This window comes from Burkholderia sp. BE12 (assembly GCF_002959955.1).
In the GTDB taxonomy this organism is placed as follows: Bacteria; Pseudomonadota; Gammaproteobacteria; order Burkholderiales; family Burkholderiaceae; genus Burkholderia.
In genome coordinates, this window is record NZ_PREY01000030.1 from 55,852 (window position 1) to 98,382 (window position 42,531).

A 42,531-nucleotide genomic window follows, 5' to 3' on the forward strand; every position below is an offset into this window, starting at 1 on the left:
GCGAGATCCTGCTGAACCAGCCGATGGATCTCGAGACGGAAGCGCTGTTGATGTTCGCCGCGCGTCGCGAGCATCTCGCGCTCGTGATCGAGCCGGCGCTCGCGCGCGGCGACTGGGTCGTGTCGGATCGCTTCACCGACGCGACCTTCGCGTACCAGGGCGGCGGGCGCGGGCTGCCGCGCGACAAGCTCGAGACGCTCGAGCGCTGGGTGCAGGGCGGTTTCCAGCCCGACCTCACGGTGTTGTTCGACGTCGCGCCGCAGGTCGCGAGCGAGCGTCGCGGCGCCGCGCGCATGCCCGACAAGTTCGAAAGCGAGTCCGACGCGTTCTTCACCCGCACGCGGGCCGAATATCTGCGGCGCGCGGAAGAGGCGCCGCACCGCTTCGCGATCGTCGACGCGACGCGATCGATTCCCGAGATCCGCCAGCAGCTCGAACGCGTGCTCGCCGCGCTGTAACCCGCAAGGAACGCACCCCATGATCTATCCGTGGCAAACCGACGACTGGAACCGCCTGCAGCAACTGCGCGCGCAATGGCCGCATGCGCTGCTGCTGCACGGTCAGGCCGGGATCGGCAAGCTGCAGTTCGCGCAGCATCTCGCGCAGGGCTTCCTGTGCGAATCGCCGCAGCCGAACGGCGAACCGTGCGGCGCCTGCGCGGCCTGCAACTGGTTCTCGCAGGGCAACCATCCGGACTACCGGATCGTGCTGCCCGAGGCGCTAGCGGGCGAGGCGCCGGGTGCGGCGGACGACGCGAAGCCGGCCGATGCGGACGAAGGCGGCAAGAAGACGCGCGCGCCGAGCAAGGAAATCAAGATCGAGCAGGTGCGCGCGCTGCTCGACTTCTGCGGGGTGGGTTCGCACCGCGGCGGCGCGCGCGTCGTCGTGCTGTATCCGGCCGAGGCGCTCAACGTCGCCGCGTCGAACGCGCTGCTGAAAACGCTGGAGGAGCCGCCGGCCGGCGTCGTGTTCCTGCTCGTGTCGGCGCGCATCGACCGCTTGTTGCCGACGATCATCAGCCGCTGCCGCCAGTGGCCGATGAGCGTGCCGGCGCCGGAGGCCGCCGCCGCGTGGCTCGCCGCGCAGGGTGTCGATCACGCCAGCGCGCTGCTCGCCGAAGCCGGCGGCGCGCCGCTCGCCGCGTTGGCGCTCGCGAGCGACGAGAACCGCCCGCTGCGCGACTACACGCTGGGGCAACTGGCCGCCGGTGCGGGCTGCGATCCGTTCGCATGCGGCGAGACGCTGCAGAAGCTGCCGGTGCCGCTGGTGCTCGGCTGGTTGCAGCGCTGGCTGTACGATCTGCTCGCCCAGCGGATGGCCGGTGCGCCGCGCTACTTCCCGATGCACGCGGCGGCCCTTGCGCGCTGCGCGGAAGCAGTCGACGCGAACGCCTTCGCGCGCTTCATGAAAGCCGTGACGCGGCAGCGGACGGTCGAGAACCATCCGCTCAACGCGCGGCTCGTATTCGAGGAATTGTTTCTCGGATATCGGGAAATGTTTGCTTGATCCGGCATTGCTTCCGATGAGTTGCGAAACGATGAACGGATCACGCGGGGGCGCGACCGTGGCCGGCCGGCCCGCCCACGCCGCCCGGTGCCGCATGCCGGCGGGCGCATGAGCGCCCGTCTCACGTATTCAGGAAACACGATGTTCGTCGACTCTCACTGCCACATCAATTTCAAGGGCCTGGCCGACCGTCTGCCGGCCGTTCTCGAGAACATGCGCGAGCACGACGTCACGCACGCGCTGTGCGTCTCGGTCGATTTCGAGACGCTGCCCGACGTGCTCGCGATCGCCGAAGCGCACGACAACGTGTACGCATCGGTCGGCGTGCATCCCGATCACGAGGAGATGCGCGAGCCGACGCTCGCCGAGCTCGTCGAGCTGGCCGCGCACCCGAAGGTCGTCGCGATCGGCGAAACCGGCCTCGATTACTACCGCCTCGAAGGCCGCTCGATCGCCGACATGGAATGGCAGCGCGAACGCTTTCGCACGCACATCCGCGCGGCGACCGCGACGATGAAGCCGCTGATCATCCACACGCGCGCGTCGTCGGAGGACACGCTGCGGATCATGGCCGAGGAGCGCGCGGACGTGCCGGGCGGCGTGATGCACTGCTTCACCGAGCCGTGGCCGGTCGCCGAGCAGGCGCTCGCGCAGAACTTCCATATCTCGCTGTCGGGTATCGTCACGTTCAAGAGCGCGACCGACGTGCAGGACGTCGCGCGGCGCGTGCCGCTCGACCGGCTGCTGATCGAGACCGACTCGCCGTACCTCGCGCCGGTGCCGTATCGCGGCAAGCCGAATGAACCTGCGTACGTCAGCCATGTCGGACGCTTTATCGCATCCGAACGCGGGATCGCCGTCGAGGCGCTCGCCGATGCGACGACGCAGAACTTTTTCCGGCTGTTCAAGATCGCTCGCTAACGACGTGCGCGCAGCCGACAACCCAGGGAAGGAGCCCACAACAATGACGAAGCCGACCAACCATTTGCCCAAACGCGCACTCGTTGCGGCCGCATTCGTCGCGAGCGGGCTGTTCGCCGCCGCCGGCGCGCATGCCGAGTCGCTCGACGCGATCGTCAAGGCCGTCAAGTTCGACGACATCGCCGATATCGGCAAGCAGCTCAAGAGCGGCAAGCTCGATCCGAACACGCTCGCGCCGAATGGCGACCCGATCCTCGTGATCGCCGCGCGCGAGAAGTCCGACAAGGTCGCGGCGGCGATCGCCACGACGCCGAACGTCGATCTCGAGAAGGAAGACAAGGCCGGCGAAAACGCGCTGATGCTCGCGTCGCTGAACGGCGACCTCGATCTCGTCAAGCTGCTGATCGACAAGGGCGCGGAAGTCGGCAAGAAGGGCTGGGCGCCGCTGCACTACGCGGCGACCAACGGCCAGGACGCGGTCGTCAAGGTGCTGCTCGACCATGACGCGTACATCGACACCGCATCGCCGAACGGCACGACGCCGCTGATGATGGCCGCGCGCGGCAACCATGCGTCGACGGTCACGCTGCTGCTCGACCAGGGCGCCGATCCGCAGGTGAAGAACCAGCTCGGCATCACCGCGCTCGAGTTCGCGAAGCACTACAACGCGCCGGACGCGATCGGGATCCTGAGCAAGCGGACGACGCGTATCGGTGCGGGGGCGCCGGCAGATGCTCAAAAGAGTGCAAAATAACGGTTTTTGGTGCGGCGACGGCTGTCCGCCCGGCCGGCTTCCGGCCGGAGCCGGCGGGCATCCGGCGCCGCACCGGCCAACGCAGCAGGCGGTCTCCGGCCGCATTGACATAAGGAACACCATGTTGCGCGCAATGTTTTGTGCCGCGGCGTTTGCCGTGCCGTTGTCGGCGGCGGCTTTCACGGGCGCGGATCTCGACCGGCTGTGCGCGAAGACGGACGTCAAGTCGCGGGCGTCGTGCGCGGCCTATATCGAAGGCGCCGCCGACGGCGTCTACAACACGATCGATGCGATCGGCGGCACCACGGGGCCGCGCGTCGGTCAGTACTTCTGTCTGCCGCCCGACATCCGGGCGCAACAGATGACGGACGCGGTGCGCAAGTACATCGCGGAAAATCCGAAGCTGGCCGACTACAACGCGAGCACCGCGGTGTCGCTCGGTCTCGGCAAGGCGTTTCCCTGCAGGAGCGGCAACTGATCTGACGCCGTGTCCGGGCGCGTGCGCGGCCCGGACGTCGCCGACGCATCCAGGACGAAGCCTGTGCGCTTCATCACTCGAGGGCGCCGATGATTTCAATCGAGGAACTGCAGCGCATCGCCGATGCGCCGTTGCATTCGTGGCTCGGCACGCTGGGCGTGTCGGTCATCGTCATACTGGTCGTCACGGTCGTGCACCGCCTCGGCGCGCGCGTCGTCAAGCGTGTCGCGCAGCCGTATCCGCTGATGAGCGCGATCCTGCGCTACATCGACAAGCCGTCGCTCGTCGTGCTGGCGCTGCTGGCGCTCGAATTCCTGTGGCTCCAGGCGGACGACGGCATGTCGTTCGTGCGCGGCATGCGCACCGCGGCCGCGGTCGGCTCCATCGTGTCGCTCACGTGGCTGCTGGTGCGGCTCGCGGCCGGCGTCGGCGACGCGATCATCCAGGCCCATCCGATCGATACGGCCGACAATCTCCAGGCGCGGCGCATCCATACGCAGGCCAAGGTCCTCGTGCGGACCGTGATGGTGCTGATCGTGATCATCGGCACAGGCGCCGCGCTGATGACGTTCCCGAACGTGCGCCAGATCGGCGCGAGCCTGCTGGCATCGGCCGGTGTGGCAGGGCTGGTCGCCGGTATCGCCGCGCGGCCGGTGCTCGGCAACCTGATTGCCGGGTTGCAGATCGCGCTCACGCAGCCGATCCGGCTCGACGACGTGGTCGTGATCCAGGGCGAGTGGGGGCGCATCGAGGAAATCACCGGCTCGTTCGTGTCGGTGCGACTGTGGGACCAGCGGCGTCTCGTCGTGCCGCTGCAATGGATCATCGAGAATCCGTTCACGAACTGGACGCGCAGCAGTGCGGAGATCATCGGCACCGTTTACCTGTCGGTCGATTACCGCACGCCGCTCGCGCCGCTGCGCGAGGAACTCGCACGGCTCGTCCACGCCGCGCCGGAATGGGACGGCCGCGTGCAGGTGCTGCAGGTGACCGATGCGACGGAGCGCACGATGCAGCTGCGTGCGCTCGTCAGCGCGGCCGACTCGTCGTCGTGCTGGGATCTGCGCTGCCGCGTGCGCGAAGGGCTGATCGCCTATCTGCAGAACCGCTATCCGCAATGCCTGCCGCGCAACCGGATGGAGCTGTATCCGCACGAATCCGCGCCCGATGCGCCGAATCCTGAACGGCCGCACGCGCGGTCGCCTGCCGCCAGCACGGCGGCCAACACCGCAGCCGATCCGCAGGCCGTCGACGGCCGCTGAACGCGGCCCCGGCGCCTGCCTGCCATGCCCCATTGCCCATTCCCATGACCGCGCTGAAGACGCTCGCCATCGCCAATTACCGCTCGCTGCGCGAGCTGATCGTGCCGCTCGCGGGGCTCAACGTCGTCACGGGGCCGAACGGCAGCGGCAAGTCGAGCGTGTACCGCGCGCTGCGGCTGCTCGCCGACACCGCGCAGGGCCGCGTGATCCCGTCGCTCGCGCGCGAGGGCGGCTTGCCGTCGGCGTTATGGGCCGGCCCCGAGCGCTTCTCGCGCGCGATGCTGGCCGGCGAGGTGCCGGTGACGGGCACCGTGCGCAGCGGGCCGGTGAGCCTGAAGCTCGGCTTCGCGTGCGACGATTTCGGCTATTCGATCGATCTCGGCCTGCCGCTGCCGAGCAGCTCGGCGTTCGCGCTCGATCCGGTGATCAAGCGCGAATGCATCTGGGGCGGCGCGTTGCCGCGCCCGTCCACGCTGCTGGTCGACCGGCAGGGCGCGCAGATTCGCGCGCGTACCGCGTCGGGCGACTGGCAGACGATTCCGCAACCGGTCGCCAGCTTCGACAGCATGATGACCGAGTTCGCCGATCCGACCGGGGCGCCCGAGATGATCGCGGTGCGCGAGCGGATCCGCTCGTGGCGCTTCTACGACCATTTCCGAACCGATGCGCGGGCGCCGGCGCGCCAGTCGCACATCGGTACCCATACGCCGGTGCTCGCGGACGACGGGGCCGACCTGGCCGCCGCGCTGCAGACCATCCGCGAAATCGGCGACGGCGTGGCACTCGATGCGGCGATCGACGACGCGTTTCCCGGTGCGTCGGTCGAGATCGACAATCCGGGCGGCCGCGGCCGCTTCGACGTGCTGATGCGCCAGCCGGGGCTGCTGCGGCCGCTGACGGCGGCCGAGCTGTCCGACGGCACGCTGCGCTACCTGCTGCTGGCGGCCGCGCTGCTGACGCCGCGGCCGCCGGCGCTGATGGTGCTGAACGAACCCGAGACGAGCCTGCATCCCGATCTGCTGCCGGCGCTCGGCCGCCTGATCGCGCAGGCCGCCCGGCGTTCGCAGGTGCTGGTCGTGTCGCACGCGGCGCGTCTCATCGCGACGCTCGAGCGCGAGGCCGGCTGCGAATCGCTGGTGCTCGACAAGCAGCTCGGTGCGACCGCGCTCGTCGATGCCGACTCGCGCGACCTGCCGGCCTGGAAGTGGCCGTCGCGCTGACAGCCTGATGGCGTGCTTTGGGTCGTGATCGGCGCCGAAGGCATCGGATCGGCCCCGGCCGCCTCGATGCGAGGCGGGCGGTCCGGCTCGGCGGAATGTATCCGGTCTGTAACAACCCCCAAAAAATGAAAGACCGGCGGTTCCGCTCGGCGGGATCGCGAATAATAATGAGATAACCGGCTGGCGCCACGCCGGCCGGCGCGGCATGGACGCGGGCAGGGTGCGCGCAAGCGCGGACCCCCGGCGGCTGCACCGCAACGGACAGGACACAGGAGACGTGGACCATGAGAATTGCCCAGATCGCCCCGCTGACCGAATCCGTGCCGCCGAAGCTGTACGGCGGCACGGAGCGCGTCGTGTCCTACATCACCGAGGCGCTAGTCGAACTCGGCCATGATGTGACGCTGTTCGCGAGCGGCGATTCGACCACGCGCGCGAAGCTGGAGCCCGTGTGGCCGCGCGCGCTGCGGCTCGATTCGTCGATCCGCGACCGGGTCGCGCCGCACATGCTGCTGATGGAGACGGTCGCGCGCCGCGCGAAGGATTTCGACGTGCTCCATTTCCACATGGACTACTACTCGTTCTCGGTCTTCAACCGACAGGAAACGCCTTACGTGACGACGCTGCACGGCCGGCTCGACCTGCCCGAGCAGCAACCGGTGTTCGACACGTTCAACACGGCGCCGGTGATCTCGATTTCCAATTCGCAGCGCCAGCCGTTGCCGCAGGCGAAATGGCTGACGACCGTCTATCACGGGCTGCCCGATGCGCTGTACCTGCCGCAGCCCGTCGAGCCGCGCTATCTCGCGTTCCTCGGCCGCATCTCGCCGGAAAAACGCGTCGACACCGCGATCCGCATTGCCCGCCAGTGCGGGCTGCCGATCCGGATCGCCGCGAAGATCGACGCGGCCGACCAGGAATACTTCGACCGCGAGATCAAGCCGCTCTTCGCGTTGCCGCACGTCGAATACATCGGCGAGATCGCCGATCACGAGAAGGCTGAATTCCTGTCGGGCGCGCATGCGCTGCTGTTTCCGATCGACTGGCCGGAGCCGTTCGGCCTGGTGATGATCGAGGCGATGTCGTGCGGCACGCCGGTGATCGCGTTCAACCGCGGCGCGGTGCCCGAAGTGGTGGACGAGGGGGTGTCGGGTTTCATCGTCGAGGATGAGATCAGCGCGGTGGCCGCCGTGAACCGGCTGCACCTGCTGCCGCGTGCGCGCGTGCGCCAGCGCTTCGAGGAGCGCTTCACGTCGCGCCGGATGGCGCAGGAGTACGTGGACGTGTACCAGTCGGTGATCCGCGCGCAGAAGCGCTCGCGCTTCAAGGTGATCGACTCGACGACCTGATCGGCCTGACCGGACCGCCTCGGCGCACGGCGCCGGCGGATAAAAAAACGGCGATGCCCGCCAGGACATCGCCGTTTGCGCATGACCCGCGCGCGGCACGCGCGGGCAGTGCGTCAACGTCAGATCTTGAGCTTCGTGACCTTCGTGCCGTTGATCGACACGTCGCCCATCAGGCCGGCGTTGGTCAGCACGACGACCTGGATCGGTGCAGTGGCCGTGTTGGAGTCGACCGCGCCGTTCGCGCCCATCTTCACGAGTGCGACCGATGCGCCGGCGCCGGCTGCCCAGCCGTCCGAGTTGCGGAATTCGTCGAGCGCCTGCTGCGTCATGAACAGGAACACGATCGCCTTCGACTGCGCGCCGGCCTGCAGGCCGACCGACAGCGACGACGTGTTGTAGTAGCCGACCGTGCTGCCGCCGACGCGCAGCGCGCCGTTGCCAGACTGGCCGCCGACGATGAAGCCGGCCTGGAGCACTTCGGGGAAGACCAGCACGCCGCGCGATTTCGCGACGAGCTCGCGCGAACCCTTGACCGTGGAGTACATGCGCGACAGCGTGGCGTCGACGCTCGCGTCGATCGACTGGCGTTTGGACGCGTTGGTCGCGGCGTTGTCCGGCTTGTCCGGGGTGGTGGTGCAACCGGTGAGCGCGAGGCTACCGACGATGAGCGCAGCGGCGGCTTTCAGCACAAGATTCCGTTTTTGCATCGTTGTTCTCCATCGGATGATGTTCGGAGTGAGTCTCGCTCAAGGAGCGGATCACGTCGGCAGTTATATCACAGCGGCTTACGGCCTCTTTTCGTTGCCGCGTGAAAAAGCGTCAAATCGCGTGGGGGTGTCGCAGCGCGCCAACGGACGAAGCGGCGCCGACGCGTGGGGCGCGCCGCGGGCGTGGTCGGCATGCGGGGCGCGCGACGGTCGGGCGGGAAGGCGGCGGCGTTTGTGGCGCGCGCCGGTGTCAGTGCGGGACGGGCGGAACGGGCGGCTTGATCGGCGGGCGGCGCAGCGCGCGGCGGATCAGCGCGATCACGACGCCGCACGCGAACAGGAATGCGGCCGGCACGACCCAGTAGCCGACGAACGCGTGCCACAGATAGCCGGCGAGCGTATTGCGGCGCACCACGTATTCGTCGCGAGCCGCCTGCTGGCGCGGCGCGTTGGCGGCGAGCACCTCGGCCGGGCAGCCGGCCGCGCGCGCTTCGTCAGGATCCCCGTGGCACTTCGCGGCGGCGCCGGCGGCCTGCTGCGCGTCGGTGAGCTGCCAGGTGGTCAGCGCGAGCTGCAGGTCCGCCTTGTTGTAGGCCATTTCCTCGCGGATCTCGCGTACGGCGACGATCGCGACGGGCACCGCCCAGAACACGATCACGATCAGCCAGCGGCGGAACCAGCGGTGTTGTCTCCATGCCATCCAAGCCTCCGTTTGACGCGCGTGCGCGTCCGTCTCGAGGGCGGCCCGATGGCGCTTCTTGGTCTTGGGTGGGCCGCGTTGCAGCCATCATAGAAGAAAACGCGGCGAATTGCCGCACCATGTGGGGGCGCCGGGCCGGCAGGCGGAAAAACGGGGCGGGAAATGCTGGAATGCGTGCGTCGATGCGCATGCAACGAAAACGAAAAATGCCGCGCCCGCCGAAGCGGGGCGCGGCATTCGAGACGGGAGCGCCGGAACTCAGGCGGCCGGCTGGTTGCTCAGGCAGCTCTTCATGAACGTCTTGCGATCGTCGCCCTTCTTGCCGGTGGCCTGTGTGTTGCATGCCTTCATCTTTTCCTGCTGCGTCATCGCCTTCGCGGGCTTCGCCGACAGGCAGTCCTTCATGAACGCCTTGCGTTCGTCGCCCGTCTTTCCGGATGCCTGGGTGTTACAGGCCTTCATCTTGTCCTGCTGGCTGTTCGCCGCGAATGCGGGGGAAGCCAGCATGCCGCCGAGAAGCACTGCGGCTACGAGCGATTGGATTTTCATTTCGACACTCCCATGGGGTGAATTGCGTGTGATCGACGCCGTCACGAAGCGCGACGCGACGAGGACAGGGCCACATCGCACCACGCGCTCCGATTATGGCAAATCAAGGTGAAAACACCAAAACGGCACTTCCTATAACGTTGCGCACGCCACGGCCGTTGACGGCGCGCGCGGCCCGGAGATCGGGACAAACCATGATGCGCGCCGGCCTCTGCCGGCCGCCGCGCCGGAACCTGCCGGCTCCCGGCCGCGAGCCATTACAATCGCGGCCATGAATACACCGAACACCGCATCCCCTTCGTCCGCGGCGGCGCTGCCGCGCATCGCCGTACTCGCCACCGGCGGCACGATCGCCGGCGCCGCGCCCGACGCGGCCAGCACGGCCGGCTACCAGGCCGGCGCGCTCGGCGTCAATTTCCTGGTCGACGCCGTGCCGGCGCTCGCGTCGGTCGCACGCATCGACGCGGAGCAGGTCGCCAGCATCGACAGCAAGGATCTCGCGCTGCCGCTGTGGAACACGCTCGCCGCGCGGATCGACGCGCTGATGGCCGACCCGGCCATCGACGGCATCGTGATCACCCACGGCACCGATACGCTCGAGGAAACCGCGTATGCGCTGCATCTGGTCGTCCGGGGCGACAAGCCGGTCGTGCTGACGGCCGCGATGCGGCCGGCCACCGCGCTGTCGTCCGACGGCCCGCTGAACCTGCTGAACGCGGTGACGGTGGCCGCGCATCCGTCCGCGCGCGGGCAGGGCGTGCTGGTCGCGTTCAACAACCGGATCCACGGCGCGCGCGACGTCGTGAAGACGAGCACCTATGCGGTCGACGCGTTCCATTCCCCGGAGCTCGGCGCGCTCGGCTGGGTGCAGGACGGCCGCGTCGAATTCGCGCGCCGCGTCACACGCACGCGTGACACGCAACTGGCGATCGCCGCGGCGTGGCCGCCGGTCGAAGTCGTCGCGAGCTATGCGGGCGTGACGCGCACGGCCGTCGACGCGCTCGTCGCGGCCGGCGTGCGCGGACTCGTCGTCGCGGGCACCGGCAACGGGTCGATCCATACGACGCTGCAGGCGGCGCTCGCCGATGCGGTGAATGCGGGCGTGGCGGTGGTCCGTGCGTCGCGCGTCGGTTCGGGACACGTGATGCGCAACGGCGCCGCGAGCGACGATGCGCTCGGTTTCGTGAGCGCGGGCTCGCTGCATCCGTTCAAGGCGCGCGTGCTGCTGATGCTCGCGCTCGCGAACGGCATTCAGGATCGAGACGCACTGCAGCGCGCATTCGATACGCTGTGACGGATGGCACGCCGCTCGGGCGGCGTGCGGCGCGCATAAAAAATGGCAGGCCACTGGCCTGCCATTTTTGCGTCGGTGCTACGAGAACGCTCGGGACTGCGCGCTCAGGACTGCGGCGGAATCACGAGCTTCTGGCCCGGGTAGATCCGGTCCGGGCTCGACAGCATCGGCTTGTTCGCCTCGAAGATCGCCGGGTACTTGTTCGCATCGCCATACACTTCCTTGGCGATCGCCGACAGCGTGTCGCCCGGCTTCACGTCGTGGTACTGCACTTCCGGATCGTCCGGTTGCAGATCGTCGTCGTTGACGCCCGCGACGCCTTGCACGTTACCGGCCGCGACCTTGACCTTCGCCTTCGTGTCGAGATCGGCAACGCTGCCCGACAGCGTGACGGTGCGCGATGCGCCGTCGAACGCGACGGTCAGGTTCGACGTGTCGAGATTTTGCGAGTTGATGTAATTCTTGATCGCATCGGCCGCGGTCTGGTTCGCGGCATTCGGATCTTCCGCTGCCTGTGCATCGGCGTGACCCAGCAGTTTTTCACCCGCCTCCTTGATAAACGAAAGAAGACCCATCGTTGCACTCCTTAGGTGGTTGAAAAGAAAACGCGCCGTGAAGTGGCGAAAAAAACACCGCGCTGGGTGCGGGCCCCGGAAGGGGCGCGCAGGCGCGGCGGTTTTCTCGAAAGGCGTGGCGAAAGTGTAGGCGTTCAACGCGACGATTGCATGAAAAATCGCACGCTCGAACGTAAAGAAATGTAATACGCGAAATCCGACAGGCGGACACCCGACGACGACGTCTGACCGACCAAGGCTTCCCCGGCGCCGCCGGGTGCCGCTGCGGACCCCACCACGCCGCTCTCAGCCCAGAGCGGCGTTTTTCGCCCCGTCCCGCACGCCGTTGGCGATGCGGGGCGGGGCGCCCCACCGTGATGCGCGCGTGCGTCGCGCATCGATGCGACCGGCCGCGGCCGAGTCGCGTGTATTCGTCGCGCGCCTGCGCCATCGCGGCGAAAGCGCGCGTTGCCGCATCCGCGTTACGCGGCCGGCGTCTGGCCGATCTCGAAGTTCGACATGATCTCGAGCGCTCGCACGAGGGCCGAGTGATCCCATGCCTTGCCGCCGTGCGATGCGCACACACTGAACAGCTGCTGCGCGCTCGCGGTGTGCGGCAGCGCGAGGCCGAGCTTGCGTGCGCCGTCGAGCGCGAGGTTCAGGTCCTTCTGGTGCAGCTCGATGCGGAAGCCCGGATCGAACGTGCGCTTGGTCATCCGCGCGCCGTGCACTTCGAGGATGCGCGACGCGGCGAAGCCGCCCATCAGCGCCTGGCGCACACGCTCCGGATCGGCGCCCGAGCGCGCGGCGAACAGCAGCGCTTCGCCGACCGCCTCGATGTTCAGCGCGACGATGATCTGGTTCGCGACCTTGCAGGTCTGCCCCGCGCCGTTGTCGCCGACGAGCGTGATGTTCTTGCCCATCTTCTCGAACAGCGGCTTCGCGCGCTCGAACGCCTGCTCCGGGCCCCCGACCATGATCGTCAGCGTCGCTTCGCGCGCGCCGACTTCGCCGCCGGACACCGGCGCGTCGAGGTAGTCGCAGCCGAGTGCGTTGATCTGCTTGGCGAATTCCTGCGTGTCGAGCGGCGAGATCGAGCTCATGTCGATCACGAGCTTGCCGGCGGTCAGGCCCTTCGCGACGCCGTCGTCGGCGAACAGCACGTTACGCACGTCGGGCGTGTCCGGCACCATCGAGATGATGATGTCGGCGTGCCGCGCGACTTCGGTCGAGCTCGCGACGACCTTCGCGCTGCCGCGCAGGTCGTCCGGAATCGGGAACGCACCGTTCACGACGAGCTGATGATCGCCCTTGAGCAGGTTGCGCGCCATGTGCGCGCCCATGATGCCGAGGCCGATGAAACCGATGGTTGCCATGTGAAAGTCTCCTATGGGGCTGAAAACGGGAAGGGTGCGACTCAGGCGGCGCGACGCGCCGAGGCCGGTGCGCAACCGGCCACGCTTTGCAGCCAGCCGAGGCCTTCCGTCGTGGTGGTACGGGGCTTGTATTCGCAGCCGACGTAGCCGGCATAGCCGAGCCGGTCGAGCAGCGCGAACAGGAACGCGTAGTTGATCTCGCCGGTGCCCGGCTCGTTGCGGCCCGGGTTGTCCGCGAGCTGGACGTGGCCGATCGACGCGAGGTTGCGTTCGATCGTCGCGGCCAGTTCGCCTTCCATGCGTTGCATGTGATAGATGTCATACTGCAGGAACAGGTTGTCCGAGCCGACCGCGCGGATCACGTCGAGCCCTTCGGACGAGCGGTTCAGCGCAAAGCCCGGGATGTCGAAGCTGTTGCACGGCTCGACGAGCAGGCGGATGCCTTCGCGCTTGAGCGCATCGGCGGCGAAGCGCAGGTTGTCGACGATCGTCACGAACGTCTTGTCGCGCGCCGTGCTCGCCGACGGGATGCCGACGAGGCAGTTCAGCTGCGGCACCTTCAGCGCCTTCGCATACTCGATCGCACGGCCGACACCTTCCTGGAACTCGTCGACGCGATCGGGCAGACACGCGATGCCGCGCTCGCCCAGGTCCCAGTTGCCGGCAGGCAGGTTGTGCAGCACGAGGCGCAGACGGTGCGTCTCGAGCCGTTCGGCGAGTTCCTCTTTCGCGTACGGATACGGGAACAGGAACTCGACGGCGTCGAAGCCCGCGTCCGCGGCCGCCTTGAAGCGGTCGAGGAACGGCACTTCGTTGAACAGCATGGTCAGGTTTGCAGCAAACTTCGGCATGAGCTAAGCCTCTTCGGTCGGTCAGTCAAAAATGTCGTGCGGGTCAGTCGAGCATCGAGATCGCGGTCGGTGCGTGCTCGGCCTTTTCGGCGAGCTCCTCGAATTCGTTGATCGCGTCGATTTCGGTGCCCATCGAGATGTTCGTCACGCGCTCGAGAATCACTTCGACGACCACCGGCACGCTGAACTCTTCCGCGAGCGTTTGCGCCTGGCGCAGCGCCGGCTCGATTTCTTCCGGCTTGAACACGCGCAGCGCCTTGCAGCCGAGGCCTTCCGCGACGGCCACGTGGTCGACGCCGTAACCGTTCAGTTCCGGCGCGTTCACGTTGTCGAACGCGAGCTGCACGCAGTAGTCCATGTCGAACGCGCGCTGCGCCTGACGGATCAGCCCGAGGTACGAGTTGTTCACGACGACGTGCACGTACGGCAGCTTGAATTGCGCGCCGGCCGCCAGCTCCTCGATCATGAACTGGAAGTCGTAGTCGCCGGACAGCGCGACGATCGGGCGGCTCGGGTCGGCCGCACGCACGCCGAGCGCGGCGGGGATCGTCCAGCCGAGCGGGCCGGCCTGGCCGCAGTTGATCCAGTTGCGCGCCTTGAACACGTGCAGGAACTGCGCGGCGGCGATCTGCGACAGGCCGATCGTGCTGACGTAGCAGGTATCGCGACCGAACACCTTGTTCATCTCTTCGTACACGCGCTGCGGCTTGACCGGCACGTTGTCGAAGTGGGTCTTGCGCTGCAGCGTGCGCTTGCGTTCCTGGCAGTCGGCCACCCATGCGCTGCGGTCCTTCAGCTTGCCGGCCGCCTTCCATTCCCGTGCGACCGCGACGAACAGTTCGAGCGCCGCCTTCGCGTCCGACACGATGCCGAGATCGGGGCCGAACACGCGGCCGATCTGCGTCGGCTCGATGTCGACGTGCACGAACTTGCGGCCCTTCGTGTAGACCTCGACGCTGCCCGTGTGGCGGTTCGCCCAGCGGTTGCCGATGCCGAGCACGAAGTCGGACGCGAGCATCGTCGCGTTGCCGTAGCGGTGCGACGTCTGCAGGCCGACCATGCCGGCCATCAGCGGATGGTCGTCGGCAATCGCGCCCCACGACATCAGCGTCGGGATCACCGGCACGCCGACCGTTTCGGCGAACTGCACGAGCAGGTCTTCGGCCGCCGCGTTGAGCACGCCGCCGCCCGACACGATCAGCGGCTTGTCCGCGTCGTTGAGCATCGCGAGCGCCTTCTCGATCTGCGCGCGGGTGGCCGCGGGCTTGTAGATCGGCAGCGGTTCGTACGTGTCGATGTCGAATTCGATTTCGGCGAGCTGCACGTCGATCGGCAGGTCGACCAGCACCGGGCCCGGACGGCCCGAGCGCATCAGGTGGAACGCCTGCTGGAACACGCGCGGCACGAGCGCCGGTTCGCGCACGGTGACGGCCCACTTGGTGACCGGCTTCGCGATCGATTCGATGTCGACGGCCTGGAAGTCTTCCTTGTAGAGGCGCGCGCGCGGTGCCTGGCCCGTGATCGCGAGGATCGGAATCGAGTCGGCGGACGCGGAGTAGAGGCCGGTGATCATGTCGGTGCCGGCGGGGCCCGACGTGCCGATGCACACGCCGATGTTGCCCGGTGCGGCGCGCGTGAAGCCTTCGGCCATGTGCGATGCGCCTTCGACGTGGCGCGCCAGCACGTGGCTGATGCCGCCCGACTTGCGCATGGCCGAGTAGAACGGGTTGATCGCTGCGCCGGGCACGCCGAACGCGGTCTGGATGCCTTCCTTCTCGAGCACGAGTACGGCTGCGTCGACGGCTCTCATCTTGGCCATGAATGTCTCCTTGAATGTGGCGGATCTTGCGAATCGGTCTGTTGGGAACACTTTAGGGATGCAGGAAAGGTTTGATAAGATCAGCCGAAGTCGCTTATTTCGAAACTAAAAGTATGGAATGACCGCCGGACGGGGCTTCCCGCCGGAGTCGGAACGCAGACGGAGACGAAAGATGGATCGCTTCAAGCAGATCGAGACGTTCGTGCGGGTGGCCGATGCCGGCAGCCTCGCGGCGGCGGCGCTCGAGGAGGGCGTGTCGCCGGTGGTGCTCGGGCGGCGCATCGACGCGCTGGAGAAGCGCCTCGGCGTGAAGCTGATGTATCGCTCGACGCGACGGCTGGTCGTCAGCGAGGAGGGGGCCGCGTTCCTCGAGCGCTGCCGCGGGCTGCTCACCGAATGGGATCAGGCCGAGAACGAGCTGGCCGCCGGGCGGCGCGCGGTGAGCGGCCACCTGATCGTGTCGGCGCCGGCCGCGTTCGGCCGCAAGCACGTCGCGCCGCACGCGCCGGGCTTTCTGGCCGACAAGCCGGAGATGCAGCTGTCGTTCAACCTGACCGACCGCGTCGTCGATCTCGTGCGCGAGGGCTACGACCTGTCGATCCGGATCGGCGGCGCGGTCGATCCGAACTTCGTCGCGGTGAAGCTCGCATCGAACCGGCGCGTCGTGTGCGGCACGCCCGAGTATTTCCGCAAGCACGGCCGGCCGAAGTCGCTCGACGATCTGCTGAAGCACAACTGTCTCGCGTTCAACCTGCAGGGCGGCCAGAACCGCGGCTGGTATTTCCAGCGCCACGGCAAGATCGCGACGATGCGCGTGACCGGCAATCTCGACTGCAACGACGGCGAACTGCTGCACCGCTGGGTGGCCGAAGGGCTCGGGCTCGGCTGGCGCTCGACGTGGGAAATCGCCGCGCAGCTCGAAACGGGCGCGCTCGAGACCGTGCTCGACGAATATGCGCTGCCCGACTACGACATCCTCGCGGTCTACCCGCAGCAGCGCTACGTGCCGGCGCGCGTGCGCTATTTCATCGACTACCTGCGCGCCGCGTACGCGCGCCCCGGCTACTGGAGCTCCACGCCGTAGCGGGGCGGCCCGCCCGGCCGTCCGGCGATTTTTTACGCTTCGTGCGCCCGGCGCGGGAATAAACTCGACGCAGCAGCGGTAAGGTCATCGAGCGCGCACGTTGCCGGTCTGTCCGGGCGCCGTGCGCGGAACGGGCGCGGCGTCGGCCGCCGGGACCAGGGAGGCCATGTGGGGCAAGCCGGACAGGCGGTCGATGAACGGGCGGCGGACGATGCGGCCGCGCGCGGCGAGCGGTTTCGCACGCTCGTGCTGCCGCATCTCGACGCCGCGTACAACCTCGCGCGCTGGCTGAGCGGCAGCGCCGGCGATGCGGACGACGTCGTCCAGGACGCGTGCATGCGCGCGCTGCGCTTCGTCGATTCGTGTCGCGGCGACAACGCGCGGCCGTGGCTGCTGACGATCGTGCGCCACACCTGGTACACCGAGTGGCGGCGGCGCACGCATGCGCACGAGGTCGCGCTGCCCGATACGCTCGACGACGCCGACGTGCCCGACGACTGGCAGCCGGCCACGGAGGATCCGCTGGCGCACCTGTTGCGCGGCGAGAACGTGCGGCTCGTGAATGCGGCGCTCGCGAAGCTGCCGCCCGAATACCGCGAGGTGCTCGTGCTGCGCGAAATGGAGGACCTGAGCTACCGCGAGATCGCGGCGATCGCGGACGTGCCGGTCGGCACGGTGATGTCGCGGCTCGCGCGCGGCCGGCGCAAGCTCGCCGCGCTGCTGGGCGGCGCGCCGGCGCCGGCGACCGAAGGCCGGCAGGGCCGTGCGCCGGCCGGCGGAACCGCATCGGAGGCTATCGATGGACTGTAACGAAGCGCGAGCATTGCTGGACGCGGACGTCGACCGCGAGCTGTCGGCGCCCGATGCGTTGCGGGTCCAGCAGCATGTCGAGGGGTGCGAGGCGTGCCGCCGCGAACGTGCGCGAATCGTCACGCTGGTGCAGGCCGTCCGGCAGGCCGATTATCACCGCGCGCCGGACGCGCTGCGGGCGAGCATCCTCGCGAGTCTGCCGGCAGCCGCCGACGCGCGTGCCCATGAGCCGTCGCGGGCCGAGCCGCGGCCTGAGTCCCCGTCACCGCCGCGGCGGCCGCGCGGGCGCGACTGGTTCTCCTGGCTGACCGGGCGTGGCGGGTCGGCACGACCGGTATCGACCGGTACCGGGCCCCGCGTGGCCGCGTTGCCGGGCCTCGGCTGGGGCGTCGCGCTGCTGATGGCGCTCGCGGCGGCGGGCGGAATGGCATGGTCCGCCCGCCATGCCGACACCGACCGCATGGTCGACGAACTCGTCGCGAGCCACGTGCGGGCCGACCTGTCGGCGCGCGACATCGACGTGATCTCGACCGACCAGCACACGGTCAAGCCGTGGTTCAACGGCCGGCTCGACTATGCGCCGCCGGTCGAGGATCTCGCCACGAACGGCTTCGCGCTGATCGGCGGCCGGCTCGACTACGTCGGGCGTCGCCGCGTCGCGGTGCTCGTCTACCGTCACCGGCAGCACGTGGTCGACGTCTACGTGCAGCCGGCGGGGCAGCGACCGTCCGCCCCGTATTCGACGGTGTCGCAGGGCTATGCACTCGACCGCTGGAACGCGGCCGGGATGACGTGGTGGGCCGTGACCGACGCCGAGCCGTCGGCGCTCGCGGCGTTCCGGACGGCGCTCGACGCGCGGCTCGCGGGCACGCCCGGCGAATGATCGCGGCGGCGTCGGCGCCGGCATGTTTCCGTTCCGACCCCGACGCCAGAAGGCCCGAACGATGGTCGTTTGCACCGGCATTCCTGTTCAAGTCTTTGAAAACACGGCCGAATCCGTTTGCAAATCATCGATTGACCTTGCGCGCGCCCCGTAACCGGGTTAGAATCTTCGGCTTCTCACTTGCCACACCGGTTCAGACGCCCGGGTGGCTTTAATCCACAAGGAGTGTGTAATGCGTCATTACGAAATCGTATTCATCGTGCACCCCGATCAAAGCGAGCAAGTGCCCGCGATGATCGAGCGTTACAAGACCACGATCACGTCGCACGGCGGCCAGATCCACCGTGTCGAAGACTGGGGCCGTCGCCAACTGGCCTACATGATCGAGAAACTCGCGAAGGCTCACTACGTCTGCATGAACATCGAGTGCGACCAGACGACGCTCGACGAACTCGAACACGCGTTCAAGTTCAACGACGCCGTGCTGCGCCACCTCATCGTCAAGATGAAGAAGGCCGAAACCGGCCCGTCGCCGATGATGAAGGAAGTTCAGCGCGAAGAAGCCAAGAAGGCGGCTGCAGCTCAGCCGGCCGAAGCGCAGGCTTAAGTTCGTCACTCATTAAGCCATCAAGGAGCGCGCCACTTACGTGAACAAGTTGCAATTGACGGCGAGCGTCGTCGAACGCGCACCGGTGCGATATACGCCGGCAGGTGTTCCGATCGCAAGCGCCACATTGCATCACCGCACGGAAGTCGTCGAAGCAGGCATTCCCCGTCAGGTCGAAATGACGATCGAGGCGGTGGCGGCCGGTGAGGCGAGCGGCAGGCTGGAGAGTCGTGAAATGGGCGTCGAAACGCTGTTCACGGGCTTCCTGGCCAAGAAAAGCCGCAACGCGAGAACCTTGGTGTTTCACATCACAGCATTGCAGGACATTGGAAAGGACTGAAATCATGCCCCGCCCGACTGGTAAGAAATTCGACAAGCGTCGTCAGCAACAAAACCCGCTCTTCAAGCGCAAGAAGTTCTGCCGTTTCACGGCTGCCGGCGTCGAGCAAATCGACTACAAGGACACGGAAACGCTGAAGGACTTCATCGGCGAAAACGGCAAGATCACGCCGGCTCGTCTGACGGGTACGAAGGCGCACTATCAGCGTCAGCTGGATACGGCCATCAAGCGTGCGCGTTTCCTCGCGCTGCTGCCGTACACCGATCAGCACAAGGCGTAATCAGGCGACGCAATAAGGAGAATTCGAATGCAAATCATTCTGTTGGAAAAAGTCGCCAATCTGGGTAACCTCGGCGACATCGTCAAGGTCAAGGACGGTTACGCTCGCAACTTCCTGATCCCGAACCGCAAGGCTCGCCGTGCAACGAAGGAAGCGATCGCCGAATTCGAAGTGCGCCGCGCTGAACTCGAAAAGATCGCCGCTGAAAAGCTGGCGGCATCGCAGGCAGTCGGCGAGAAGCTGAACGGCCAGACGTTCGAAATCACGCAGAAGTCGGGCGTCGACGGCCGTCTGTTCGGCTCGGTCACGAACGGCGACGTCGCGGAACTGCTGAAGAAGGCAGGCTACGAAGTCGAGAAGCTGCAAGTGCGCATGCCGGAAGGCCCGCTGAAGATGATCGGCGAGCACAACGTCCAGGTCGCGCTGCACACGGACGTCGTCGTCGACGTCACGATCAACGTGATCGGCGACCACGCGTAAGCGTATGCAAGCTTGCCGGGCGGCTTCCGTCGCTCGGACAAGGGCAGGCGCCCGGGCAACCGGGGCCTGCCTTTTTTATTGTCCGCTCGCTCCCGCAAGCGGTGGTAGCGCTGCCGCCATCTATTCGCGATAATCCCAACCCATGAACGCGCCGCAAGATCCCCAAATCGAATCGCTGAAAGTCCCGCCGCATTCGGTCGAAGCCGAACAGTCGGTGCTCGGCGGCCTGTTGCTCGACAACGCGGCATGGGACCGGATCGCCGACTTCCTGTCGCAGGGCGACTTCTATCGCTACGACCACCGGATCATCTACGAGCATATCGGCCGCCTGATCGCGTCGACGCGCCCGGCCGACGTCGTGACCGTGTACGAAGCGCTGACCACGTCCGGCAAGGCCGACGACGTCGGCGGGCTCGCGTATCTGAACGCCCTGGCGCAGAACACGCCGAGTGCGGCGAACATCCGCCGCTACGCGGAAATCGTGCGCGACCGCGCGGTGCTGCGCCGGCTCGTGTCGGTCGCCGACGAAATCTCGGCCGACGCCTTCAATCCGCAGGGCAAGGAAGTCCGCCAGCTGCTCGACGAAGCCGAATCGAAGGTGTTCTCGATCGCCGAAGAGGGCGCGCGCGGCAACCAGGGCTTCCTCGAGATCGGCCCGCTGCTCACGCAGGTCGTCGAGCGCATCGATACGCTGTACCACACCGCGAATCCGAGCGACGTCACGGGCACGCCGACGGGCTTCATCGACCTCGACCGGATGACGTCCGGGATGCACGGTGGTGAGCTGATCATCGTGGCCGGAAGACCGTCGATGGGGAAGACCGCATTTTCGATGAACATCGGCGAATACGTCGCGGTCGAGTACGGGCTGCCGGTCGCGGTGTTCTCGATGGAAATGCCGGGCACCCAGCTCGTGATGCGTATGCTCGGCTCGATCGGCCGGCTCGACCAGCACCGGATGCGCACGGGCCGCCTGACGGACGAGGACTGGCCGAAACTGACGCACGCGGTGCAGAAGATGAGCGAGGCGCAGCTCTTCATCGACGAAACGGGCGGCCTGAACCCGATGGAATTGCGCTCCCGTGCACGGCGACTTGCGCGGCAATGCGGCAAGCTCGGCCTGATCATCGTCGACTACCTGCAGCTGATGTCGGGTTCGTCGCAGGGCGAGAACCGCGCGACCGAGATTTCGGAAATTTCGCGATCGCTGAAGAGTCTCGCGAAGGAACTCGACGTGCCGGTGATCGCGCTGTCGCAGCTGAACCGCGGCCTCGAACAGCGCCCGAACAAGCGCCCGGTGATGTCCGATTTGCGCGAATCGGGCGCAATCGAACAGGATGCGGACGTGATCCTGTTCATTTACCGCGACGAAGTCTACAACCCGGACAGTCCCGACAAGGGCACCGCGGAAATCATCATCGGCAAGCAGCGTAACGGTCCGATCGGCCCCGTTCGGCTCACGTTCATCGGTCAATACACGAAGTTCGACAATTTTGCAGGGGCGCAAACCTTCCACGGCGAATAACGCCGGAAGTAAACCCCTATTTCGCCAAACGTTGTATCCAATCCCGGCGCGTGCATGTGCGCGCGCCGCGGCGCGACCGGAAACGGTACAATGTCGCCCGTTTTCGTGACAGTAGTTTGACAATCTCTCAGGAATCCCATGTTCGGTCGATTCATGCCCACCGAGGGCAAGTTCTTTGAACTCTTCAACGCGCACGCGAAGCACATCGTTTCCGGTGGCCGCGAGCTCGAACTGCTGATCGACAATCTCGCCGACGCCGAGATTCACAAGCAAAACGTGCAAATCGCCGAGAAGGCCGCCGACAAGCTCACGCACGAGGCGATCGATCTGTTGCACAAGACCTTCATCACGCCGCTCGATCGCGACGAGATCCACAAGCTGATCACGACGATGGACGACATCCTCGACCTGATGGAAGACGTCGCGACGGCCGTGTCGCTGTACGACGTGCAGTCCGTCACGTCCGAGGCGAGCCAGCTCGCGCACATCGTCACGCAGTCGGCGCAACACGTGCAGCAGGCCGTCGGCTTGCTGTCCGACATGAAGCAGTCGGCCCAGATCCTCAAGCAGTGCGAGGAAATCGACCGCTGGGAGTCGGAGGCCGATCGCGTGCTGCGCGCGGCGATGTCGAAGCTGTTCCGCGAGGAAGACGACGTGAAGACGCTCATCAAGCTGAAGGCGATCTACGAGCTGCTCGAGGAGATCACCGACAAGTGCGAGGACGTCGCGAACATCATCGAAGGCATCGTGCTGGAAAACGCCTGAGCGGACCACGATGCATTCGATACAACTCGCCCTCTGGATGGTCGCGACGCTGGTGCTCGTCGCGCTCGTATTCGATTTCATGAACGGCTTTCACGATGCGGCGAACTCGATCGCCACCGTCGTGTCGACAGGGGTGCTGAAGCCCCAGCAGGCCGTGGTGTTCGCGGCCGCGTTCAACGTGATCGCGTACTTCATTTTCCACCTGAAAGTCGCGCAGACCGTCGGTAAAGGCACGATCGATCCCGAGATCGTCGACCATTACGTCGTGTTCGGCGCGTTGATCGGTGCGATCGGCTGGAACGTGATCACGTGGTACTACGGGATTCCGTCGAGCTCGTCGCACGCGCTGATCGGCGGCCTCGTCGGCGCGGCGCTCGCGAAGTCCGGCTGGGGTGCGCTGAACATCGACGGGCTGCTGAAGACGATCGCGTTCATCTTCATTTCGCCGCTGCTCGGTTTCATCCTCGGTTCGCTGTTCATGCTCGGTGTGTCGTGGCTGTATTTCCGTACCGCGCCCAGCAAGGTCGACCGGCGTTTCCGCCGGCTGCAACTGCTGTCGGCCGGCCTGTACAGCCTCGGTCACGGCGGCAACGACGCGCAGAAGACGATCGGTATCATCTGGATGCTGCTGATCGCGAGCGGTTACGCGTCGGCGACCGCCGATGCGCCGCCGGCCTGGGTGATCGGCGCGTGCTACTTGTCGATGGGCCTCGGCACGCTGTTCGGCGGCTGGCGCATCGTGCGCACGATGGGCCAGAAGATCACGAAGCTCAAGCCGGTCGGCGGTTTTTGCGCGGAAAGCGGTGGCGCGATCACGCTGTTCATCGCGTCGTTCCTCGGCATTCCCGTGTCGACCACGCACACGATCACCGGTGCGATCGTCGGTGTCGGCGCGACGCAGAAGCTGTCGGCGGTGCGCTGGGGCGTCGCCGGCAACATCGTGTGGGCGTGGGTGCTGACGCTGCCGGCGGCCGCGCTGTTCGCGGCCGGCGGGTGGTGGCTCGGACATCAGATCTTCTGAGCGCCGACACTACCGGATCGACATCGACATCAAATGCGCCGCAAGCCGAAAGGCTGCGGCGCATTTTTTTTGGGGCGGCGGAAGGGGGCGACGACGAGGTGAGGGGCGGCAGATGCCGCCAACGTCGTTGACGGGCGGGTGCGAGCGACCGGTCAGTAACTGCCGTTCGCAAACCGTGCGATCGGATCGTCCGCCGTACCGGTGCGCGGCCTGACGGGCGCGGATTGCGTCGATGCACGTAACACCTGCACGGGCGCGGGCTCGATACCGCGCGGGGGCGCCGATGCGGTGGCCGGCGGCGGTTCGGCATCGAAGGCGGCGGCCTGGGCGGCCGTCAGCGCGGTGGTCGGAATCTGCGTGCCGACTTCCGCCGGGGCGGCCGCTGCTGCATCGGCCGTCATCGCGGGCATGGCGTCATTCGCGGACGTGGCTTGCTGCTGGGCCGTCTGCATCCGCGGTGGCGGCGGTTCGTATGGATCGGTGGCCGGTGCGGGCAGTGCAACTGCGGCGGCCGTCACGACCGGCGCGGGCGGGGCGGTCGTCGCCGTCGCCTGCGTCGCCCTTGCTTGCGGCGGTGCGTACGCGGGTTGACGCGGTGCGGCGGCAGCCGTCACGACCACCGGAGCGGCCGCGACCGCCGGCGGATTGCGTGGCGCATCGCGCTTGGCCTCGTAGGTCGGTGCATCGAACGGCGTCGGGGCCGAGCGCGGCGGCGCGACGCGGCGAATGCCGTCGAAGCGCTTCGCCCAGTACGGGTTCGTCAGGTAGTCGAGCCGGACGGTGCCGCCCGTCGACGGTGCGTTGACGAAGCGCAGCTTGCCGACATAGATACCGACGTGCGAATGCGGGCGCCCGGTCGTATTGAAGAAGATCAGGTCGCCCGGCGCGATCTCGTCGGGTTCGACCGACACGCCGCGGCCGCTCATGTCGGCGGTCGTGCGCGGGAGGTTCACGTCGGCCGCGCGGCCGATCACGTAGCGTACGAGCCCGCTGCAGTCGAAGCCGCTCGTCGGCGTGTTGCCGCCCCAGCGATACGGGACGCCGACGAGGCTCATCGCCTGGATCGAGATTTCTTCCTGGCCGACGCTGTGGTCGACGAATTTCGGGAAATTGGCGGGCGCCGGGAAGGCACGCGGCGTCGTGATCTTCATGCCCGAAGCGGAACGCGATGCCGACTGCGGCGGCACGCTGGAACAGGCCGCAAGCAGGGAGACGACGGCGACGGGAACCCAGATTCGAAGCATGGCAAGGCGGGCGAGCGCGGCGCGCTCGCGAATCGTATGACAACAGACAGACCCGATGGTAGACGCTCCGGCGGGGCTTAAGCAACCATTCTTGAGAATTTACTTGAAGTTTCGCGCGTAAACTGCGTTATTGCGTGACGAAGCGTTACTTTTGTCTTCGACCCCAAATAAAAACGGCGCTCCGGAAACGGAGCGCCGCGTGGCGTCGAAAGCCGGCCGAGGCCGGCCTGCGCGTTACAGAATGTCCGACGCGTAGTCGGCGAGCCGCGAGCGTTCGCCGCGCGCGAGGGTCACGTGGCCGCTGTGGCCCCAGCCCTTGAAGCGGTCGACGACGTAGGTGAGGCCCGAGCTGCCTTCGGTCAGGTAAGGCGTGTCGATCTGCGCGATGTTGCCGAGGCAGACGATCTTCGTGCCGGGGCCCGCGCGCGTGACGAGCGTCTTCATCTGCTTCGGCGTCAGGTTCTGCGCCTCGTCGATGATCAGATACTTGTCGACGAACGTGCGGCCGCGCATGAAGTTCATGCTCTTCACCTTCAGGCGCGAACGGATCAGCTCCTGCGTCGCGGCACGGCCCCATTCGCCGGCCGCGTCGTCGGTCTTCTGCAGCACTTCGAGGTTGTCGTCGAATGCGCCCATCCACGGCTGCATCTTCTCTTCCTCGGTGCCGGGCAGGAAACCGATGTCCTCGCCGACGGGCACGGTCGCGCGCGTCACGATGATCTCGTTGTAGCGCTTGTCGTCAAGCACCTGCGCGAGGCCGGCCGCGAGCGCGACGAGCGTCTTGCCGGTGCCGGCCTGGCCGAGCAGCGTGACGAAGTCGATCTCGGGGTTCATCAGCAGGTTCAGCGCGAAGTTCTGCTCGCGGTTGCGCGCGGTGATGCCCCACACGTTGTTCTTGTGGTGGCTGTAGTCGCGCAGCGTCTGCAGCAGCGCCGTCTTGCCGTTCAGCTCGCGGACGATCGCGTGGAACGTCGGCTCGCCGTTCTGCGGCTCCAGATAGACGAACTCGTTGACGAGCATCGACGCGACGAGCGGGCCCGTCACGCGGTAGTACGTGGTACCCGTCTTCGTGTCCTGCCAGCTCTCCATGCCCTTCGCGTGCTTGGTCCAGAAGTCCTGCGGCAGCTCACGCACGCCGTTGTACAGGAGATCCGAATCCTCGAGCACCTGGTCGTTGAAGTAGTCTTCCGCAGGCAGGCCGAGCGCGTGCGCCTTGATCCGCATGTTGATGTCTTTCGACACCAGCACGACCTGGCGATCCGGCCGGTCGCGCTGTAGCGCGCGCACGACGCCGAGGATCTGGTTGTCGGCCTTGCCTTCGGGCAGGCCTTCGACGGGCGCGATGTCCGCGAGCTTCGTCTGGAAGTACAGGCGGCCGAGCGCGTCGCGGCTGCCGAGGCGCGACAGCGGAATGCCGGCCGAGATCGGGCCGCCGTCGGCGACGAGCGCGTCGAGCGTGCGGCTGACCTGGCGAGCATTGCGCGCGACTTCGGACATCCCCTTCTTGTGGTTGTCGAGTTCCTCGAGCGTCATCATCGGCAGATAGACGTCGTGTTCCTCGAAGCGGAAGAGGCTGCTCGGGTCGTGCATCAGCACGTTCGTGTCGAGCACGAACAGTTTCTGCAGTTCGGCTTCGGCGGGCTTGCGGCCGCGCGACTTCGTCGCGGCGCCGGCGTTGCGCGCGGGCGTGGCGGCCGGTTTGTCGGCGGCCGGCTTGTCGTTGCGTGCGACGACGGGCGCCGCGGGTTCGACGGGCGTCGGCAGCGGCTGCAGCAGGGCGGCCGTCTGCCTGGTCTTGCGGCCGCGCGCGGGTACGCTCGCGGCATCGGGCGCCGAAGACGCGACGGCGCGCAACGGCGCGGCCGTGTTCGCGGCTTCGATCATCGGTTGGGCCACGCTCGCCGGGCCATAGTCGCCGGCTGTGGATGCGTCCCCTTCGGCGGATTTCTTCGCGGCTTTCGCGGGCCGCGCTTTCGCCTTGTATTCGTCGGGCGGCAGCAGGCTGCCGAGCTTGCTGGGGGGAGTAGGCAAAGGCATGGTGTCCCTCGGGAGGAATCGTGTCGCATGAAGTGCGCCGCTGATCGCATCCTGCGTGACGTAGACGCATGCAGTTTGCGCGCGGTGGCGCACAGGAATTTCGTCTAGCCGGTTCGCCTAAGTGTCGATCAGCTCCTCGATGCGGTAAGGGCCGGACCGGAGAGGGCCGGCGCGCGTTCCATAAAAAAAGCCGCTGCCCCGTCGACAGGGACATGCGGCTCGGCTGATGCCGTCGTGATGCGCGTCAGATGCCGGCAAACATTGCAACGGGCACCGGCGCAGCTACGAGAAATATGGGGCGAACTGGCATTCATTGCGGCCCAATATAACGCGCCTCAAAGCGCTTGTACAGCCTTTAGCACGTCGTCCACGTGACCCGGTACCTTGATGCCGCGCCATGCCTGACGGAGCACGCCGTCGGCGTCGAGCAGGAACGTCGAGCGCTCGATTCCGCGCACTTCCTTGCCATACATTTTCTTCATCTTGATGACATCGAACAACGCGCACAGCACTTCGTCGGCATCGGAGATCAGCGGGAACGGCAGTTCGAGCTTGGCCTTGAAATTGTCATGCGAGCGCAGGCTGTCGCGCGACACGCCGATGACTTCCGCACCGGCTTTCTTGAACTTCGGGTAGAGATCGCGGAACTGCAGCCCTTCGGTCGTGCAGCCCGGCGTGTTGTCCTTCGGATAGAAGTACAGCACGAGCTTCTTGCCGTTCAGGTCGGACAGCGAAATGTCGCCGCCCGTGGCCGGTGCGGTGAAATCGGGAACTTGACGGTCAACTTCGACGGACACGTGTTTCTCCTGTTGTTATGGACGGGCGCCGCTGCGGCGGCGCGGTTCGGCGGGGCGTCGCGGCAGCGCGCCGCAAGGGCGCAGCGCCGGCTCGCGCGCGAACTCAGTCGGGCTGGACGATCAGTTCACCGGAGCGGCCGGAGATTTCGCCCCACGCGACAGGGTACGATGGCAGCGAGTCGCGGTCCAGCGTCGCGTGGTAGTCGCCCATCGTCGCGAACGTGTGGCCTTGCGCACGCCAGCCGGCGAGCAGTTGCTCGAATACGGGCGCGAGCTTCTGGCCTTCCAGTTCCGCATGCAGCGTGAACACCTGGTCGTGCGGATTGGTTTCGGTGAACTTGAGAAGGTGCGCGGCGACGTTGTGCGTGTCGACGCCGTCGATGCCGAGCACTTCGTCGAGCGTCGGCAGCGTGGTCGGCATCTGCACGTGCGACAGCGTGCGGCCGCCGACCACGGGCAGGTACGGCGAGTGGCCGCGGCCGTCGGATGCATAGCGCATCCCCCACGCGTCGATCTGCTCAAATGCCGAGTCGTTCATCTGCCAGCCGGCCGCGCCGTGCGTGACGGGCGGCGCGCCGAAGATCTCGATGAAGCGCGCATGACTCTTCTGCATTTCACGCGCGGTCCAGTCGCGATCGCGTACGCGCACGTTGTCCTGCCAGTAGACGTGATCCCACGTGTGGATCCCGCATTCGAAGCCGGCCTCGTGAATCGCGCGCATGTCGGCGATCGCGCGGCGGCCGATGTCGGGGCCGGGCAACAGCACGCCGTACATCAGCTGCTTCACGCCGTAGTGTTCGACCACCGACGTGCGCGACACCTTCTTCAGGAAGCCCGGACGGAACACGCGCCGCAGCGCCCAGCCCGTGTGATCGGGCCCGAGGCTGAAGAGGAAGGTCGCGCGGGCATTGAAGCGATCGAAGATGCGCGCGAGGTTCGGCACGCCTTCGCGCGTGCCGCGCAGCGTGTCGACGTCGATCTTGAGGACGATACGAGCCAAGCGAGCGTCCCGGTCAGCCTTGCTGTTCGACGAGCGCGCGCGCGTCGGCGACGTGGCCGCGATACGCTTCGAAGATGTTGCGCAGCGCGTCGTCGAACGTCGCCTGCGGCGCCCAGCCGAGCTCCTGCATCGTGTTGTCGATCTTCGGCACGCGGTTCTGCACGTCCTGGTAGCCGTTGCCGTAGTAGGCGCCGGACGTCGTTTCGACGAGCTTCACCTGCTTGGCCGAATCGGCGTACTCGGGGAATTCCGCGGCCAGTTCGAGCATCTTGTGCGCGAGCTCGCGAACCGAGAAGTTGTTCTTCGGATTCCCGATGTTGTAGATCTTGCCCGACGCGACGCCGTCCTTGTTGTCGATGATCTTCATCAGCGCGCTGATGCCGTCGCCGATGTCGGTGAACGCGCGCTTCTGCGAGCCGCCGTCGACGAGGCTGATGTTTTCGCCGCGCACGATGTGGCCGAGGAACTGCGTGACCACGCGCGAGCTGCCTTCCTTCGGCGTGTAGATCGAGTCGAGGCCCGGGCCGATCCAGTTGAACGGACGGAACAGCGTGAAGTTCAGGCCTTCCATCCCGTAGCCCCAGATCACGCGGTCCATCAGCTGCTTCGAGCACGCATAGATCCAGCGCGGCTTGTTGATCGGGCCGTAGGTGAGCGCCGACGCATCCGGGTCGAACTGCTCGTCCGAGCACATGCCGTAGACCTCGGAGGTCGACGGGAATACGAGGTGCTTGCCGTACTTGACGGCCGAACGCACGATCGGCAGGTTCGCCTCGAAGTCGAGCTCGAACACGCGCAGCGGCTGCTTGACGTAGGTGGCCGGCGTCGCGATCGCGACGAGCGGCAGGATCACGTCGCACTTCTTCACGTGATACTCGACCCACTCCTTGTTGATCGTGATGTCGCCTTCGAAGAAATGCATCCGCTCGTGGTTGACGAGGTCGCCCAGCCGGTCGGTCTGCATGTCCATGCCGAACACTTCCCAATCGGTGGTTTCAAGAATGCGCTTCGACAGGTGATGGCCGATGAAGCCGTTCACACCCAGGATCAGGACTTTTTTTGCTTTCATGAATGACGGGAAGAATGAATGAACTGCGCGAATTCCGCGGGCGTCACGACGGTTTCGCTGCCGTCGCGCTGCTGCCACAGCTCGAGAATGGATAGGGCGCGGCTGTCGCCGCAGACGCCGAATAGCGCATTATCGCTTACGTGCAGGCCGGGCGGCAAATCTGCCGCGGCGGCCGCTGCCGCGCCGCCGGGCGCCGCGAGGCGCGCGCGCGCGATCACGAAGCGCGCGCCGCCGACGTCCGTGAATGCGCCCGGATACGGGGGCGCGACCGCGCGCACCAGGTTGTAGACCTGCGCGGCCGGCTTCGACCAGTCGACGCGGCCGTCCTCGGGCTTGCGCCCGCCGTAGTAGCTGCCGCTCGCGAGATCGTTCGGCAGGTGCGGCGCCTCGCCCGCGAGCAGCGCGGGCAGCACGCGCCACAGCGTCTGCTCGGCGGCCACCGTGACCTTGTCGAACACCTGCGCGGCCGTGTCGTCCGGCAGGATCGGCACCGCGGTCTGGGCGAGGATCGCGCCCGCGTCGGGCTTGGCGGCCATCTCGTGCAGCGTCGCGCCGGTCTCGGTCTCGCCGTTCAGCACGGCCCAGTTGGTCGGTACCCGACCCCGGTATTTCGGTAGCAGCGAACCATGCATGTTGTATGCGCCGCGCGGCGCGATCGCGAGCAGGTCCGCCGGCAGCATGTGCCGGTAGTAGAACGAGAAGATGAAATCGGGCTGCGCGTCGGACACCGCGCGGCGCAGCGCCGGATCGGCGGGATCGGCCGGCGTGACGACCGGAATGCCGTGCTCGGCCGCGACGGACGCGACGCTGCCGAACCAGATGTTCTCGTTCGGATTGTCCTCGTGCGTGACGACCAGCGCGACGTCGACGCCGCGCGCGAGCAGCACCTGCAGGCACCGCACGCCGACGTTGTGATACGCGAAGACGACCGCGCGCGGCTTCATTGCGCGGCTCCCGGGCGGTTCGCGGCGGCCGGCACCGGCGGCACGCCGTCGTGCTGCTCGAGCACGGCCTGGATCAGGTAGCGCGGCCGCGCGCGTACCTGCTGGTAGATGCGGCCGACGTATTCACCGAGCAGGCCGAGCGCGAAGATGATCACGCCGAGCAGGAAGAACGTGATCGCGAACAGCGTGAACACGCCTTGCACTTCCGCGCCGACGATGAAGCGGCGCACGAGCAGCAGCACGAACAGGGCGGCCGAGCCGAGCGAGAGGATCACGCCGATGAACGACAGCCACTGCAGCGGCACGACCGAGAAGCCCGTCACCAGGTCGAAGTTCAACCGGATCAGGCTGTACAGCGAATACTTCGATTCGCCCGCGAAGCGTTCCTCGTGCGCGACCTCGATTTCGGTCGGTTTCTGCGCGAACGTGTACGCGAGCGCAGGGATGAACGTGTTGACTTCGCCGCACACGTTGATCGTGTCGATGATGCGGCGGCTGTATGCGCGCAGCATGCAGCCCTGGTCGGTCATTTTGATGCGCGTGATGCGCTCGCGCAGCCGGTTCATCATCTGCGACGCCTTGCGTCGCCACAGGCTGTCCTGGCGTTGCTTGCGGATCGAGCCGACGTAGTCGTAGCCCTCGCGCATCTTCGCGATCAGCTTGCCGATTTCCTCGGGCGGGTTCTGCAGGTCGGCGTCGAGCGTGATGACGATCTCGCCGCGCGATTGCGCGAAGCCGGCGAGGATCGCCATGTGCTGGCCGTAGTTGCCGTTGAGCAGCACCACGCGCGTCGTGTCGGGCCGTACGTGGAACTGATCGGCGAGCATCGCGGCCGAGCGGTCGCGGCTGCCGTCGTTGATCAGGATCACTTCGTACGACGTGTCGAGTGCGTCGAGCGCCGGATACAGCCGCGCGAACAGCGCGGCGAGGCCGTCTTCCTCGTTGTACACGGGGATGATGACCGACACTTCGGGCCGGCCGGCGTCCAGGTGCGCGGCGCCCGGATGCCCGGCGCGTGCTTCAAGGGGACTCATGTACGCTTATTTTCCGTATTGTTCGCAAATCTGATTGACGGCGTCGACCACGCGACGCACGTCGCCTTCCGTCATCTGCGTAAACAGCGGCAGCGTGACGGTCGACGCGCCGTACCGTTCGGCGTGGGGGAACATGCCCTCCTTGAACCCGCGCGCACGATACAGCGTGAAAAGATGGATCGCCGGGTAGTGGATGCCCGTGCCGATGCCGCGTTCCTTCATCTGCGCCATGAACTCGGCGCGCGGGATCGACAGCCGCTCGAGCGGCAGCGTGATCAGGAACATGTGCCAGTTGCCGTTCTCGAATTCGGCGACCGGCAGGCCGACGCCGAGCTTCGCGGCCGCGCCGCCGTCGAATGCGGCGAAATACGCGCGGGCGAGTGCGCGGCGCTGCGCGGTGAAGCGCTCGATGTGCGGCAACTGGCCGAGGCCGACGCGCGCGGCCACGTCGGTCAGGTTGTACTTGCCGCCGAGCACGTCGCAGTCCATCCCGTCGAAGCCGGTGCGCGTGATGCCCTGCAGCCGGTACTTCTGCGCGAGCACGGCTTCGTCCTCGTTGTTCAGCACGAGGGCGCCGCCTTCGATCGTCGTCAGGTTCTTGTTCGCGTGGAAGCTGAACGACACGATGTCGCCGATCGCGCCGATGCGCTTGCCGTGCCACGTCGAGCCGAACGCCTGCGCGGCGTCCTCGATCACGCGCAGGTTGTGCGCGCGGGCGATCGCGTACAGGCGGTCCATGTCGACCGGCAGGCCGGACAGGAACACGGGGATGATCGCCTTCGTGCGCGGCGTGATCGCCTGCTCGAGCTTGTCGAGGTCGATGTTGCGCGTGACGGGATCGATGTCCGCGAACACGGGCGTCGCGCCCGTTTCGATGATCACGTTGCTGGTCGAGACCCACGAAGCCGGCGTCGTGATCACCTCGTCGCCGGCGCCGACGCCCGCGATGCGCAGGCCGATCTCGAGCGTGCAGGTGCCCGAATTGAATGCGCGGACCGGCCGGCCGCCGCAGTACTCGGACAGCGCGGCTTCGAATTTCTGGCACTGCGGGCCGGTGGTGATCCAGCCCGAGCGCAGCACGTCGACGACGCCCTGGATGGTTTCCTCATCGATCTCGGGGCGGGTGAACGGCAGAAACGGAGCGGTATTCTGGCTCATGAACGCGTTTGGCCTGTAATGGCGTGTAATAAAAGGGTCGGGCGATCCGTCCGAAACCGGCATTAAACACCGGTTGGCGGATTCGCACCGTGATTTTTTGTAGGCGGACGCTTAACGCCGCGAGGCATGCTCAGCTTCGTGCAAGCACGAGCACCCCGATCAGAATGATGCCGATGCCGACGAGCCGCTGGACCGACAGCACCTCGCCGAACAGGTACCACGCCGCGAACGCGTTGACGACGTAGCCGAGCGATAGCATCGGGTACGCGATCGACACGTCGACCCGCGACAGCCCGACGATCCACACGACGACGCTCAGCACGTAGCAGCCGAGGCCGCCGATGATCGGCAGCTGGGTCGCGATCTTGAACCCGACCGGGATGATGTTCGCACGGCTGAATTCGAAGTGTCCAACGGCGTTGACGCCGGCTTTCAGCAGAAGTTGCGCACAGGCGTTGAGCATCACGCCGGTGATGATGCAGACGAACGAAACGGGATTCATGCGGGGGACGTCCTTACGATTGCGGTTTCTCGACGATCACGCGGCGGTTGTCGCGCGCGATCACGCGCATCGGCACGCCTTCCTTGACCAGCGCGTCGTACTGGCCGGGCCCCATGATCGCGAGCGCATGGGTGTCCTGCTTCCAGCGCGTGATCCATTCGCCGACGGTCGGGATCCACTTGTTCGGCTCGACCGAGATCCCGAACGCGAGCTCGTCCTGGCGCTGGACCATGATCGTCGTGTGGCCCATGTAGAACGGGAACGTGTGATCGAGCATTTCGACCGAGTAGAACGGCGTGTCGGGCGGCAGCTTCGCCAGTTCGGCGCGCACGGCCGGCGCGAGCAGCGCGCCCGAGCTGTAGCGGCCGAACTCGTCGTGCCCGGTGCCGCCGATCGTGCCGAACGCGAGCCATGCGGCGCCGAACGCGGCGAGCGCGGCGGCCACGCCCGCGCGGCGGTTCAGCCACGCGGCCGCGAGCGTCAGCGCGGCCGAGACCGCGAGACCGGCGTACAGCCACAGCTGGAACGCGCGGTACAGCGCGTTCGGCGTGCGTGCGTCGCCCTGGTAAGCGAGGAAGATAATCCCGAACGCCGCGGCGACGAAGAACACGAGGTAGCCGAGCAGGTGGCGACGGAAGCGGTCGGCCGTCATCAGCGGCAGGTACGCGCCGATGATCAGCGTGAGCGCCGGCGCGACCGGCAGCACGTACGAGATCAGCTTCGAATGCGACGCGCTGAAGAACAGGAAGATGAACGCGCTCCAGATCAGCAGCACGAGCATCGGCGAGAAGCCGTTCGGCTGGCGCGGCATGCGCAGCGCATGGCGGAGGCTCTGCCACGCGACCGACAGCCACGGCAGGAAGCCGACCAGCAGCACCGGCACGAAGTAGTACAGCGGGCCCGGACGGTTCTGTTCCGGGGTCAGATACCGGCGGAATTGCTGGACGACGAAGAAGAAATTGAAGAATTCGGGGTTGCGCTGCTGGACCAGCACGAACCACGGCGTGACGATCGCGAAGAAGATCACGAGGCCGCTCACCAGGTACAGGCGCTTCCATAGCGCCCAGTCGCGCGCGACCAGCGTATACAGCACGAGCACGGCGCCGGGCAGGATCAGGCCGACGAGGCCCTTGGACAGCACCGCGAACGCCATCGCGGCCCAGCACGCCCACATCCAGCCGCGCACCGCGGCCGGGCGCAGCCCGGGCCGTTGCGCGAGCAGCAGCGAGCAGAGCGACAGCGCCATCCAGAACGCGAGCCCCATGTCGAGCGCGTTGAAGTGGCCCATCAGGTTCCAGTACGGCGAGCTGGCGAGCACGACGGCCGCGAGGAAGCCCGACAGCGGGTTGAACAGGCGCGCGCCGGTGTAGCCGACGAGCAGCACGCCGGCGAAGCTCGCCACCGCGGTATAGAGGCGCGCCTGCCATTCGCCGATGCCGAACCACGCGAACGTCAGCGCGTTCAGCCAGGTCTGCAGCGGCGGCTTCTCGAAGTACTTGTAGCCGTTGTAGCGCGGCGTGATCCAGTCGCCGGTGACGAACATCTCGCGCGCCATTTCCGCGTAGCGGCCTTCGTCGCTCGGGATCAGGTGGCGCAGTCCGAGCGGCGCGAACCAGACGATCGCGAGCGCGACGAGCAGGAGGACGAGCGTGATGCGATTGAGCGGTAGCCTCGACGGCGTATCGTTCATGGGTTTTCAGCCTGTTTGGTTGTTGTGACGGGCCGCCGGCGGGGTGCGCCGGGGGCGGGCGGCCTGGCCGGGGCGATCCGGGGATCGACCCGCTGCGCCGGCCCGAGTTTTACCGCATCGGGGATTAACGTTCAATTAAGAGCGCGGCGGCGACTTTGCGGCCCTCGGCCATCAGGATGTTGTAGGTGCGGCAGGCGGCCTGGAAATCCATCGTCTCGACGCCGATCCGCTTCGCGGTGAGCGCCGCGACGAGCCGCGGGTGCGGGAAGCGCAGCCGCGCGCCGCTGCCGAAGATCACGAGTTCGGGCGTCGGGTCGAGCAGCATCGCGAAATGCTCGGGCGCGAGCGCGTCGAACGACGACACCGGCCAGGCCTGGACCGGCGCGCCGGGCAGCACGATGACGCTCGTTTCATGGCGTTCGAGATTGACGTCGACATAATCGGGGCCGTAGCCGGTGACGGTGTTGAGCGCGCCGCTCGTGTCCTGGTGCAGTTTCAAATCGGTATTCCGCGGTTCCGTAGGGGAATGGATTGGCAGGGCCGTACGGGCCCGCCCGGCCGGTTTCGCACCCTCGGGCACGCGCCCACGCCCGACGGCGCGGGCCCGGCGCGGCTATGGTGCATTGCGAAAGTCGGCCAAAATCCGCTAAATTATAACTTTTTGGTCGCCTGCGGGCGCCACTTGCGTCGTGCGCCGTCACAAGCCGCGTCCGACCGCCGCTTTTTCCCAGTCTAGACAGCGCGCACAGACCGGCCGCTTTCCAGTTTTGATCCCGTCCCCCCGGCCGCAAGGCCAACCCAGGAACCGTGTCGTCGTGAAACCGATTCAGAAGTCGAACAAGCTGCTCAACGTCTGCTACGACATCCGTGGCCCGGTGCTCGAGCACGCGAAGCGCCTCGAGGAAGAAGGCCACCGCATCATCAAGCTGAACATCGGCAACCTCGCGCCGTTCGGTTTCGACGCGCCGGACGAAATCATCCAGGACATGATCCGCAACCTGCCGGCGTCGTCCGGCTATTCGGATTCGAAGGGCGTGTTCTCGGCGCGCAAGGCCGTGATGCACTACACGCAGGAAAAGGGCGTCGTCGGCGTCGGCCTCGACGACATCTACATCGGCAACGGCGCGTCCGAGCTGATCGTGATGGCGACCCAGGCGCTGCTGAACGACGGCGACGAAGTGCTGCTGCCCGCGCCCGACTACCCGCTGTGGACGGCGGCCGTGAGCCTGTCGGGCGGCACGCCCGTGCACTACGTGTGCGACGAGCAGAACGCCTGGATGCCCGATCTCGACGACATCCGCAGCAAGATCACGCCGAACACGAAGGCGATCGTCGTGATCAACCCGAACAATCCGACCGGCGCGCTTTATTCCGACGAATTGCTGCTCGAGCTGCTCGCGATCGCGCGCCAGCACGGGCTGATCGTGTTCGCCGACGAGGTCTACGACAAGATCGTCTACGACGGCCTCGAGCACACGGCGATGGGCGCGCTGTCGGAGGACGTAATCACCGTCACGTTCAACAGCCTGTCGAAGAGCTATCGGTCGTGCGGCTATCGCGCGGGCTGGATGGCCGTGTCGGGCCTCGGCGGCGACAACCGCCGGCACGCGAAGGATTACCTCGAGGGGCTCGGCATCCTGTCGTCGATGCGCCTGTGCGCGAACGTGCCCGGCCAGTTCGCGATCCAGACGGCGCTCGGCGGCTACCAGAGCATCAACGAGCTGATCGTGCCGAGCGGGCGCCTGTACAAGCAGCGCGAACTCGCGTATGACATGCTGACGTCGATCCCGGGCGTGACCTGCGTGAAACCGCAGGCCGCGCTGTACATGTTTCCGCGCCTCGACCCGAAGCTCTACCCGATCCAGAACGACCAGCAGTTCATTCTCGACCTGTTGCTCGAGGAGCGCGTGCTGCTCGTGCAGGGCACGGGTTTCAACTGGGCGACGCCGGACCACTTCCGCGTGGTCTTCCTGCCGAACCTCGACGACCTGACCGATTCGATCAACCGGATCGCACGCTTCCTCGACGGCTACCGCAAGCGCCATTCGGTCTGAGCGGGCAGAGCCACACGGAACTCACTACTTCTTACTCATCGATCACACGCAGCATGGAACCGATCAAAGTTGGCCTGTTGGGCTTCGGCACCGTCGGCAGCGGCACCTTCACGGTGTTGCACCGCAACCAGGAAGAAATCAAACGACGCGCGGGGCGCGGCATCGAGGTCGCGCGCATTGCCGTGCGCAACCCGGCCAAGGCGCAGGCTGCGCTCGGCGCTCACGCCGGCACCGCGCAGATCACCGACGATTTCAACGCGGTCGTCGACGATCCGTCGATCGCGATCATCGCCGAGATGATCGGCGGCACGGGCGTCGCGCGCGAGCTCGTGCTGCGCGCGATCGCGAACGGCAAGCACGTCGTGACGGCGAACAAGGCGCTGCTCGCGGTGCACGGCACCGAGATCTTCGAGGCCGCGCGCGAGCAAGGCGTGATGGTTGCGTTCGAGGCGGCCGTCGCCGGCGGCATCCCGATCATCAAGGCGCTGCGCGAAGGCCTGACCGCGAACCGCATCCAGTACATCGCCGGCATCATCAACGGCACGACCAACTACATCCTGTCGGAAATGCGCGACCGCGGGCTCGACTTCGCGACCGCGCTGAAGGCGGCGCAAGAACTCGGCTACGCGGAAGCCGATCCGACCTTCGACATCGAAGGCGTCGACGCCGCGCACAAGGCGACGATCATGAGCGCGATCGCGTTCGGCGTGCCGGTGCAGTTCGACCGTGCGTACGTCGAAGGCATCAGCAAGCTCGACGCGACCGACATCCGCTACGCGGAAGAGCTCGGTTACCGGATCAAGCTGCTCGGCATCGCGCGCCGCGCCGCAAACGGCATCGAGCTGCGCGTGCACCCGACGCTGATTCCGGAAAAGCGCCTGCTCGCGAACGTCGAGGGCGCGATGAACGCGGTCGTCGTGCACGGCGATGCGGTCGGCACGACGCTGTACTACGGCAAGGGCGCGGGCGCGGAGCCGACGGCATCGGCCGTGGTCGCGGATCTCGTCGACGTCACGCGCCTGCATACGGCCGATCCCGAGCATCGCGTGCCGCACCTCGCGTTCCAGCCGGACAGCCTGTCGAACACGCCGATCCTGCCGATCGAGGAAGTGACGAGCGGCTACTACCTGCGCCTGCGCGTCGCCGACCAGACCGGCGTGCTCGCCGCGATCACGCGCATCCTCGCCGAATCGGGCATCTCGATCGACGCGCTGCTGCAGAAGGAATCGGAGCAGATCGACGGCGCGAACGGCGAAACCGACATCATCCTGATCACGCACGAGACGGTCGAGAAGAACGTCAATGCGGCGATCGCGCAAATCGAAAGCCTCGCGACCGTCGTGTCGAAGGTGACGAAGCTGCGCATGGAAGCGCTGAACTGAGGCTGACGACATGAACTACATCTCCACGCGCGGCGCCGGCATCGGCGAGCGCCATACGTTCTCCGACATCCTGCTCGGCGGTCTCGCGAAGGACGGCGGGCTCTACCTGCCGGCCGAGTATCCGACGGTGTCCGCCGACGAGCTCGCGCGCTGGCGCACGCTGTCGTACGCGGATCTCGCGTTCGAGATCCTGTCGAAGTTCTGCGACGACGTGCCGGCCGACGACCTGCGCGCGATCACGCGCCGCACGTATACGGCGGCCGTGTACAGCAACACGCGCCACGGCGAGAACGCGTCCGACATCACGCCGCTGAAGACGCTCGGCACCGAGAACGGTACGGCGCTGTCGCTGCTCGAACTGTCGAACGGCCCGACGCTCGCGTTCAAGGACATGGCGATGCAGTTGCTCGGCAACCTGTTCGAGTACACGCTCGCGAAGCACGGCGAAGCGCTGAACATCCTCGGCGCGACGTCGGGCGACACCGGCAGCGCGGCCGAATACGCGATGCGCGGCAAGGCCGGCGTGCGCGTGTTCATGTTGTCGCCGCACAAGAAGATGAGCGCGTTCCAGACGGCGCAGATGTTCAGCCTGCAGGATCCGAACATCTTCAATCTCGCGGTCGAAGGCGTGTTCGACGACTGCCAGGACATCGTGAAGGCCGTGTCGAACGATCACGCGTTCAAGGCGCGGCAGAAGATCGGCACGGTCAATTCGATCAACTGGGCGCGCGTCGTCGCGCAGGTCGTGTACTACTTCAAGGGCTACTTCGCGGCGACGCGGTCCAACGACGAGCGCGTGTCGTTCACAGTGCCGTCGGGCAACTTCGGCAACGTCTGCGCGGGCCACATCGCGCGGATGATGGGGCTGCCGATCGCGAAGCTGGTGGTCGCGACCAACGAGAACGACGTGCTCGACGAGTTCTTCCGCACCGGCGCGTATCGCGTGCGCAGCGCCGAGAACACCTATCACACGAGCAGCCCGAGCATGGACATCTCGAAGGCATCGAACTTCGAGCGTTTCGTGTTCGACCTGCTCGGCCGCGATCCGGCCCGCGTGATGCAACTGTTCCGCGACGTCGAGGAGAAGGGCGGCTTCGATCTCGCGGCGAGCGGCGATTTCGCGCGCGTCGCCGAATTCGGTTTCGTGTCCGGCCGCAGCAGCCACGCCGACCGCATCGCGACGATCCGCGATGTGTTCTCGCGCTACGACACGATGATCGATACGCATACGGCCGACGGCGTGAAGGTCGCGCGCGAGCATCTGGAGGCCGGCGTGCCGATGGTCGTGCTCGAGACGGCGCAGCCGATCAAGTTCGGCGAGACGATCCGCGAAGCGCTCGATCGCGAAGCCGAGCGGCCGGCCGCATTCGACGGGCTCGAGGCGCTGCCGCAACGTTTCGAGGTCGTGAAGGCCGACGCGCAGCAGGTGAAGGACTTCATCGCCGCCCATACGGGCGCATGACGCGCGGCCGGGCCTGCGTGCCCGGTCGTGCAGAACGGCCGGAATGCCGATTCGTCGAACGGATCGGGGTTCCGGCCGTTTCGTTTGGCCCGTGTTTGGCCCGTGGCATCGCATGTGGCGCGAAAGAAGTGCCGGACCCGCGAATTCGCGCCGATCACGGTGTTCGCATGCCCGCCATATCGCGCGTCCGCGTGGCGGCGTCGCTACAATGACGTATTGACTTCAACGATCCCCGATTCCATCGATGTCGAACCCGAATCCCGCGGCGCCGCGCACGCCGATGCTGTCGACCGCCGAGGCGCTCGCCGCGCTGCTCGATGCCGCGAAGCCGCTGCCCGGCGCCGAAACCGTCGCCACCCTCGACGCCCTCGGCCGCGTGCTGGCGGCCGACGTGAGCTCGCCGCTCGACGTGCCGCCGATGCACACGAGCGCGATGGACGGTTATGCGGTGCGCGTCGCCGACCTGCTGCACGGCGATCGACGCTTGCCGGTGTCGCAGCGCATTCCGGCCGGTCATCCCGCCGCGCCGCTCGCGGCCGGTACGGCCGCGCGGATCTTCACCGGCGCGACGGTGCCGCCCGGCGCCGATGCCGTCGTGATGCAGGAGCAGACGTCGGCCGACGGCGACGCGGTCGAGATCCTGCATACGCCGAAGGCAGGCGAATGGATCACCGCGCAGGGCGCGGACATCCGTCAGGGTGCGGTGATCCTGCCGGCCGGCACGCGGCTCACGCCGCAGGCGCTCGGCCTGGCCGCATCGGTCGGCTGCGCGCAACTGTCGGTCGTGCGGCGGATTCGCGTGGCGGTGTTCTTCACCGGCGACGAACTGACGATGCCCGGCGAGCCGCTGAAGCCCGGCGCGATCTACAACTCGAACCGCTTCACGCTGCGCGGGCTGCTCGAGCGGCTCGGCTGCCACGTGACCGACTACGGGATCGTGCCCGACTCGCTGGCCGCGACGCGCGATACGCTGCGCGCGGCCGCCCGCGATCACGACGTGATCCTGACGAGCGGCGGCGTGTCGGTCGGCGACGAGGATCACGTGAAGCCGGCCGTCGAGGCCGAAGGGCGGCTCGCGCTGTGGCAGATCGCGATGAAGCCCGGCAAGCCGCTCGCGTACGGCGCGGTGCGCCGCGACGACGAGCGCGCCGACGCGCATTTCATCGGCCTGCCCGGCAACCCCGTCTCGAGCTTCGTCACGTTCCTGCTGTTCGTGCGGCCGTTCCTGCTGCGCCTGTCCGGCGTGCGCGACGTCGCGCCGCGCGCGTTGTCGCTGCGTGCCGATTTTTCGCAGAGCAAGGGCGACCGGCGCAACGAATTCCTGCGTGCGCGCGTCAATGCAGCCGGCGGTCTCGACCTGTTCCCGAACCAGAGCTCGGCCGTGCTCACGTCGACGGTCTGGGGCGACGGCCTGATCGACAATCCGCCGCAGCACGCGATCAGCGCGGGCGAGACCGTGCGTTTCATTCCGTTTTCCGAATTGCTGTCGTAACGCGGCGGCTCCCCGAACCATGAAGATTCAGCTGAAATTTTTTGCAAGCGTGCGCGAAGCACTGGGCGTGGCCGACGAAGAAGCCGACGTGCCGGACAGCGTGACGACCGTCGGCGACGTGCGCGCGTGGCTGCGCGTGCGCGGCGGCGCGTGGGCCGACACGCTCGCCGAAGGGCGCGCATTGCGCATGGCATGCAACCACGAGATGACCGACCCGGACACGCGGATCACCGAAGGTTGCGAGGTCGCGTTCTTCCCGCCGGTGACGGGCGGTTGAGCTTGCATGGGGCTCGAGTAAGCGCTAAAGGGCCAACTCGGGTCGACCGCGATGCATGGGACCAGAGTAAGCGCTAAAGCGCCAACTCGGGTCGACCGCGATGCATGGGACCCAAGTAAGCGCTGAAGCGCCAACTCGGGTCGACCGCGATGCATGGGACCCGAGTAAGCGCTAAAGCGCTAACTCGGGTCGACAGGAGCAGACGATGGCTATGGTACGAGTCCAGACCGACGATTTCGATCTGAATGCCGAAGTGGCGGCATTGCGCGCGCGCAACCCGAAGATCGGCGCGCTCGCGTGCTTCGTCGGCACGGTGCGCGACCTGAACGAAGGCGATGCGGTCGCCGCAATGGAGCTCGAGCACTATCCGGGAATGACCGAGAAGGCGCTCGAGAAGATCGCGGCCGAGGCCGGCCGGCGCTGGCCGGGCATCGACGTCGCGATCGTGCATCGCGTCGGCAGGCTGCTGCCGCTCGACCAGATCGTGATGGTCGCGACGGTCGCGTCGCACCGCGGCGATGCGTTCGCGTCGTGCGAGTTCGTGATGGACTATCTGAAGACCGAAGCGCCGTTCTGGAAGAAGGAAACGACGCCGGACGGCGAGCGCTGGGTCGATGCGCGCAGTACCGACGATGCCGCGCTCGCGCGCTGGGGCGTCGAGTCGGGCAACACGCCGCGCTGAGCGCGGCGCACGGAGCGATGCGGCGATGTGCCGCATGCGCGTCGTCGTCGTGCGGGAGGGGCGACGGGCGAGGGGCGTTACGCGTCCGGCTCGACGCCGCGCCCGATGATCTTCGTCGGAAACGGCTCGCCGCGGGCGCGCGACGGCAACGCATGCGGATCGTCGCCCGCGTCGGGGCGGCGCGGCGCGATCGCGTCGAGCAGCGCCTGCTGCTCGGGCGGAATCCTGTAGTCCCACCCGAACCGGCTCAACTGCAGGCTCTGCGCGATCCGCAGCGCGGGCTCCATGAAGCGGATCGCCGCGGGCGGCGCGTAGCGCGCCTCGACGGTTTTCAGGAACAGCGACAGCCAGCGGCTGAAATGGGCCGGCTCGATTCCGTCGAGCGGCTGGTGCGCCTGCTGCACGTTGCCGCGATAGCCCTTGATGCCGAGCACGAGGCTCGACCAGAACGTCACCATCTTCGGCAGATGATCGTCCCAGCGACCGGCCAGTTTCGCATCGAACACGGGCCCGAGCAGCGGATCGGCGCGCACGCGGTCGTAGAACGCGTAGACGAGATCGCGGATGTTGTC

The 42,531-nt window shown here is 66.9% G+C and carries 44 protein-coding genes and 1 pseudogene (1 of these 45 only partly in view); 26 read left to right on the top strand and 19 right to left on the bottom strand.

The features are described from left to right. From tmk to C4B30_RS27435, 8 genes are all read left to right on the top strand, one after another. A protein-coding gene (gene tmk / locus C4B30_RS27400; protein WP_027784654.1) for a dTMP kinase crosses the window boundary here: on the top strand, positions 1-458 show its 3' portion. 163 nt of this gene lie to the left of the window's left edge; only the last 458 of its 621 coding nucleotides appear in the window; the start codon falls outside the window, past its left edge; its stop codon occupies positions 456-458. 19 nt (positions 459-477) lie between these two features. After that, positions 478-1,506 carry a DNA polymerase III subunit delta' gene (locus tag C4B30_RS27405; protein WP_027784653.1) on the top strand — a complete coding sequence of 343 codons (1,029 nt, stop codon included), beginning with the start codon at positions 478-480 and terminating at the stop codon, positions 1,504-1,506. Between the two features lie 141 nt (positions 1,507-1,647). Then, positions 1,648-2,427, top strand: a complete 780-nt coding sequence (locus C4B30_RS27410; protein ID WP_027784652.1) for a TatD family hydrolase — start codon at positions 1,648-1,650, stop codon at positions 2,425-2,427. A gap of 43 nt (positions 2,428-2,470) precedes the next feature. Next, positions 2,471-3,181, top strand: a complete 711-nt coding sequence (locus C4B30_RS27415; RefSeq protein ID WP_027784651.1) for an ankyrin repeat domain-containing protein — start codon at positions 2,471-2,473, stop codon at positions 3,179-3,181. A gap of 121 nt (positions 3,182-3,302) precedes the next feature. Continuing rightward, positions 3,303-3,659, top strand: coding sequence for a Rap1a/Tai family immunity protein (locus C4B30_RS27420; RefSeq protein ID WP_006485939.1), 357 nt, complete (start codon positions 3,303-3,305; stop codon positions 3,657-3,659). Between the two features lie 89 nt (positions 3,660-3,748). Beyond that, the gene (locus C4B30_RS27425) at positions 3,749-4,921 is read left to right on the top strand and encodes a mechanosensitive ion channel family protein (RefSeq protein ID WP_027784650.1); all 1,173 of its coding nucleotides are present in this window, start codon (positions 3,749-3,751) and stop codon (positions 4,919-4,921) included. 44 nt (positions 4,922-4,965) lie between these two features. Beyond that, positions 4,966-6,141: an AAA family ATPase gene (locus tag C4B30_RS27430; RefSeq protein WP_027784649.1), complete on the top strand. Its 1,176-nt coding sequence runs from the start codon at positions 4,966-4,968 to the stop codon at positions 6,139-6,141. A gap of 284 nt (positions 6,142-6,425) precedes the next feature. Continuing rightward, entirely contained in the window at positions 6,426-7,490 is a 1,065-nt protein-coding gene (locus C4B30_RS27435) for a glycosyltransferase family 4 protein (RefSeq protein ID WP_027784648.1), read from the top strand. A gap of 119 nt (positions 7,491-7,609) precedes the next feature. Here C4B30_RS27435 and C4B30_RS27440 read toward each other — a convergent pair whose 3' ends face one another. The 3 genes from C4B30_RS27440 to C4B30_RS27450 all read right to left on the bottom strand — a co-directional run bounded on the left by C4B30_RS27440 (position 7,610) and on the right by C4B30_RS27450 (position 9,446). Continuing rightward, the gene (locus C4B30_RS27440) at positions 7,610-8,197 is read right to left on the bottom strand and encodes a BPSL1445 family SYLF domain-containing lipoprotein (RefSeq protein WP_027784647.1); all 588 of its coding nucleotides are present in this window, start codon (positions 8,195-8,197) and stop codon (positions 7,610-7,612) included. 250 nt (positions 8,198-8,447) lie between these two features. Next, positions 8,448-8,897, bottom strand: coding sequence for a membrane protein (locus tag C4B30_RS27445; protein WP_027784646.1), 450 nt, complete (start codon positions 8,895-8,897; stop codon positions 8,448-8,450). A gap of 258 nt (positions 8,898-9,155) precedes the next feature. After that, positions 9,156-9,446 (bottom strand): PsiF family protein, encoded by a 291-nt coding sequence (locus C4B30_RS27450; RefSeq protein ID WP_027784645.1) that lies wholly within the window; start codon positions 9,444-9,446, stop codon positions 9,156-9,158. 271 nt (positions 9,447-9,717) lie between these two features. Between C4B30_RS27450 and C4B30_RS27455 the strand changes: the two genes are divergently transcribed. Continuing rightward, entirely contained in the window at positions 9,718-10,740 is a 1,023-nt protein-coding gene (locus C4B30_RS27455) for an asparaginase (RefSeq protein WP_027784644.1), read from the top strand. A gap of 104 nt (positions 10,741-10,844) precedes the next feature. Here C4B30_RS27455 and lysM read toward each other — a convergent pair whose 3' ends face one another. From lysM to gcl, 4 genes are all read right to left on the bottom strand, one after another. Beyond that, entirely contained in the window at positions 10,845-11,315 is a 471-nt protein-coding gene (gene lysM / locus C4B30_RS27460) for a peptidoglycan-binding protein LysM (RefSeq protein WP_027784643.1), read from the bottom strand. A 461-nt stretch (positions 11,316-11,776) separates the two neighbouring features. Further along, complete coding sequence (locus tag C4B30_RS27465; RefSeq protein WP_027784642.1) at positions 11,777-12,670, bottom strand: 2-hydroxy-3-oxopropionate reductase; 894 nt, start codon at positions 12,668-12,670, stop codon at positions 11,777-11,779. A 41-nt stretch (positions 12,671-12,711) separates the two neighbouring features. Continuing rightward, positions 12,712-13,521 carry a hydroxypyruvate isomerase gene (gene hyi, locus C4B30_RS27470; protein WP_027784641.1) on the bottom strand — a complete coding sequence of 270 codons (810 nt, stop codon included), beginning with the start codon at positions 13,519-13,521 and terminating at the stop codon, positions 12,712-12,714. Positions 13,522-13,564: 43 nt separating this feature from the next. Further along, positions 13,565-15,340 carry a glyoxylate carboligase gene (gcl, locus tag C4B30_RS27475; RefSeq protein WP_027784640.1) on the bottom strand — a complete coding sequence of 592 codons (1,776 nt, stop codon included), beginning with the start codon at positions 15,338-15,340 and terminating at the stop codon, positions 13,565-13,567. A gap of 172 nt (positions 15,341-15,512) precedes the next feature. On the opposite strand from gcl, the gene C4B30_RS27480 reads away from it, so the two are divergent. The 10 genes from C4B30_RS27480 (at position 15,513) to C4B30_RS27525 (ending at position 23,135) form a co-directional block, all read left to right on the top strand. Further along, positions 15,513-16,424 carry a LysR family transcriptional regulator gene (locus tag C4B30_RS27480; RefSeq protein ID WP_027784639.1) on the top strand — a complete coding sequence of 304 codons (912 nt, stop codon included), beginning with the start codon at positions 15,513-15,515 and terminating at the stop codon, positions 16,422-16,424. A gap of 168 nt (positions 16,425-16,592) precedes the next feature. Then, the gene (locus C4B30_RS27485) at positions 16,593-17,234 is read left to right on the top strand and encodes an RNA polymerase sigma factor (RefSeq protein ID WP_027784638.1); all 642 of its coding nucleotides are present in this window, start codon (positions 16,593-16,595) and stop codon (positions 17,232-17,234) included. Beyond that, positions 17,224-18,117 carry an anti-sigma factor family protein gene (locus C4B30_RS27490; RefSeq protein ID WP_027784637.1) on the top strand — a complete coding sequence of 298 codons (894 nt, stop codon included), beginning with the start codon at positions 17,224-17,226 and terminating at the stop codon, positions 18,115-18,117. The genes C4B30_RS27485 and C4B30_RS27490 overlap by 11 nt, the downstream gene beginning before the upstream one ends. 232 nt (positions 18,118-18,349) lie before the next feature. Further along, a complete protein-coding gene (gene rpsF, locus C4B30_RS27495; RefSeq protein WP_027784636.1) occupies positions 18,350-18,724 on the top strand; it encodes a 30S ribosomal protein S6 in 375 nt (124 codons plus the stop codon). 40 nt (positions 18,725-18,764) lie between these two features. Further along, positions 18,765-19,064 (top strand): primosomal replication protein N, encoded by a 300-nt coding sequence (gene priB / locus C4B30_RS27500; protein ID WP_027784635.1) that lies wholly within the window; start codon positions 18,765-18,767, stop codon positions 19,062-19,064. A 4-nt stretch (positions 19,065-19,068) separates the two neighbouring features. Further along, a complete protein-coding gene (gene rpsR / locus C4B30_RS27505; RefSeq protein WP_006486248.1) occupies positions 19,069-19,344 on the top strand; it encodes a 30S ribosomal protein S18 in 276 nt (91 codons plus the stop codon). A 27-nt stretch (positions 19,345-19,371) separates the two neighbouring features. Next, on the top strand, positions 19,372-19,824 hold the full coding sequence (rplI, locus tag C4B30_RS27510) for a 50S ribosomal protein L9 (protein WP_027784634.1): 453 nt from the start codon (positions 19,372-19,374) through the stop codon (positions 19,822-19,824). Between the two features lie 142 nt (positions 19,825-19,966). Beyond that, on the top strand, positions 19,967-21,349 hold the full coding sequence (locus C4B30_RS27515) for a replicative DNA helicase (protein ID WP_027784633.1): 1,383 nt from the start codon (positions 19,967-19,969) through the stop codon (positions 21,347-21,349). A gap of 138 nt (positions 21,350-21,487) precedes the next feature. Continuing rightward, positions 21,488-22,114, top strand: a complete 627-nt coding sequence (locus C4B30_RS27520) for a DUF47 domain-containing protein (protein ID WP_006478627.1) — start codon at positions 21,488-21,490, stop codon at positions 22,112-22,114. Positions 22,115-22,124: 10 nt separating this feature from the next. Further along, positions 22,125-23,135, top strand: coding sequence for an inorganic phosphate transporter (locus C4B30_RS27525; RefSeq protein ID WP_027784632.1), 1,011 nt, complete (start codon positions 22,125-22,127; stop codon positions 23,133-23,135). A 152-nt stretch (positions 23,136-23,287) separates the two neighbouring features. Here the strand turns inward: C4B30_RS27525 and C4B30_RS27530 are convergent, their stop codons facing one another. Next, positions 23,288-24,379, bottom strand: coding sequence for a C40 family peptidase (locus C4B30_RS27530; protein WP_027784631.1), 1,092 nt, complete (start codon positions 24,377-24,379; stop codon positions 23,288-23,290). 234 nt (positions 24,380-24,613) lie between these two features. Further along, positions 24,614-26,416: a PhoH family protein gene (locus C4B30_RS27535; RefSeq protein WP_027784630.1), complete on the bottom strand. Its 1,803-nt coding sequence runs from the start codon at positions 26,414-26,416 to the stop codon at positions 24,614-24,616. On the opposite strand from C4B30_RS27535, the pseudogene C4B30_RS36220 reads away from it, so the two are divergent. Further along, positions 26,312-26,553: pseudogene (locus C4B30_RS36220) on the top strand (hypothetical protein); the annotation flags it as partial. The gene C4B30_RS27535 and the pseudogene C4B30_RS36220 sit on opposite strands and share 105 nt — an antisense overlap. Before the next feature lie 198 nt (positions 26,554-26,751). Here C4B30_RS36220 and C4B30_RS27545 read toward each other — a convergent pair. The 9 genes from C4B30_RS27545 to C4B30_RS27585 form a co-directional block, all read right to left on the bottom strand. Further along, positions 26,752-27,213 (bottom strand): peroxiredoxin, encoded by a 462-nt coding sequence (locus C4B30_RS27545; protein WP_027784629.1) that lies wholly within the window; start codon positions 27,211-27,213, stop codon positions 26,752-26,754. A gap of 103 nt (positions 27,214-27,316) precedes the next feature. Continuing rightward, positions 27,317-28,213 (bottom strand): polysaccharide deacetylase family protein, encoded by an 897-nt coding sequence (locus C4B30_RS27550; RefSeq protein WP_027784628.1) that lies wholly within the window; start codon positions 28,211-28,213, stop codon positions 27,317-27,319. A gap of 13 nt (positions 28,214-28,226) precedes the next feature. Continuing rightward, positions 28,227-29,282, bottom strand: coding sequence for a bifunctional UDP-4-keto-pentose/UDP-xylose synthase (locus tag C4B30_RS27555; RefSeq protein WP_027784627.1), 1,056 nt, complete (start codon positions 29,280-29,282; stop codon positions 28,227-28,229). Then, positions 29,279-30,226, bottom strand: coding sequence for a formyltransferase (locus C4B30_RS27560; RefSeq protein WP_027784626.1), 948 nt, complete (start codon positions 30,224-30,226; stop codon positions 29,279-29,281). The genes C4B30_RS27555 and C4B30_RS27560 overlap by 4 nt, the downstream gene beginning before the upstream one ends. After that, positions 30,223-31,260 (bottom strand): glycosyltransferase, encoded by a 1,038-nt coding sequence (locus tag C4B30_RS27565; protein WP_027784625.1) that lies wholly within the window; start codon positions 31,258-31,260, stop codon positions 30,223-30,225. The genes C4B30_RS27560 and C4B30_RS27565 overlap by 4 nt, the downstream gene beginning before the upstream one ends. Positions 31,261-31,266: 6 nt before the next feature. Then, complete coding sequence (locus C4B30_RS27570) at positions 31,267-32,418, bottom strand: DegT/DnrJ/EryC1/StrS family aminotransferase (RefSeq protein WP_027784624.1); 1,152 nt, start codon at positions 32,416-32,418, stop codon at positions 31,267-31,269. Between the two features lie 130 nt (positions 32,419-32,548). Further along, positions 32,549-32,920 (bottom strand): EamA family transporter, encoded by a 372-nt coding sequence (locus C4B30_RS27575; RefSeq protein ID WP_027784623.1) that lies wholly within the window; start codon positions 32,918-32,920, stop codon positions 32,549-32,551. A gap of 13 nt (positions 32,921-32,933) precedes the next feature. After that, positions 32,934-34,610, bottom strand: a complete 1,677-nt coding sequence (locus C4B30_RS27580; protein ID WP_105133176.1) for a glycosyltransferase family 39 protein — start codon at positions 34,608-34,610, stop codon at positions 32,934-32,936. 124 nt (positions 34,611-34,734) lie between these two features. After that, complete coding sequence (locus C4B30_RS27585) at positions 34,735-35,109, bottom strand: Mth938-like domain-containing protein (RefSeq protein WP_012328660.1); 375 nt, start codon at positions 35,107-35,109, stop codon at positions 34,735-34,737. 316 nt (positions 35,110-35,425) lie between these two features. Here C4B30_RS27585 and C4B30_RS27590 point away from each other — a divergent pair, with 316 nt between their 5' ends. The 6 genes from C4B30_RS27590 (at position 35,426) to C4B30_RS27625 (ending at position 41,959) form a co-directional block, all read left to right on the top strand. Next, the gene (locus C4B30_RS27590; RefSeq protein ID WP_027784621.1) at positions 35,426-36,664 is read left to right on the top strand and encodes a pyridoxal phosphate-dependent aminotransferase; all 1,239 of its coding nucleotides are present in this window, start codon (positions 35,426-35,428) and stop codon (positions 36,662-36,664) included. A 53-nt stretch (positions 36,665-36,717) separates the two neighbouring features. Next, positions 36,718-38,046: a homoserine dehydrogenase gene (locus tag C4B30_RS27595; protein WP_027784620.1), complete on the top strand. Its 1,329-nt coding sequence runs from the start codon at positions 36,718-36,720 to the stop codon at positions 38,044-38,046. 10 nt (positions 38,047-38,056) lie between these two features. Continuing rightward, positions 38,057-39,508, top strand: a complete 1,452-nt coding sequence (thrC, locus tag C4B30_RS27600; RefSeq protein ID WP_027784619.1) for a threonine synthase — start codon at positions 38,057-38,059, stop codon at positions 39,506-39,508. Positions 39,509-39,752: 244 nt separating this feature from the next. Next, positions 39,753-41,000: a molybdopterin molybdotransferase MoeA gene (locus C4B30_RS27605; RefSeq protein WP_027784618.1), complete on the top strand. Its 1,248-nt coding sequence runs from the start codon at positions 39,753-39,755 to the stop codon at positions 40,998-41,000. Between the two features lie 19 nt (positions 41,001-41,019). Then, positions 41,020-41,277 carry a molybdopterin converting factor subunit 1 gene (gene moaD / locus C4B30_RS27610; protein ID WP_027784617.1) on the top strand — a complete coding sequence of 86 codons (258 nt, stop codon included), beginning with the start codon at positions 41,020-41,022 and terminating at the stop codon, positions 41,275-41,277. Positions 41,278-41,482: 205 nt separating this feature from the next. Then, positions 41,483-41,959 (top strand): molybdenum cofactor biosynthesis protein MoaE, encoded by a 477-nt coding sequence (locus C4B30_RS27625; RefSeq protein WP_027784616.1) that lies wholly within the window; start codon positions 41,483-41,485, stop codon positions 41,957-41,959. Between the two features lie 77 nt (positions 41,960-42,036). Here C4B30_RS27625 and C4B30_RS27630 read toward each other — a convergent pair. Then, positions 42,037-42,531, bottom strand: a 495-nt coding sequence (locus tag C4B30_RS27630; protein WP_234015464.1) for a group III truncated hemoglobin, incomplete at its 5' end; no start/stop codon positions are given.

Coding starts and splice junctions, on each gene's coding strand:
- C4B30_RS27405 (WP_027784653.1), top strand. CDS start 478: ATGATCTATCCGTGGCAAACCGACGACTGGAACCGCCTGCAGCAACTG.
- C4B30_RS27410 (WP_027784652.1), top strand. CDS start 1,648: ATGTTCGTCGACTCTCACTGCCACATCAATTTCAAGGGCCTGGCCGAC.
- C4B30_RS27415 (WP_027784651.1), top strand. CDS start 2,471: ATGACGAAGCCGACCAACCATTTGCCCAAACGCGCACTCGTTGCGGCC.
- C4B30_RS27420 (WP_006485939.1), top strand. CDS start 3,303: ATGTTGCGCGCAATGTTTTGTGCCGCGGCGTTTGCCGTGCCGTTGTCG.
- C4B30_RS27425 (WP_027784650.1), top strand. CDS start 3,749: ATGATTTCAATCGAGGAACTGCAGCGCATCGCCGATGCGCCGTTGCAT.
- C4B30_RS27430 (WP_027784649.1), top strand. CDS start 4,966: ATGACCGCGCTGAAGACGCTCGCCATCGCCAATTACCGCTCGCTGCGC.
- C4B30_RS27435 (WP_027784648.1), top strand. CDS start 6,426: ATGAGAATTGCCCAGATCGCCCCGCTGACCGAATCCGTGCCGCCGAAG.
- C4B30_RS27440 (WP_027784647.1), bottom strand. CDS start 8,197: ATGCAAAAACGGAATCTTGTGCTGAAAGCCGCCGCTGCGCTCATCGTC.
- C4B30_RS27445 (WP_027784646.1), bottom strand. CDS start 8,897: ATGGCATGGAGACAACACCGCTGGTTCCGCCGCTGGCTGATCGTGATC.
- C4B30_RS27450 (WP_027784645.1), bottom strand. CDS start 9,446: ATGAAAATCCAATCGCTCGTAGCCGCAGTGCTTCTCGGCGGCATGCTG.
- C4B30_RS27455 (WP_027784644.1), top strand. CDS start 9,718: ATGAATACACCGAACACCGCATCCCCTTCGTCCGCGGCGGCGCTGCCG.
- lysM (WP_027784643.1), bottom strand. CDS start 11,315: ATGGGTCTTCTTTCGTTTATCAAGGAGGCGGGTGAAAAACTGCTGGGT.
- C4B30_RS27465 (WP_027784642.1), bottom strand. CDS start 12,670: ATGGCAACCATCGGTTTCATCGGCCTCGGCATCATGGGCGCGCACATG.
- hyi (WP_027784641.1), bottom strand. CDS start 13,521: ATGCCGAAGTTTGCTGCAAACCTGACCATGCTGTTCAACGAAGTGCCG.
- gcl (WP_027784640.1), bottom strand. CDS start 15,340: ATGGCCAAGATGAGAGCCGTCGACGCAGCCGTACTCGTGCTCGAGAAG.
- C4B30_RS27480 (WP_027784639.1), top strand. CDS start 15,513: ATGGATCGCTTCAAGCAGATCGAGACGTTCGTGCGGGTGGCCGATGCC.
- C4B30_RS27490 (WP_027784637.1), top strand. CDS start 17,224: ATGGACTGTAACGAAGCGCGAGCATTGCTGGACGCGGACGTCGACCGC.
- rpsF (WP_027784636.1), top strand. CDS start 18,350: ATGCGTCATTACGAAATCGTATTCATCGTGCACCCCGATCAAAGCGAG.
- rpsR (WP_006486248.1), top strand. CDS start 19,069: ATGCCCCGCCCGACTGGTAAGAAATTCGACAAGCGTCGTCAGCAACAA.
- rplI (WP_027784634.1), top strand. CDS start 19,372: ATGCAAATCATTCTGTTGGAAAAAGTCGCCAATCTGGGTAACCTCGGC.
- C4B30_RS27515 (WP_027784633.1), top strand. CDS start 19,967: ATGAACGCGCCGCAAGATCCCCAAATCGAATCGCTGAAAGTCCCGCCG.
- C4B30_RS27520 (WP_006478627.1), top strand. CDS start 21,488: ATGTTCGGTCGATTCATGCCCACCGAGGGCAAGTTCTTTGAACTCTTC.
- C4B30_RS27525 (WP_027784632.1), top strand. CDS start 22,125: ATGCATTCGATACAACTCGCCCTCTGGATGGTCGCGACGCTGGTGCTC.
- C4B30_RS27530 (WP_027784631.1), bottom strand. CDS start 24,379: ATGCTTCGAATCTGGGTTCCCGTCGCCGTCGTCTCCCTGCTTGCGGCC.
- C4B30_RS27535 (WP_027784630.1), bottom strand. CDS start 26,416: ATGCCTTTGCCTACTCCCCCCAGCAAGCTCGGCAGCCTGCTGCCGCCC.
- C4B30_RS27555 (WP_027784627.1), bottom strand. CDS start 29,282: ATGAAAGCAAAAAAAGTCCTGATCCTGGGTGTGAACGGCTTCATCGGC.
- C4B30_RS27560 (WP_027784626.1), bottom strand. CDS start 30,226: ATGAAGCCGCGCGCGGTCGTCTTCGCGTATCACAACGTCGGCGTGCGG.
- C4B30_RS27565 (WP_027784625.1), bottom strand. CDS start 31,260: ATGAGTCCCCTTGAAGCACGCGCCGGGCATCCGGGCGCCGCGCACCTG.
- C4B30_RS27570 (WP_027784624.1), bottom strand. CDS start 32,418: ATGAGCCAGAATACCGCTCCGTTTCTGCCGTTCACCCGCCCCGAGATC.
- C4B30_RS27575 (WP_027784623.1), bottom strand. CDS start 32,920: ATGAATCCCGTTTCGTTCGTCTGCATCATCACCGGCGTGATGCTCAAC.
- C4B30_RS27580 (WP_105133176.1), bottom strand. CDS start 34,610: ATGAACGATACGCCGTCGAGGCTACCGCTCAATCGCATCACGCTCGTC.
- C4B30_RS27595 (WP_027784620.1), top strand. CDS start 36,718: ATGGAACCGATCAAAGTTGGCCTGTTGGGCTTCGGCACCGTCGGCAGC.
- thrC (WP_027784619.1), top strand. CDS start 38,057: ATGAACTACATCTCCACGCGCGGCGCCGGCATCGGCGAGCGCCATACG.
- C4B30_RS27605 (WP_027784618.1), top strand. CDS start 39,753: ATGTCGAACCCGAATCCCGCGGCGCCGCGCACGCCGATGCTGTCGACC.
- moaD (WP_027784617.1), top strand. CDS start 41,020: ATGAAGATTCAGCTGAAATTTTTTGCAAGCGTGCGCGAAGCACTGGGC.
- C4B30_RS27625 (WP_027784616.1), top strand. CDS start 41,483: ATGGCTATGGTACGAGTCCAGACCGACGATTTCGATCTGAATGCCGAA.